Origin of the sequence: Azospirillum picis (genome assembly GCF_017876115.1) — a bacterium.
Classification (GTDB): domain Bacteria; phylum Pseudomonadota; class Alphaproteobacteria; order Azospirillales; family Azospirillaceae; genus Azospirillum; species Azospirillum picis.
Window position 1 is genome coordinate 1 of sequence record NZ_JAGINO010000005.1, and the last position, 57,671, is coordinate 57,671.

A 57,671-nucleotide genomic window follows, 5' to 3' on the forward strand; every position below is an offset into this window, starting at 1 on the left:
CTGCCGTCCGCGCATACCCGTGACCTCACCTGACCACCGCAGGGAAAGCGAATCACAACCATGCCGCGCCGGGAAGGGTGTTTTTCAGCAGCCTGCTAGGGGGCCATCGGGATTTCACCCCGTCCGGACCTTCCGCCCTCCCGGAGGGCAGAGGGTCCGGCGGCGTGCAGCGGCCGGCCGCCCTATGCCCTCAGCCGGCGAACCAGCGGGCGGGGACGGTCACCAGGGACGGGAACAGGACCAGCAGGGCCAGCATCAGAAGCTGCGCTAGCAGGAAAGGCCAGACGCCGCGCATGAGGCTTCCCATGTTGAGCCTGGCAACGCCTGCCACGACATTCAGGACGGTGCCGACCGGCGGGGTGATCAGGCCGATGGCGTTGTTGATGATGAACAGCACGCCGAAGTAAACGGGATCGATGCCGGCCTGCTTGATCACCGGCATCAGCACCGGCGTCAGGATCAGGATCGTCGGAGTCATGTCCATCGCCGTTCCGACGATCACCACCAGCACCATGATGGCCGCCATCAGCAGCACGGGACTGCCCATGAACGGTTCAAGCAGGTCGGCGACCTGGTCCGGCAGGTTGGCGATGGTGATCATCCAGGCCGACACCATGGCGGCGGCGACCAGGAACATCACGACGGCCGTGGTGGTGGCCGCCGACGCAAACAGGTCGAAAAGCTGCGACAGCTTCAGTTCGCGATAGATCACGACGGCGACGAACAGGGCGTAGACCGCGGCGACGACCGCCGCTTCCGTCGGGGTGAAGATGCCGAACTTCAGGCCGAAGATGATGATGGCCGGCAGCAGCAGCGCCCAGAACCCATCCTTCACCGCGCCCAGCACCTCCGCCCTCGACGCGCGCGGCGGCGGGGCCAGATCCTCGTTGCGGACCACGATCCACCAGGCGACAACCAGCGCCAGTCCAAGCATCAGGCCCGGCACGATGCCGGCCAGGAACAGCTTGGTGATAGACACGTTGGCCGCGACGCCGAAGATGATGAAGCCGACGCTGGGCGGGATGATCGGCGCGATGATGCCGCCGGCGGCAATCAGACCGCAGGACCGTGCCTTGTCATGGCCGGCCCGCACCATCATCGGCACCAGCAGCGCCGACAGGGCGGCGGCATCGGCCACCGCCGAGCCGGACAGGCTGGCCAGGATGCAGGAGGCGAGGATGGCGACATAGCCGAGCCCGCCGCGCACGTGGCCGACCAGCGTCATCGCCACGGCAACGATGCGGCGGGACAGGCCGCCGGCGTTCATCACCTCGCCCGCCAGCATGAAGAAGGGCACTGCGACCAGCGGGAAGCTGTCGGCGCCGTTGATGACGTTCTGCGCCACGATCTGGGCGTCGAACAGGTCGAGGTGGACCATCAGCGCGACGCCGCACAGCAGCAGGGCGAACGCGATCGGCGTGCCGATGGCCATGGCGCCGAGCAGCGAGCCGAGGAAGACGGTTACGGTCATGGCAAGCTCCTTCGCTCGGCGGTCAGGCGTGACGGCCGGTTGGGGCGGCGTCGTTTTCCACCGTTTCCTCCGACTCCGTCACCATGATCAGTTCGTTGTCGGTGAGGCGGCCGGCCACGGCGCGGACGAGGTTGGTGACGAGGATCACCAGCGCCAGGACGCCGAACATCACGCCGGATCCGTAGAAGAAGCCCATCGAGATCCCGGTGGCGGGCGCCGTGACGTCCAGGTTGATGAGGGTCTGGTCCCAGCTTCCGCTGAGCAGCAGCCACGTCGCGTAGACCATCAGCAGATGGCTGGCGACGAAGCAGACGAGCCGCCCCATCCTGGGCAGGACGGCCACCAGGCTGTCCATGCCGAGGTGCCCCTGCCTGTGCAAGGCGACGACCGCGCCCATGAAGGTCATCCAGACGAAGAGGAGGCGCGACACCTCTTCCGACACCGTGATGCCGCTGTTGAAGCCGTAGCGCAGCACCACGTTGCCGAAAACCAGCACCAGCATGCCGGCCAGGCAGGCCACCATCGCGACCTTCAGAACGAAGACATACCCGTCGATCACCCGCCCGATTACCCGGCCCATGCGCTCCTCCTCATGGTCTTGCTTACCGTCCCCCGGCCGTGGCCGGCCGGCCCTGGATCATTCGCCGGGCAGGGCCGCGATCTTCGCGCGGAAGCGGTCGGTTCCCTCGATCACCTTGTCGAGCACGGCGTCGACCGCCCAGAAGCGCTCGCGCACGTCGTACTGGATCACCCGGCAGCGGATCGACCCGAAGGTCCCGATGCGCTGATGATACATCTTGGCGAAGGCCGGATAGCCAAGCGCTTCCGATACGGCGGCCACCACCAGGAACGTGGCCAGCTCGTCCGCAAGTTCGGGATGACGGTCGCCCGACAGCCGCATCCAGCGATAGAGATCGGGATGGATGTTGGTGAAGACACCGGTGAAGCCCGGCGATCCGGCCCGCATGGCGTCACGCGCGATCGCGGCGTTGGCGTTGACGATCGCCAGCCCGGAGCCTTCGGCGATCCGCAGCCGGCGCTTGACCGTGTCCAGGTCGCAGCTCACGTCCTTCAGCAGGACGAAGCGGCCGGTGTCGATGCACAGCCGCAGTTCCTCGTCGCTCAGCAGGCGACGGTAGGGCGCCGGGCATTCATAGAGGCCCAGCGGGACATCGCGCGGCAGGCGGTCCAGCAGATGCGCCAAGTGGCGGCGGAACGCCTCGGTTCCCTCGTTCTTCGGATCGAGGTGGTTGGTGACCAGCACCAGCGCATCGCCGCCGGTGGCCGCCATCGCCGTCAACTCCTCCACCTGGGCGTCGAGGTCGTCGCTGATATGGCCCGACACCACCACCGGCACCCGGCCCGCGACGGTGGCGACGACGAATTCCGCGAGCTTCACCCGCTCGTCCAGCGACAGGAACTGCATCTCGCTGGACTGGCAGACGGCGAACAGGGCGTCGACGCCGTTGGCCAGGTACCATTCGGTCAGCCGGACCAGTCCGGGATAATCGATCTCGCCGGCATCGGTGAAGGGGGTCAGCATCACAGGGATGATGCCGTCAATGCGCTGCGCCATGGGTGGCTCTTCCAATCGGGAGGGAGTGCAAAATCAGGTGAGTCGAACGGCGGCGTCCGGGATGCCGGCGAGTGCCGCATCGGTCTCCGCAGCGGTCGGCAGGCTCGCCTGCCCGCCGGCCCGCGTGCAGGACAGCGAGGCGGCACAGGAGGCGCGGTGGATCGCATCGGCAAGCGGCCGGCCACGATCCAGCTCTGCGGCAAGGACGCCGACGAAGCAGTCGCCGGCGCCGGTGGTGTCGCGCGCGACCACCCGGGGGGCGGGGCGGCGCCCTCCGCCCTCGGTCCCGGCCCATTCCACTCCGTCGCCGCCAAGCGTGCGGATCACGGTACCGCCCAACCGGGCGGACAATGCCTCCGCATCGCCGGCGCAGCCCAGATGGGTACCCAGCCATGCAGCCTCATCCTCGTTCACCACCAGGATGTCGACGGCGTCCAGCACCGGCGGCGGCAGCGGGGCAGCGGGCGCGAGATTGAGGATGATCCGGGCGCCGAGCCGTTTGGCGCGCAGGATCAGCGCCGCGCATTCGCCCGGATCCGTCTCCATCTGCACCAGCAGGACGGTGCCGGGGGCGAGCAGCGCGTCCTCGACCTGATCGGCGCGCGCCTGCAGGTTAGCCCCGCCGGCGACGACGATCTGGTTGCGCCCGGCGGCGTCGGTGCAGATGGCCGCGGTGCCGGTCGCCCGGTCGGCGACCGCCACACGGGACAGGTCGGCCCCGGCGCGGCGAAGGCCGGACAGGGCGGTTTCCCTCAGGCCGTCGCTGCCGACCGCGCCGGCCATCGTGACGGCGGCGCCGTCGCGGGCGGCGGCGACCGCCTGGTTCGCGCCCTTACCGCCGGGATGCAGGTCGAGCGAGCGCGCCAGCAGGGTCTGCCCCGCCGACGGCAGGCCATCCATCGCGAAGATGAGGTCGAGGTTGATCGATCCGAAGACGACGATCATGGCTGTGTTCCGCCGGTGAAGGCGCCGGACCGCGCCGGCCGGGGCCGCGCGGTCGCGAGACGCAGGATCTATGTTCGCAGGATCAAGGTCGCGGGATCACTGTTCGCAGGATCACTGTTCGCAGGATCACTGGGCGGCGCGCGCCTTGGCGATCTCCGCACGTGCCTGCGCCAGCAGGGCCGGGTCGACCTTCTGCGAGAACTTCTCCACCACCGGCTGGATCTTCGCGCGGAACTTCTCGATCTCGGCCGGCGCCAGTTCGTTCACGACCATGCCGCGGGACTGCAGTTCCTCGACCGCCTTGCCGGCCTGCTCGCGGGAGACGTTGCGCTCATAGTCGCGGGCCTCGAGCGCCGCGTCCTGGATAAGCTTGCGCTCGTCCTCGTTCAGCCGGTTCCAGAACTTGGCGCCGATCAGCACGGCCTGCGGGTTGTACATGTGGTTGCTGAGCGTCAGGTACTTCTGCACCTCGTTCAGCTTGGCGGTCAGGATGCTGGGGGCGGGGTTCTCCTGCCCGTCGACCGTCCTGCTCTCCAGGGCGGTGTAGACCTCGGGGAAGGGCAGGGGCACGGCGTTGGCGCCCAGCGTGTTGAACAGGTCGATGTAGATCGGCGACTGGACCACGCGGATCTTCAGGCCGGCGATGTCCTCGACGGACGCCACCGGATGCCGGCTGTTGGTCAACTGGCGGAAGCCCAGCTCCCAGTAGCCGAGGCCGACCAGCCCCTTGGGCGACAGCTTGTCCAGCAGGGCCTTGCCCACCGGGCCGTCCATGACCGCATCGGCTTCCCGCGGCGTGTCGAACTGGAACGGCAGGTCGACCAGCACGAAGCTGTCGTCGAGGCTGGCGAGCAGGCCGGCGTTCAGCACGGTCATCTCGACGATCCCGCCCTGGAGCGCCGAGATCATCTGCACGTCGCCGCCCAGCACGCCGTTGGTGAAGAGCTGCACCTTGATCTTGCCGCCGCTCTTCGCCTTCACGATCTCGGCGAACTTGGCCATGCCCATCGCCAGCGGCGACCCGTCGGCTCCGGCACTCGCCAACTTCATCGTATGCGCGCCGATCTCGGCCGCGGCAGCAGCGCCGCCGAACAGGAGAACGCCCGCCGTCAGGGCACCCGCCAGAAATCCAGACAGACCGTTACGCATCGCATTCCTCCTGTTGCGGCCCGTTCACGGGCGGGCCTTTGCACGTTGCCGGGTGCCGGGAGCTGGGGATGCCGGCTCTCCGTCATCGATGTAAGCGCTTACATAGCTGGGGGCTCAAACTGATGCAACAGCAAACTTGACGCAGTGTCGGGGGATATGTAACCGCTTTCAGATAGGCGCCCTTCAACCGGCAGGCGCACCCGCACGCCGGCTCGTTCCATGGAGAAGTCACCGATGTCAGAGCGTGAGCCGAAGCCCAAGCGCCCGCCTCGCGCGGTGGATGTGGCGGCGGCGGCGGAGGTGTCCATCGCCACCGTATCGCGCGTCTTCAACAGCCCAGAGAAGGTGGCCCCGCCGATCCGCGAGCGGGTGCTGGCCGCCGCCAAGGCGATGGGCTGGATGCCGCATGCCGCCGGAAGCGCGCTGGCCAGGCGCCGCAGCTCGATCGTCGGGGCGGTGATCCCGACGCTCGACAACGAGGTCTTCGCCGCCCAGGTCGGGGCGATGCAGACCGCCTTCGCCGAGCGCGGGATCACGCTGCTGCTGAGCTGCTTCAACTACAACCAGGACCAGGCCCGCAGCGACGTCCAGGCCATGCTGGCGCGCGGGGTCGAGGCGCTGGCCATCGTTGGCGAATCCCACAAGCCGGACCTGTTCGCCGACATCCAGGCGCGGCACATCCCCTATGTCGTCACCTACAGCCATCGCCCCGGCAGCCCGCATCCCTGCATCGGCTTCGACAACCGGCAGGCCTTCCGCAAGATCGCGCGGCACCTGCTCGACGATGGGCATGAGGTGATCGGCGTCATCATCCAGCCCACCACCGGCAACGATCGCGTCGCCGACCGCCTCGACGGGATACGCGACGCGCTGGCCGAGCGGGGCCTCGGCATCCGCCCGCAGCATCTGTACGAAGGGGAGTGGAGCATCGACTTCGGCCGGCAGAGCGTCCGCGCCATGCTGGAAACGGCGCCGCGGCCGACGGCACTGATCTGCGGCAACGACTATCTGGCGATCGGCGCGCTGCTGGAAGCACGGGCGATGGGGCTGGCCGTACCGCGGGACCTGGCGATCACCGGCTTCGACGACATCGCCATCAGCCGCCAGATGGATCCGCCGCTGACCACGATGCACATCGACAACCATGAGATCGGCCGGCGCGCCGCCGCCTACCTGCTCTCCTGCCTGCAGGGGGAGAGCCCGACACCGGCGCCGCCGCTGGTCCCGACGCTCGTGCTCCGTGGAACCACGGGCGCGCTGGCCCCTGCCCGCGGGGCCTGAACGGAGGCCCCGGCAACCGGCCGAGGGCCATTGCCGGCGGAGGCGGCACGGTGCGCGGCATCCTAGAGCCTGCGTGATGCATATTGGAGCACCAGACAGGCTCTAAGCTTTTGGTTTTCCCTGTGAGTCACGCTTCAAGCGGTTCCGCTTGAAGCGAACGCACTCTGGCCGATCATGGCCATCACCGGGCCCGGGCAGGTGGAGCCTTCCGGACCCGGCAGCGGCCGCCGGTCATTCCGCCAGGACGCGCAGGCGGGAAACCGCCGTGCGGGCCGACAGGTGCGGGCGCTGGAGGTCCTCCACCTGGGCACCCGGAACCGCGAAGTCGCCGGGGGTCACGGCACGGACCAGATAGACCAGGCGGAAGCGCGGCGACGCCTTGGCAAGATCGACCGCGGCGACGAAACGGTCGTCGCGGAACTCGACGTTGCGGACGGTCGACAGCTCGCCGAGCCAGGACAGCCTGCCGAGCTGGCCGCTGTTGGCGAGCCGGACATTCTCGATCTCGAAGCCGGCAGGGAGCGGATCGCTGACCAGGACCGAGTGGTCGAGCGGGTCGTTGACCTCGCCTTCGAGGATCACCACCAGCAGGTCGTTGTGCCGCACGCCGGCCGGGTCCGCCGGGCGCCCGGCCATGTCGAACAGGCGGCGGCGGATGGTCATGCCCTGTTCCTCGGCGGCAGCCGGCTGGTCGGGAACGCCGGCGACCGAGACGACCTGCCTGACCTCGCCGCCGAGGTTGCGGATCGCCGGCGGGTTCGCCGGGTCGATGCGCTGGATCTGCGGCTTGGCATTCTCAACGGTCTGGTCGTCGATCGCCAGCTTCATCGGAGCGGCGCGCTCGATCAGCGCCCGCGCCGCCAGCAGCAGCCACGCCCGCTCCTGCGGGTTGGTGGTGCGGACGGCGGCGAAGGTCTTCGCCACGCGGTCGGCCGCCTGGAAGATGCGGTCGCGGTCCACCACCCCGCTCTCGGCCATCAGCGCCACCACGCCGGCCTCGTCGCGCAGGGACGAGCCATGGTCGCGCAGGCTGGCGGTCACCATGCGGGCGCCGGTCAGCCTGGAGAAGGCGTCGGCCGCACCGCCCTGGTCGCCGAGCGATGCCGCCGCGGCCGCGATCTGCGCCCGGCCGAAGTCGGTCTGGAGCTGGTCCCAGTACACCTCGCGGAAATAGCGCACCGCCCCGGCATCGATCATCTTCGCCCGGGCGAGGACATAGAGCGCATAGGCGCGGCCCGGCAGGTCCGCGGTCTCCACCCAGGCGTTGTCGATCGCCTGCTTCAGCCAGTCCAGGCCCTTGCGGTAGGGCTGGTCGGGGACGCGGTATCCCGCCGCCCGGGCACGACCGAGCACGTCCACGACGTAGGCGGTGAGCCAGGGATCGAGATCCCCCTTCGGCGACCAGCCGGCAAAGGCACCGTCCAGCCGCTGGAAGCCGAGCAGCCGGTCGATGCCGCGTTGGACCCGCGCCTTGACCTGATCCTCCGGCGCGATGCCGAGTGCTGCGGCCTCGCCGCTCATCGACAGCAGCGGCAGTATGCGGCTGGCCGTCGGCTCGGCCCCGCCGGGGGCCGCACGGTCGAGGGCGAAGAGCAGGCCGGGGACGTCCAGATCCGGAAGCGGCGCAATCATGGCGCCGGCCGCGACCGTCTCCGGCCGCAGGCCGGCGGCGATGTCGGCCGGCACGGTCAGGGCCTTGTCGGTCGGCAGCGCCGCCGCGGCGCGGCGGGACTGCATCGGCGAGGCGGGCCGAACGGTCACGTCCCAGCGCCGGGTGACGCGGACGCCATTCGGACCGGTGACGTCCAGCGTCACGTGCCCGGCGCCGGCCGCGGTGGCGGTCAGCACGCGGCCGGCCGTCGCGCGCTTGCCACGCACGAGCTTCGGCACCGACAGCGCGGTGCCGGCGCCGTCTCCATCGGCAATGCCGGCGGCATCACCGTTGCCGGCAGCGCCGGTACCGGCATCCCGGCCCGGGACGATGGCCACGGCACCGCCGGCGCTCAGGGTCATGCGGTAGTCGCCGTCCGGGCCATTGAGGTTGTCGAGCGACAGCAGCACCTGTGCCGAATCGCCGGGGGCGAGGAAGCGCGGCAGCACCGCGTCGGCGACAACCGGATCACGCACGAGAACCTGGCTTTCGGCATGGCCGATGCGGCCATCGCTCCATGCCACCGCCATAAGCCGCAGGCGGCCCTGGAAGTCCGGCAGGTCGAAGGGAACGGAAACCTTGCCCTCGGCGCCGACGGTCACGATGCCGGAAAAGAGTGAAACCACCCGCTCCGACTTCGGCGGCACCAGCCCGGCGATCTGGCGCAGGCGCGGTGCCGGCAGCGCCGGCGGCCGCGTGCTGTCCAGCCCGGCCGGATCGATCAGGCGCCCGAAGGAATCGCGGAGCTCGACGTTCAGCGGCCGCTTGCCGAGGTAATGGCGGGCCGGATCCGGCGACGGCTGGTCGGTCAACTGCATCACCGACTCGTCGACGACGGCCAGCGTGAGGTAGGCCTGACCGCCTTCCGCCACCCCGTCCACCGCCACCTCGGCGGTCATCGCCCGGCGCGGCTCCGCCTCCGCCGGTGCCGACAGGCGGACGTCCAGCGTGCGCGGCGCCTTGTCCATCGCCAGCCAGGACAGCCCGACCGCGCGGCGCGGCGGCTTGCGGGACCCCGGATCGGTGGTGGCGAAGGCGGTCGCGAGCACGTAGGCGCCGCTGGTCCAGCCCTGCCCCACCGGGATCTCCAGGAAGGCGCCGTCCGGACCGATGGCGCGGGTGACGGCATAGGTGACGCCACGGTCGGCGACCGCCACCAGGACCTGGCTGTCATAGGGCGGCTTGACGAAGACCCAGGCGCTGTCGCCGGCGCGGTAGGAGGGCATCATCACCGAAAGCTCGACGGCGTCCGGCCGTTCGCCGGCGGTCGGGGTCATCCACCAGCCGGCGGCGAACCGCAGGCTGCTGGCGACTCCGGTCTTGGGGTCGAAGACCTCCAGCCGGTAGCGGCCCGCGGCGACCGGCGTCTCGACGGCGACCGGCCCGTCGGCCTTGGCCGACAGGGTGCCGCCGGTGACGCGCTGGTCCTTCACCGTGACCTTGTAGTCCCAGCGGCCGTTCGCCTCGTACCAGGCATAGTCGTACTCCTCCTCGAACAGCTCGTAGGAGAGGTCGGGACGGTCGGCGGGCTTGCCGTCGGGGCCAAGTGCGATCACGTCGAAACCGGCGGTGGCGCCTTCCGGCACGCCGTCGCCCTCGAAGCGCGGCTTGATGCCGACAGCGAAAGGCTGATGGCGCACCGGCAGGACGAAGTCGCGGCCGACCGGACGGCCACCGATGTCGAACAGGGTGGCACGCACCACCGCCTCGAGCGGGCGGGTGCTGTCCGGCGGGCGCGGCAGCTTCACCTTCAGCCGGGCCGAACCGGCGGCATCGGTGACGAATCCCGGAAGATCGGCGCGCGCCGCCCTCACATCCTCCTGCGCCAGGCCGAAATGATAGCCGGGAAACTGCGGATAGGGATTGGCGGCGGCGCGCAGGGTCACCGTCAGCTCGCCGGGCAGCCCGGCCGCCGGGGCGCCGTAGAGGTAATGGCCGTCGAGCGCGATGTCGGCCTCGCCGTCGGCGGCGAGCTCGGCGGTCGGCGACGCGAGGCGGACGTCGAGCCGGGGTGGGACGAAATCCTCCAGCAGGAACTCGGCCTTGCCGACCGCCGGGCCATCGGGCTCGGCGTGGGCGGTGACGCTCCAGGTGCCGGGATAGGCGTTCATCCCCAGGTCGATGCGGGTGGCGTAGCCGCCGGCGCCCGAATCGGCCAGGGTCCGCCGCTCCACCTCGAAGCCGTCGGGCCGGAGGACGCGGATGGTCAGCGGCTTGCCGCCCGGCGGCGGATTCAGGTCGGCATCTCGCAGCAGGGCCGTCAACTGGACCGTCTCGCCCGGCCGGTAGATGCCGCGTTCGGTATAGAGCCAGGCATCCAGCCCGCCGGTCGCCGGCCGGACCGGCGGCGCCTTCTCCGGCGTGTCGGCCGGCGGCACCCCGCCGGCGGTGAGGTCGAGCACGGCGAAGTCGCCGTCGCCGCGGGCGGCGAACAGCGCCTGGACCGGCTCGGTCCCGGCGGCGCGCAGCGCGGCGAGGTCGAATCGGCCGAGCCCGTCCTCACCGGTCTGGACGCGTGCCAGCTCGGCGCCGTTGCGGGCGACCAGCCGGAGCTCGACACCGGCGGCCGGGGCGGCGCTGCCGGCGGAGCGGGCGAAGACGACCAGCGACTCCTCGCCCATGATCGTGTTCAGGCCGAGGTCGGAGACGACGAACCACTGGGTCGCCTTGCGGTCCCAGCCGCCGGGCTTGATCTCGTCGGCACCGGCGACGGCGACATAGACCCCCGGCTCCAGCTTGCCCAGCACGGCATCGATGGGAAAGGCGGTGGTGACCGTGCGGTTCGGCTGGTTGCCGATCCCGATCTCGCCCCGCCACACCTCCTGGCCCGATTTGTCCAGGATCTCGCCGATGTCGTAATCGGTCATCTGCTGGGTGATGCGGCCGAAATAGATCTTCTCCACCAGCGCCCGGTCGGCGATGCGCAGGACCTGCAGCTTCGCGCGGTCCAGGTTGATGGAGCGCAGCGGCAGGCCTTCCGACCCGACCCGCGGCAGGATGTAGCCGGCACCGCGGAAGGCCAGCGACGGCTTGCGGTTGGGCACCTGGACGTCACGGCTGTCGGCGGCCGGCAGCCGCTTGCCGTCGGCGCCGGGCAACCCGTCCTTCAGCGTGATGCGATAGCTCTCGCCATGGCGCAGGCCTTCCACGCACAGCGTGCGGTCGCGGGCGATGGCGGCGCCGTCGACGTCGGGCTGCACCTCGACATAGTCGCGGTAGTTCACCGCGCGCGAGCGCTCCAGCCGATCGGTGAAGGTGAAGCAGGCCTGGGGCGTGTCGCGTTCCGCCACCACCTCGACGCCGGAGACGCCGAAGGGGACCGGTTCGGCCGGCAGGTCGGCGGCCAGCACGGGGGCGGCAACGCCCCCGGTGACCATCACCCCTCCGGCCGCGACAGTGCCGGAGCACGCGATGAAAACGGCACAGACACGCGCGAGCGCACGCAACATTCTGGACAGGCCCCAATTCCCCGGGTGGGTCCGGTACCGCGCGAACCGGAACGTTCCCCTATGGGAACGGTCCTGGCGGCGGCTCGGACCTGGACGAAACCGGCGCGGAGTATGCCGAAGCGCCTGGGGTTTCGCCATGGCTTTGCGACGGCGGCCCGCAGATTGGCCGGCCAGGCCAAGCCGCCGTCGGAAAAAGGAAATTCGCACCGGCGCCGTCAGCGGCGACCGGTGCCGCCGTCAGGCGGCGAAGCGCCGGCGCAGCCTGGCGATCGCCTCGTCGATCACCTCGTCCTTCTTCGAGAAGCAGAAGCGGACGACGTTGGTCGGCGCATTCTCCACGAAGAAGGCGCTAACAGGGATGGCCGCGACCTTCGCTTCCGCCACCAGCCAGCGGCAGAACTCCTGGTCGTCGCCGTCGAAGCCGAAACGGGAGATGTCGGTGACGACGAAGTAGGTGCCGGAGCCGGGCAAAACCTCGAACCCGGCGGATCGCAGCCCGGCCGACAGCCGGTCGCGCTTGGCCTGCAGCCCCTCGGCGAGGCCGGTGAAATACCCCTCCTCCTTGCCGAGGCCGTAGGCGACCGCCGCCTGCAGGTTCGGCGGGGTGGTGAAGGTCAGGAACTGGTGGGCCTTCGCCACCGGCTGCAGCAGGTGGGGGGCGGCGGTGACGTAGCCGACCTTCCAGCCCGTCAGCGAGAAGGTCTTGCCGGCCGAGCCGATCTTCAGGCAGCGGTCGCGCATTCCCGGCAGCGTCATCAGCGGGATGTGGCGGCGCCCGTCGAAGATGATGTGCTCGTAGACCTCGTCACAGACCGCCAGCGCATCGTGCCGCTGCACGAACTCGGCGATCAGCTCCAGCTCGGCACGGTCGAAGACCTTGGCGGCCGGGTTGAGCGGGTCGTTGATCAGCACCAGCTTGGTGCGCGGCGAGAAGGCGGCCTCCAGGTCGGCGCGCGTGAAGCTCCAGTCCGGCGCCTTGAGCGAGACGAAGCGCGGCACGCCGCCGGCCAGACGGATGATCGGCAGGTAGCTGTCGTACATCGGCTGGAACAGCACCACCTCGTCGCCCGGGTTGATCAGGCCGAGCAGGCAGGCGGTCAGCGCCTCGGTGGCGCCCGAGGTGACCATCGTCTCCGTCTTCCAGTCGACGTCCAGCCCGTAGAAGCGCTGGGCATGGCCGGCGAGGGCTTGGCGCAGGTCGGGCGTGCCCATCATCGACGGGTACTGGTTCCAGCCGTCGAGCAGGGCGTCGGACGCCTTCTGCAGCACGTCGGCCGGCCCGCGGTCGTCGGGGAAACCCTGGCCGAGGTTGATGGCGCCATGCTCCTCCGACAGGCGGGACATGACCTCGAAGATGGTGGTGCCATAACTGGACAGCAGCGCGTTGCCCGACTTCACCGCAAGAACCTCCTGATGCGAGACGGCGGTCAGGATGGCGGCAGCGGGGCGGCACTGTCCAGAGGCACCCGCGCGGGGCTGGGCTGTCCGGCCCGTCACCGCCGGCACTCAGCCGGACGGGTCAGGGCGCGGCGTCGCGCTCCATCTTCCGCTTGCGACGGGCGCGCAATTTCTGGCGGATATGCTCGACCGGCGCGAACAGCCGCGGATAGCGGCGCTTGCTGCGGACGAACAGGCGGCGCGCGTCGGCGGAATTGCGCAGGACCAGCACGCCACCCAACAGGATCACCGGCAGCCCGCCGGGTCCCGGCAGGGGGGCGATGGCGACGCCCAGCAGGATGATCACGCAGCCGGCACCGATCAGCGCGAGCTGGCGGATGCGGGCAAGCGAAAGCGTGGATGCGGTCTCCGGTTCACTCATCAGCGGTTCGAAAGGCTCCTGGATGCCGGGACCTTTCATATGGCCCCGGCCTGCCCACTTGGAAGCCCCCTCCCCTTCCGGGGAGGATTCAGTGCAGGGCCGCCGGAACGGCGGGTGCGCTACGGGTCAGGCGCGCCGGATCGAGCCGCCAGAGTGCCGCATCGCGCTCCGCCGGGGCCGGCTTCCAACGGAACTCGCGCGACAACTGGGCGCGCGCAGCACCGGCCCGGCGCGCCAGCCCGGCGCACTCGGCCCGAGCGCCCCCGGCTTCCGAGCCTGCTTCCACGCCCGCATCGCCGCCGCAGTCCCGCTCCCCACCCCGATCCTGCGGGCCGCAACGGCGGTCGGCGCAGCTCTCCAGCATCAGGCGGATCATCCGCTCGCGCTTGTCGGCATCGACGAAGCCGGACCGGTCGAAATAGAGCTTGGTGAAGGCCAGTTCGGTCACCCGCGCGTGCGACCGCCGGTCGCCGACGATCACCGCGGCCACCATTTCCACGCAGCGCCCGGCAAAATGCGGCAGCGGGGCCGTGCCGTCGTCGGCACAGTCGAGCAGATGGCTCGGCAGGTCGACGAGACGTCCCGACCCGTCCTTCACCAGATAGCGGCGCCACACCGACATATCCGCCTCCCGTCAAGCCTTTGCGCGGCCAGGGACCAAGCCGCCCAGCGCAGCAACGGCCCATGCCCGGCAAAGCCTACACCAGTCCGCAGAAAGACGGAACGGGGCGCCGGCCCCGGCATCGGTACCCGGGCCGGATGGCCATCCCGGCATGCGAAACGCGGCATGGCACCGCAAGACGCCGATGCCGTCAGTGTTGCGTCAGCGGCCAGAACAGCGAGATCGCCGCCGTTCCCAGCACCACCACCAGGATCGACAGCGGCAATCCCAGCCGCCAGTAGTCGCCGAACCGGTAGCCGCCCGGTCCCATCACCAGCGTGTTGCACTGGTGGCCGATCGGCGTGAGGAAGTCGCAGCCGGCTCCCACCGCCACCGCCATCAGGAAGGCATCCGGCCGCAGGCCGAGATGGGTGGCGAGGCTGGCGCCGATCGGGGCCATCACCAGGACGGTGGCGGCATTGTTCAGGAAGGGCGTCACCGCCATCGCCGCCACCAGGATGAGGGCGAGCGCCCCCACCGGCGGCAGGTTTTGCGCCGCCTGCGACAGGAACCCCGCGATCAGTTCGGTCCCGCCGGTGGTGCGCAGGGTTTCACTGACCGGGATCAGGGAGCCGAGCAGAACCAGGATCGGCCACTCCACGGCGTCATACGCTTCGCGCAGGCTGACGACCTTCAGGACGGTCATGGCTACCGCCGCCCCGAAGAAGGCGATGGTGACCGGCACCATGCCGGTGGCCACCAGCGTCACCGTGAGGGCGAGCACCGCCACCGCGGCCGCCCGCTTGGGCACGCGGCCGATCGCCAGGTCGCGCTCGGCCAGCGGCAGGCAGCCGAGCGCCGCCAGAATCTCCGCCATGCCGGACTGGCGGCACTGGATCACCACGAGGTCGCCGGCCTGCAGGCGCACCCGCCGCAACCGCTGGCGGATCGGCCGCCCACGGCGGCTGAGCGCCAGCAGGTTGGCCCCGTAGCGCTCGCGCAACTGCACCTCCTCGATCGACTGGCCGATCAGGCGGGAGCGCTGCTCCACCACCGCCTCCACCACGGCGATGTCGTCGCGGCTCTCGCCCCCCTCCAGCTCCTTCTCGTGCACCATGCGCAGGCCGGCGCGCTTGACGACGGCGGCGAGCGCCTGGGTGTCTGCCTCCAGCACCAGAATGTCGCCGGCGAACAGCACCCAGTGGGCGGAGGGGACATAGCGCCGGTAGTTCTCGCGCACGATGGCGGCGATGGTCACCTCGCCGTCGGCGAAGGCCTCCAGTTCGGCCACCGTTCGGCCCACGAAGGGAGACCCCTGGGGCAGCAGCGCCTCCGCCGTATAGTCGTCGATGGAAAAGGCGGGGCCGCTCGCCGCCGCCCGCCCCTTGGGCAGCAACCGGTAGCCGACCGTCAGGAAGGCCACGCCGGCAAGCGCGATCACCAGCCCCACCGGCGTGAAATCGAACATGTGGAAGGGCTCGCCCGTCATCTCGACGCGCAGGCGCGAGACGATGATGTTGGGCGAGGTGCCGACCAGGGTCATCAACCCGCCGAGCAACGAGCCGAAGGCCATCGGCATGAGCAGCATCGACACCGGGGTGCCGGTCCGGCGGGCGATCTGCAGGGCGATCGGCATGAAGATGGCCAGCGCCCCGATGTTCTTGACGATCGCCGACAGCAGGGTCACCGCACCGGCCAGCACGAACACCTGGGCCCACAGCGTGGTCATGCGCGCGGCCAGCGGGCGCATCGCCGCCTCGACCACGCCGGATCGGCCGACCGCGGCGCTGACCACCAGGGCCGAACCCACGATGATGACGATGTCGTCGGAAAAGCCCTGAAAAGCCTCCTTGGCCGGGACGATACCCAACGCCACCGATCCGAGCAGCGCCAGCATGCCGACCAGATCGTAACGCAGCCGGTCCCAGATCAGCAGCGCGATCACCGCGCCGATGATTCCGAACGAGAACACCTGATCAAGCGTCATGGAGCGGTGCGGAGTCCTTCCTGGCCATCCTGCGGGCGAAACGGCCTGGCGCCTGCGTCCGCGGGAGGTCAGCGGCCCGAACCGGACGTCTTCCCCCCACGGCCGCTGCCCGATCCGCCGGAGGCGGTTCCATCCTGCTCCGGCTTGCGGGCATCATGCACCAGCCGGCCACACTGTGGCTGTTCCTCACTGCCCGGGTCAAGGAAGGGCAGCACGCTGGCAAGCGGGGTCAGCAGCACGCCCAGTGCAACCGCCGCGGCACCGCGGGCCGCCGACTCGGCGGGGTCGATCCCGATGTCCGGGCTTCCCAGCGTCCCGCCGACCAGCACCGGCAGGTGGGTTGCGAAGACCTGCGGCTCCTTGGAATCGCCCACGACGCGCAGGTTCAGCGCCTCGTTGCGCAGGCTGACCGTGCCCTTCCCGGTAACCACCGTCTCCGGCGTGTCGAGCACCAGTGCCTCGACGGCGGCGACGCCGTTGCTCACCGACAGGTTGCCGACCAGGCAGTTGAAGGGCATCGGCTTGGAACCGGACAGCACCACGCCCAGCGTCTCCAGGATGTTGGTCTTCAGCCCCTTGACGGCGAGACTCGTGACCTTGCCGCCATCCACCGCGACGCCGATCTTGCCGTCCGACGAGGCCAGCAGGTCGGCCACCGTGTTGCCGGAGCCGGCAAGCTGGATGCGCCCGGCCACCGTGCCGGCGACCTGCCCGGCCAGAGAGGTGTCCTTGAAGAAGGTGGCCAGCTTCATGTTGCGCACGTCCAGGTTGGTGCGCATCGCCGGAAGCTTGCGGCTGCCGTCGACCTCCACCATCCCGGCGATCCGCCCGCCGCCGATCCCCAGCGACAGCGGGTCGAACCGCAGGTCGCCGTTCTTCAGCAGCACGCGCAGGTCGAGGTCGTCGAGCGGCGCGAAGGGCGCCTCCACCCGCTTGCCGCGCAGCCGCACGTCCATGTCGGCGTTGCGCAGCATCTCGACATTCACCGGCGTGGCGGGAATGACGCGGTCACGGGCACGGGTCGGATAATCGTCCTTTCCGCGGGGAGAGGCGCCGATCAGGCCGGCCAGATCCTGTGCCGCCAGGCGGTTGGAGACGAGGTCCGCCTTCACCAGCGGACGGTCCCCGCCGGTCTCGACGGCAAGATCGCCGGACAGGTCGCTCTCGCCGACCTTGCCGTGCATCTTCTGGAACGCCCAGCGCCCGCCGTCGCGCGACAGGTGGCCGGAGATCGCATAGGGCCGCGTCTTCGGCGTCGGGATGCCGAGGATGGGGAAGATTTCCGCCAGGTCGTTGCCGCGCAGGTCGATGGAGAGATCCAACCCCTCCATCTTCACCGGCTCGGCGACCGACCCTTCGATCTTGCCCTTGGTGTCGCCGATGACCGCATCGATCCTGATCGGATAGGGCTTCGAGTCGTCGCGCAGGTACAGCAGCGACGCGCCCCGCGCGGCCAGGGTGAAGGGCTTGCCCGCGAAGTTGCCCTTGCCGTCCAGCTCCACCGTGTCGCTGTCGTTGCCGCCGGTCGCGGTGTTGATGGTGTTGTCGATGTCGATGTCGCTCGTGGGGTCGCGGTAGCGGATGGCGCCGTCGGCGATCAGAAGGCGTTCGATCACCGGGATGTCGCCGCGCTTGTCGGGGGTCGCCGCCTCCTTCGCAACCTCCTTCTCGACATTGGGCGGACCGAAGGTCCAGTTGGCCTCCCCCTTCTCGTTCTTCTCCAGGATCACCTTGGGACCCTCGAACTTCAGCTCCGGCAGTTCCCAGTTGCCGCGCAGGATCGGCCAGGGCCGCAGCGTGGCGTCCAGCACCCTGATCGCCACCATGTCCTTGTCCTTTGCCCAGTCGGCGTTGGCGACGCGCAGCCCCTCGATATGGATGCGGATCGGGTTGCCGAGATGGACCCGCAGATCGCCGTCGATCGCCACTTGGCGGTTCAGCGCCGACGAGGCATGGCGCGCGACGAAGCCACGGGCATCATTCCAGTCGAACAGGAGCAGGACCGCCGCCGCCGTGACCACGACGAGCCCAACCAGCCCCAGCAGGCCGTACCCGATCCACTTGAACACCGCTCCCATCCCGCCGGCCCTCCCTGCACCCTTCACACCGATGACAACGGCCGGCGAGGCTGAACGGCGAAGGTCCGGGGTGGGGAGTACCGCAAGAGTTCCGGAAGGCGCCATCCGAAAGCGGTATGCGCTCATCCTGCCTATATCGGATTTAACTTAAAATTCAGCTTCATCGCCTCTAATCGGCCGACGCCCCGGCGTTGACATTCCCCGGCAGCCGCGACCGCTAAGACCATGCGCTCCCTTACGAACTTCGCCCCGTCCACCTTCGAGGAGCGTGGCGCCGCAGTGGCCTTCACCACGCCGGTTCTCGCCCAGACCAGGGTACGCAAGGACAGCCGAGACCAGCTCGAAGTGCTGGTGCCCAACCTTTCGGAGGGGCGGGGCGTCTATGTGGTGCCGTGGAAATCCCTGCCGCTGGCCTTCCCGATGACCGTGCACGACCGGATGCTGCACGACCTGATCGCCAGGGCCGACGGCTGCTCGCCCGACAACATCCGCAAGGCGGTGCTGGAAGCGGCACGCTGCGGGCTCGCCGGCGCCGACGCGGTGACCGCCGCGGAGGCGGCGTTGCGCGATGACGACGAGCAGCGGCTGCTGATCAACTACCAGTTGATCGTCGAGGCGCTGAAGGCGGTGGGGCTGGAGTCGACCGACATCCTGCGGGCCGGGCTGGGATCGGACGAGGGGCAACGGCTGACCCGCGACCTGATGACGAGGGCGGCCCAGCGGCTGTCGCTCGAACCGACGGAGCTCTACGGCCGGATCGCGGAACTGGCCGTGCTGATGGAGCCGATCGGCCTCGCCAGCTCTCCCCGGCCGGCGCGGCTGCGGCGGCTGATGCGCGACCTGCTGGGCTTCCGCGACAGCATGACCGACTGGGCAACGGACAACGTTTCGGAAGCGGCCCCCATCGGGGTCTTCTGCGCCGAGGTGGCGGAGCATACCGTCAACCACGCCCGCAACGTGATGGGCCAGCTCGACCAGGCGATGGCCGCCTTCGAAATGCTGCTGCGGCAGTGGGAAACCAAGCGTCCCCAGATCCGCAAGGCGGCCAGCCGGCTGTCCTGGCTGCTCGACGGCTGGGAATACCTGATCCTGCTATGGGGCGACGCGGTGGCCCAGGACCGCCACACCCAGGACATGGCGGTCCACGACATCTTCCGCGTGATCCCGCTGCTGCCGAAGGACGAGGGGCGCAACGACCAGGCCATGCTGGCCGACAAGCTGACCACCAGCCAGCGGCGGTCGGTGCGCGCCTATGTCGACTGGCGCAGCGGCCAGTTGGACGTCGACCTCGTCATGCGGATCGAGACGATCAAGGGGAAGGCGGCCTGACCATGAACATGAAGGATCTGGTCGCGCTTGGCGACAGGCTGCTCGACATCGACGAGGCCAAGTTCCGCCAAGTGGTGGGACTGCTGGAGCAGATGGGCGACCACCCCGACATCCGCCAGACCATTTCCGCCATCCGCCCGCGCCTGGTGGAGTTGCGGCCGAACCGGCAGCCGACGCTGAAGCGCCTGTTCTGCAACCCGTTCGAGGACCTGTTCGAGGCGCTCGGCCGTGCCGACCCGATGCCGTTGAACGTGATCGAGCGATCGCTGATGAACGGCCTGTGGCCGCTGGTGGAGGCGCAGATCGGCAACGAGCGGCTGGGCAGGTACCGTGCGGCCCTCCAGGACGGGCCGGAGCGCTGGGCGCTCACCCATGCCTTCTGGGCCGACTGCGCCACGGCGGTGTCGGCGATCGCCGACGGCGAGGTGCCCGGCCTGCGGATGACTCCGGCCCGGATGCGCGCGCTGGCCGACATCGCCATCATCCTGTCGATCGCCCCCGAGGTCGCCGAGCTGAAGGCCGCGCTGGCGCCGCGGCCGGTGCCGAAACTGCACGCCGACCATATCGAGGCGATCGAGGCCATCGGCCGCCGGGTCTCCCGCAACCGGCCCGCGGCGCTTAAAAACTTCATCATCCTGGCCGCTTCGCGGCTGACCGACCCGTCGGTGCTGCTCGGCGGCCTGTGGGACATGGATCTGGGGCAGAAGTCGACGGATCGCGCCGCCCTGTTCATGGCGCTGAGCGGAACCGTCGTCGCGCAGATCGAGGACCGCTCCCGTGCCTTCCAGAGCGCGTCGGGCGCCGGGACCGACCGGATGGCGGTGGCCGACCTGGCGCTCCACCTCGTCGCCAGCCTGGACGCGACGCGGGCGGCGATGGAGCACAGCCGCAACAAGGAGTTCGACCAGCGCCTGAAGGAGGTGCGCAACTCCGTCCACGGCATGGTGAGGACCCAGGTGCTGCAGGACGCCGACAGCGGCATCATCGCGGCACTCGGCGCGCTGGAGGGCGGCGCGGAGGAACGGGCGCACCTGAGGCGGGCGGAGAACCAGGCCAGGGCCCTGCGCAAGTGCGCCACCTTCGCCGACTCTCTGGGCCTGCGCGGCGAGCTGCGGGCGATGACCCAGAAGGCGACCGCCTCGCTGACCGAGAAGGCCCAGCAGGCGCTGTCCGGCCCTGCCGGCAACGCCCGCACCGGCTATACCGCCATCCGCATGATCGAACTGATTGCCGGCCCGGCCGAGGCGAACAAGATCATGGACGAGATCATGGGCGGTTCCCGGCGTTGAGCACGCCGGGACCGGGCGGCTGGGAGGCAGGAGCGATGTCGGGATACACCGGATGGGAACTGCCCGCGGAGGAGCGCGGCCGCCTGCTGCCGCTGTTCCCGCCCCGCTATGAGCGGCTGGTGGCCGACCATGTCACACAGACCTTCGGCGCCGGCCCGAGGGAGCCGCTGCCGACCGCGACGCGGGCCGAGGTGATCGGCATGGCCGACGACGGCGAGGGCGTCCAGGCGCTCGTCGTCGCCATCGACGGCACCAGCGACCGCCCGGACGGTTCCACCTACCACATCACCTGGTCGCTGGCACGCGACCGCCGGCCCGCGGAGTCCAACGACGTCATCCGCGACTATGGCTGGCGCCCGTTGGAGCCGGTGGTGATCCGCCTGCTGCCCCGCCATTTCGGGCGGTGAGGACGACGGCAGGCACGCCCCGCTCCGGTCACGGCACCTCGGGCACCCCTTCGCCGGCGACCCCACGCTTCAGGCGCTGCTCGCGGTAGACGATGAACAGGCCGCTGCCGATGATGAGCAGCGCGCCCAGCCCCATGCGCGCGGTCGGAGCGGTGCCCCAGACGACGAGATCGAGCGCGACCGCCCACAGGATCGAGACATACTGGAAAGGCACGACGACGGCGGCCGGGCTGAGTTGCAGCGACCGGTTCATCATCGCGTGGCCGGCCAGGGCCGAGACGCCGAGCAGCCCGAGCAGGAGGAAGTCGGCCCAGCCGGGCAACGACCACGAGAAGGGCAGCGCGACGCCGCCGATCAGGATTCCACCGACCATCTGGTTGCCGACCAGCGTCAGGCTGGAGGCCGACCGCAGCATGCGCGTGGAGATCACGCCGCAGGAGAAGATGAAGGCGCCGGCCAGCGCCACCAGCGACGGCCAGAGGTCGAAGCGGCCGGTCGGGTTCAGCACGATCACGACACCGACGAAACCGACCAGCACCGCCACCCAGCGGCGCCAGCCGACGGCCTCGCGCAGGACCAGGACCGACAGCGCGGTGACGATCAGCGGCGCCGACATGTAGATGGTCATCACGTCGGCCAGCGGCAGATAACCGACCGCCCAGTAGAAGCAGGCGACGTCAACTGTCATCACCACCACCCGCAGGACGTGCAGCGGCAAACGACGCACGGCGAAGACGTTGGCGACGCCCTCGCGCAGGATCAGCGGCATCAGCACCGCCAGCCCGAACAGGCTGCGCACCGCGATCAGCATGGCGACCGGATGGTCGGCGACCAGCCATTTGCCGAGCGCATCGTTCCAGGTGAACAGCGTCATGCCGCTCAGCATGAACAGGATGCCGAGGCGACTGTCGGTGACGGGGGCGGCGGTCATGGAGGGAGGCCGGAGTCCTGGAGATCCGAGGGGAAATCCGCCGGGCAGGCCGCGGCGGGCAAGGGGCGGCACCCTAGCAGATGCTTTGCCCCCGCATCACACCCTCAGATCACACCCCTGTCCCGCAGCGCCGCGATGTCGGCCTCACCCAAGCCCAGCGCCTCGGCCAGGACCGCATCGGTGTGCTGGCCCAGCGTCGGCGGGGCGGTATCGTGGACCAGCGGCGTGGCGCTGTAGCGGATCGGGCTCGCGACCGTCGGCACGCTGCCCTGCGTCGGGTGCGGCAGATCCTGGCGGATGTTGCGGGCCTGGACCTGGGGGTCGTCGAAGACCGCGGTCAGGTCGTTGATTGGGCCGCAGGGCACGCCCACCGCCTCCAGCGCCGCCAGCCAGTCCTGGCTGTCGCGGGTGCGGATCAGCTCCTCCAGCAGCGGCACCAGCTCCTTGCGGTTGGCGACGCGGGCCGGGTTGGTGGCGTAGCGTTCGTCCTTCGCCAGGTCGGGGTGGTTCGCGACCGCGCAGAACTTGGCGAACTGGCCGTCGTTGCCGACCGCCAGGATGATGTGGCCGTCGCGGGTGGCGAAGGCCTGGTAAGGCACGATGTTGGGATGGGCGTTGCCGAGGCGCTGCGGCGCCTTGCCGCCGACCAGGCAGTTCATCGCCTGGTTCGCCAGCACCGCCACCTGGACGTCGAGCAGGGCAAGGTCGACCTGCTGCCCCTCGCCGGTGCGGTCGCGGTGGGCGAGCGCGCCCATGATGCCGATGGTGGCGTAGAGGCCGGTGAAGATGTCGGTCACCGCGACGCCGACCTTGACCGGGCCGCCGCCCGGCTCGCCGTCGGGCTGGCCGGTGATGCTCATCAACCCGCCCATGCCCTGGATCATGAAATCGTAGCCGGCACGGTTGCGGTACGGCCCGGTCTGGCCGAAGCCGGTGATCGAGCAGTAGACCAGCCGCGGGTTGACCGCCTTCAGGCTGTCATAGTCGAGGCCGTACTTGACCAGGCCGCCGACCTTGAAGTTCTCGATGACGACATCGGCCTGGGCGGCCAGCTTGCGCACCAGCTCCTGCCCTTCCGGCCGCTCGAAGTCGATGGTGATGGAGCGCTTGCCGCGGTTGGTCGACAGGAAGTAGGCCGACTGGTCCCCGGCCCAGGGAGGTCCCCAGGCGCGGGTATCGTCGCCAGCGCCCGGCCGCTCCACCTTGATCACGTCGGCGCCGAGATCGGCCAGCGTCTGCGCCGACCACGGTCCGGCCAGCACGCGCGACAGCTCCAGCACCCGGATGTGCGACAAGGGTCCGGCCAAGGTCTCTTCCTCCTGTCTTATTCTTTTCCCTCCCCCGCTCTCGCGGGGGAGGGACGATCATCACGCCGAGACCAGTTCTTCCAGGGAACGCTCGATGATGTCCAGACCTTCGTCGATCAGGGCGTCCGAGGCGGTCAGCGGAACCAGCACGCGGATCACGTTGGCATAGGTGCCGCAGGACAGCAGGATCAGCCCCTTCTCCGCCGCCTTGGCGACCAGCGCCTTGGTGAGGTCGGCCGCCGGCTCCTTGGTCTCGCGGTCAGTCACCAGTTCCATCGCGACCATGGCGCCGAGGTTGCGGACGTCGCCGACCACCGACAGGCTGTTGCGCTGGCCCATGGCCCGGAAGCGGCCGGCGATGCGCTCGCCGATCACCTCGGCGCGCTCGCAGAGCTTCTCCTCCTCGATGGCCTCGATCACCGCCAGCGCGGCGCTGGTGGCCAGCGGGTTGCCGCCGTAGGTGCCGCCGAGGCCGCCCGGAACCGGGGCGTCCATCAGGTGCGCCTTGCCGGTGACCGCCGACAGCGGGAAGCCGCCGGCCAGGCTCTTGGCCATGGTGACGAGGTCGGGCTCGATCCCGGCATGCTCGACCGCGAACAGCTTGCCGGTGCGGGCGAAGCCGGTCTGGATCTCGTCGACGATCATCACGATGCCGTGCTTGTCGCAGACGGCGCGCAGCGACTGGAGGAAAGCCGGGGAGGCGATGTTGAAGCCGCCCTCGCCCTGCACCGGCTCGATGATGATCGCGGCGACGCGGGCCGGATCGACGTCGGACTTGAAGAGGTTGTCGAGCGCCTTCAGGCTCTCGGCCTCGCTGATGCCGCGGTAGGGATTGGGGAAGGGAACGTGGAAGATCTCGGCCGGGAAGGGGCCGAAGCCGACCTTGTAGGGCACGACCTTGCCGGTCAGCCCCATGGTCAGCAGGGTGCGGCCGTGGAAGCCGCCGGAGAAGGCGACGACGCCGGGGCGGCCGGTGGAGGCGCGGGCGATCTTCACCGCATTCTCGACGGCTTCGGCGCCGCTGGTGAAGAAGGCGGTCTTCTTCGGCGTCGGGCCGGGGACCAGCGTGTTCAGCTTCTCCGCCAGCTCGACGTAGCTGTCGTAGGGCGTGACCATCGCGCAGGTGTGGGTGAAGCGGTCGAGCTGGGCCTTGACGGCCTCCATCACCTTCGGATGGCGGTGGCCGGTGTTCAGCACGGCGATGCCGCCGGCGAAGTCGATGAAGCGCTTGCCCTCGATGTCCCACAGCTCCGAATTCTCGGCGCGCTCGACATAGACCGGCAGGCCGGCGGACACGCCGCGGGAAACGGCGGCTTCGCGCCGCGCGACGTAGGACTGGTTGGTGGTCATGATCGTTTCAATCCTTGGAGCAAATCGGGCCTTGGAGCAAATCGGGCAAGCGTCAGGCGCCGAGGCCGACGCAGAGGTATTTGACTTCCATGAAATCATCGAGGCCGTACTTGGAGCCTTCGCGGCCGATGCCGGACTCCTTGACCCCACCGAACGGGGCCACCTCGGTCGAGATGATGCCCTCGTTGATGCCGACGATGCCGTATTCGAGCTTCTCGGCCACCCGCCAGACGCGGCCGATGTCGCGGCTGTAGAAATAGGCGGCGAGGCCGAATTCGGTGTCGTTGGCCATGCGGATGGCCTCTTCTTCCGTCTCGAACTTGAACAGCGGGGCGACCGGCCCGAAGATCTCCTCGCGGGCGACGCGCATCTCGGTGGTGATGCCGGTGAGGATGGTCGGTTCGAAGAAGGTGCCGCCCAGCGCGTGGCGCTTGCCGCCGAGCGCGACCTTGGCGCCCTTCTCCAGCGCATCGCCCATCAGCTCCTCGACCTTGGCGACGGCGTCGGCGTTGATCAGCGGCCCCTGGGTCACGCCGGCCTCGACGCCGTTGCCGACCTTCAGCGCCTTGACGGCCTCGGCCAGCTTGGCGGTGAAGGCGTCGTAGACGCCGGCCTGCACCAGCAGGCGGTTGGCGCAGACGCAGGTCTGGCCGGCATTGCGGTACTTCGACGCCATGGCGCCCTTGACCGCCTCGTCGAGGTCGGCGTCGTCGAAGACGATGAAGGGGGCGTTGCCGCCCAGTTCCAGAGACACCTTCTTGACCGTGCTGGCGGCCTGCCGCATCAGCAGCTTGCCGACCTCGGTCGAGCCGGTGAAGCTGACCTTGCGGACGATCGGGCTGTGGGTCAGCTCATGGCCGATGGCGACCGGATCGCGCCCCATGACGATGTTGAAGACGCCGGCCGGCATGCCGGCACGCTCGGCCAGTTCGGCCAGCGCCAGGGCAGACAGCGGCGTGTCCTCGGCCGGCTTGACCACGACGGTGCAGCCGGCGGCGAGCGCCGGGGCGCACTTGCGGGTGATCATGGCGTTCGGGAAGTTCCACGGCGTGATCGCCGCGACGACGCCGATCGCCTCCTTCAGCACGACGATGCGCTTGTTGGCCGCGAAGGACGGGATCACGTCGCCATAGGCGCGCTTGCCCTCCTCCGCGAACCACTCGATGAAGGAGGCGCCATAGACGACCTCGCCGCGCGATTCCGCCAGGGGCTTGCCCTGCTCGGCGGTCATCAACTGCGCCAGATCCTCCTGGGCGGCCAGGATCAGCTCGTACCAGCGGCGCAGGATAGCCGCGCGCTCCTTGGCGGTCTTGGCCTTCCAGGCCGGCAGCGCGGCGTCGGCGGCGTCGATCGCCTCGCGGGTTTCGGCCGCCCCCATGTCGGCGACCTCGGCAATGACGGCGCCGGTGGCCGGGTTGGTGACCGGGAAGCTCTTCCCGGAATCGCCCGCGCGCCACGCGCCGTTCACGTAGCCCTTGGTACGGAGAAGGCCCTGGTCGTTCAACGACAGCATGTTCGATCGCCCTGGATGAGAGTGTGTGGACCTGCGGTCCGCATACGTCAGAATTCCTTTTATTTTCAAGGGATTCTGCTATGGGTCCTGGATCATGGAAAGAAGCGTACCATGTTTAATAAATTAAACAACCCCTGTTTAACTGTTCATATTCTGATGACGGGGTTGCGCGAATGGGCTATTGCGTTGACGGCAGTGGAGCAGGAGTCCGGAGATGGAATTCGACGTCGGCGCAAGGTTGAAGCAGATCCGCGAGCAGCATGGGCTGTCGCAGCGGGCGCTCGCCCAGCGGGCCGGGGTGACCAACGGCACCATCTCGCTGATCGAGCAGAACCGCAGCAGCCCGTCGGTGTCGTCGCTGCGCAAGGTGCTGCAGGGAATCCCGATGACCCTGGCCGAATTCTTCTCCTCCGACGACCTGCCGCCTCCCGAGCAGATCTTCTTCAAGGGCACCGAGCTGATCGAACTGGCCGGCGAGTTGAAGGGCACCGTCGGCCAGGTTTCCTTCCGTCAGGTGGGCGACCTGCGCAGCCGCAACCTGCAGATCCTCCACGAACGCTACGCTCCCGGCGCCGACACCGGCCGCACCATGCTGCAGCATGAATCGGAAGAGGGCGGCATCGTCATCAAGGGGCAGATAGAACTGACGGTCGGTGACCGCAAGGAACTGCTCGGGCCCGGCGACGCCTATTTCTTCGACAGCCGCATTCCCCACCGGTTCCGCAACATCGGCGAGATCGAGTGCGAGCTGATCAGCGCCTGTACCCCTCCCTATCTGTAAGCGTCCGCACCTGTAAGCGTCCGCTGGCCCCCTCCCTCCCGCTCTTGCGAGCGGGTACCTCCCTCCCCCGCTTTGCGGGAGAGGGGGAAATTTGCGATGCGGCGGAGTTCCCTCTCCCGCGAAGCGGGGGAGGGTCAGGGAGGGGGCACCCCCCCCCTTACCCCGCGTTCCCCTTCAGCCGCTCGTTGCGCCGGCGCAGCAGTTCGATCACCGACAGCAGGCAGACCGAGACCACCGTCAGCACCACCGCGACCGCGGTGATGGTGGGGCTGATGTTCTCGCGGATGCCGGCGAACATCTCGCGCGGCAGGGTGCGCTGCTCCGGTCCGGCGAGGAAGAGGACGGTCACAACCTCGTCGAAGCTGGTGGCGAAGGCGAACAGCGCCCCCGATGCCAGGCCGGGCAGGATCAGCGGCAGCACCACCTTGCGGAAGGTCAGCAGCGGCGGTGCCCCCAGCGAGGCGGCGGCCCGCATCAGCGTCATGTCGAACCCCTGCAAGGTCGCCGACACCGTGATGACGACGAACGGCGTGGCCAGCGCGGTGTGCACCAGGATCAGGCCGAGGTAGTTGCCGGTGAGGCCGAGCGGCGCGAAGAAGAAGTAGACGCCGACCGCGGTGATGACGACCGGCACCACCATCGGCGACAGCACCACCGCCAGCACCACCGGCTTCCATCTGCTCTTCCACTGCGCCAGCCCCAGCGAGGCCAGCGTGCCGAGCGCCATCGACAGGACGGCCGAGGCGACGCCAATGATGACGCTGTTCTTCAGCGAGTTCATCCACCGCGCCGAGTGGAGGAAATCCTCGTACCAGCGCAGCGACAGCCCCGGCAACGGGTAGGTCAGGTAGGTGCTCGAACTGAAGGACAGCGGCACGATCGCCAGGATCGGCGCCATCAGGAAGAAGAAGACCAGCGTGGAGGCGACGATCGTCGTGATCCAGGCGATGCGCTGGCTGGCGGTCTGGGGCGAGTGGTTCGCGCTCAATTCTTCAGCCCTCCCGTCGTCTGGCGACCGAGCGCCAGCTTGCCGTAGACCACCGCCAGCACCAGGGTGGACAGCAGCAGCACCGCCCCCAGCGCCGAGGCGAGGCCCCAGTTGACCGTTTCCGTGGTGTAGAAGGCGATGAAGGAGGAGATCATCTGGTCCGCCGCACCGCCGACCAACGCCGGCGTGATGTAGTAGCCGATGGCCAGGATGAAGACGAGCAGGCAGCCGGCACCGATGCCCGGAATGGTCTGGGGCAGGTAGATGCGCAGGAAGGCCGTGGCGGGCGGGGCGCCCAGCGAGGCGGCGGCGCGCATGTAGGCCGGCGAGATCGACCGCATGACGCTGTAGAGGGGCAGGATCATGAAGGGCAGCAGCACATGGGTCATCGCCATGTAGACGCCGAACCGGTTGTAGATCAGCCGCAGCGGCTCGTCGATGATCCCCAGCCATTGCAGGGAGCCGTTGACGATGCCTTCGCTCTGCAGGATCACGATCCAGGCGCAGGTGCGCACCAGCAGCGAGGTCCAGAAGGGCAGCAGCACGAAGATCATCAGCAGGTTCGACCGGCCGGTCGGCAGGTTCGCCAGCAGATAGGCGACCGGGAAGCCGAGCAGCAGGCACAGCGCGGTGACGCCGAAACCGATGGTGAAGGTGCGGGCGAAGACCTCGCGGTAGATCGCCTGGTCGGCCGGAGCGGCGGCGATCGCGCCGTCGGCGTCGCGGGTCAGGTCCACCGCCGCCAGCAGGTAATAGCTGGTGACCGGACCGCTGGCGCTCCTGATCGCGGCCCAGCTCTCCCGCTCGCCCCAGGCCGGGTTGAGGCCGATGAGCGTCTCCCTGGCGGTGCCCGGGGCCGGCTGGTCCTTCAGCTTGCGTGCGGTCGACAGCAGCGTGGTGCGGTAGCCGTTGACGACATAGTTCAGCCGTTTGGCGGCGATCGCCAGCGTTCCGGCCTCGCGCGCCGTGCGGATGTCGGCGGCGAGCGCCGCGAAGGCGCCTTCTTCGGGCAGCCCCCTGCCGTTCCACTGCTCCAGCGCCGCGACCGTCTGCGGCAGCACCTGCGGCACTTCCCAATCGTCCACCGACTTCCAGATCATGCCGGCCAGCGGCACGACGAAGGTGAACAGCAGGAAGACCAGCAGCGGCAGCACGAGACCGAGGGCGCGGAACTGCCGGGTCCGCTCGGCCCGTTTCAATCGACGCTTCAACGGCACGTCGGCGCCGGCAACGAAGGCGGCTGTCATCGGCATTGTCCTGTCGGAAAGTCCCTTTCCCCTCCCGCGGCGGGAGGGGCGCTCAGCCGGCCGGCCCAAGGCCGGCCGGGCGCCCGGCACACCGGGCGAGCGGGTTCCGCCGCTTCGCGGCGGGACCCCTCCCCCTCGCCGGACCGGCAAAGGGGGAGGCACTCGTCAGGCGCTTACTTGGCCGCCCACTTGTTGAAGCGTTCGGTCAGGCGGTCGATGTTCTCCAGCCAGAAGTCGGTGTTGATCTCGATCGCGGTCTTCATGTTGTCGGGTGCCGTCGGCAGGTCGGCCAACTCGGCCTTCTGCAGCAGCGACGGCGCCTTCTTGTTGGAGGTGCCGTAGGCGATGCCCTGCGACAGCTTGGCCTGGTTCTCGGCCTTGCCGACGAAATCGAGGAACTTGTAGGCCGCATCGACGTTCGGGCTTCCCTTCAGGATGACCCAGCTATCGATGGTGTAGAGCGCGCCGTTCCACACCATGCCGAAGTTCTTCTTCTCGTTCTTGTTGGCGGCATCGATGCGGCCGTTGTAGACCGAGGTCATCACCACCTCGCCGGAAGCCAGGAGCTGCGGCGGCTGGGCGCCGGCCTTCCACCAGACGATGTCGTTCTTGATGGTGTCCAGCTTCTTGAAGGCCCGGTCGATGCCGGCTTCGGTCGACAGCGTCTTGTAGACGTCGGACGGGGCGACGCCGTCGGCCATCAGCGCGATTTCGAGCGTGGTCTTGGCACCCTGGCGCAGGCCGCGCTTGCCCGGATACTTCTTGGTGTCGAAGAAGTCGGCCCAGCTCTTCGGCGCGTCCTTCAGCTTGTCCTTGTCGTAGCCGAGCACGAAGTCATAGACGATGGCGCCGACGCCGCAGGGGTTGACGGTGGCCGGCAGGTAGCTGTCCTCGCCGCCGATCCGCGAGAAGTTCATCTTCTCGTAGAGCCCCTCGTCGCATCCCAGCGCCAGCTCCTCGCTCTCGACCTGCACGACGTCCCAGGTGGAGGCGCCGCCCTGGACCTTGGCGCGCAGGACGCCGACGCCGCCGTCCCAGGACTCGTCGTTCATCGGCGTGCCGGTGGCCTTGAACGGCTCGAAATAGACCTTCTTCTGGACGTCCTGGTAGGCGCCGCCCCACGAAACGACGGTCAGGTCGCGGGCGCTGGCGACCGACGCCAGTGCCGAAACGGCAGTGAAGGTTGCGACGAAACCAAGAGCGACCTTGAACTTCGACATGATCCCCGTCCTTTTAATCGTGGTTGTTGTTGGCGGAAGGCATCCCGGCGCCCGAGGAACCACGTCCTCAGACCGGATCGAGCGCCCGGCAGTCCTCCGGGCGGAAGGCGATGTAGACGTCCTGGCCGGGCGCCAGCCCGGCATAGGTGCCGGCCGGCAGCTTGACCATGAATTCCGGATTGGCGGGCGACCGCAGAACCGCCAGCGTGTGGTCGCCGAGATAGATCAGGTCGGTCAGCGTCGCCGGCAGCCGGTTCAATCCCGCATCCCCGGAATCGCCGGTTTCGATCGCCACCCGCTCCGGCCGCACCGACAGGGAGGTGCGGTTGCCGGGGCCGCCGACATTCACCGCCTGCGCCATCACGGTGCCGCCGGCGTCGAGCGCGACGCGCGCCCAGGCCTGTTCGATATTTTCAACAACCCCGCCCAGAACGTTGTTCTCGCCGATGAAGTTCGCGACGAAGCTGTTCACCGGACGCTCATAGAGGGCATCGGGCCGGTCGATCTGCTGGACGATGCCGTCGTTGAAGACCGCGATCCGGTCGGACATCGTCAGCGCCTCCCCCTGGTCGTGGGTGACGTAGACGACGGTCAGGCCCATCGTCTCGTGCAGGCGCTTGATCTCCAACTGCATGTGCTCGCGCAGCCGCTTGTCGAGCGCGCCGAGCGGTTCGTCCATCAGCACCAGGGCGGGATTGAACACCAGGGCGCGGGCCAACGCCACGCGCTGCTGCTGGCCGCCGGAGAGCTGGCCCGGCCGGCGGCCAGCCAGGTTGCCCAGCTTGATCATGTCGAGCGCGTTGGCCACCCGCTCCTTCACCTGCGTCTTCGGCACGCCGCGCACCGTCAGCGGGAAGGCGACGTTCTCCTCGATCGTCAGATGCGGGAACAGCGCGTAGTTCTGGAAGACCATGCCGATGTCGCGCTTGTGCGGCGGCACGTTCTTGATCGGGCGGTCGCCGATGAAGATGTCGCCGTGGGTGGGCACCTCGAAGCCGGCGAGCATCATCAGCGTGGTGGTCTTCCCCGACCCCGACGGCCCGAGCAACGTCAGGAACTCCCCCTTGCGGATGTCGAGGTCGAGGCTTTTCACCACGAGATGCTCGCCATCGTAGGTCTTCTGCACCCCTGTGAAGCGCACCAGGGCTTCTGTCGTCGCGATCATCCCGCCGTCCATCCGTCCGCTCCCGTCCGAGTGACCCCGGCCATCGGGATGCCACCCCTGGCCAGGTTCGTCCTGTTGCCCAGACGGTACCATGCGTTTAAGAAAATAGACAAGAGGAATGGCTATATCATAATCAATCGAACAGTCTGCCTATTTTTTGTGCAAATGCGAAGGCCATGCCCAAGCTTGAAGCGGCAGTGTGCTCCAACGGCGTGCGATTGAGAAGACCGATGATCGCACGGCTCGACTGACCGTGCCGCGAACAGCGGCGCCCCGCAAGCGGAAACGAGGCGAATCGCGGCCTCCGCGACCCGCCCCGCCTCCGGCGCCCTGTCGGTGGCGGGGCCGCCGCCGAGGTCAGCGGTTGTGGGCGGCCTGGCTGTAGACGAAGCTGTCGAAGCCGTTTTCAGCCACGCGGAACCACAGCCGCTCCTCTTCCAGGAAGGGCTTCCAGGCGTCGTAGACCTTCTTGAAGCGCGGATTGCTGGCCGCCAGCTTGTCGTAGAAGTCGAAGGACGCCTTCTCGCAGGCCTGCATCATGTCGCGCGGGAAGGCGCGCAGCACCGCCCCGCCGGCCACCAGCCGCTTCAGCGCCGAGGCATTCACGGTGTCATATTTGGCGATCATCCAGGTGTTGGCCTCCCAGCAGGCCTGCTCCATGATCGTCTGGTAGGATTTCGGCAGCGACTGCCAGGCCTGCATGTTGAACATCAGCGGAATCTGCGCCGAGCCCTCCCACCAGCCGGGGTAGTAGTAGTATTTGGCGACCTTGTGGAAGCCCAGCTTCTCGTCGTCGTAGGGTCCGACGAACTCCGCCGCGTCGATGGTGCCGCGCTCCAGCGCTGGATAGATGTCGCCGCCGCCGATCTGCTGCGGCACCAGCCCGAACGGGGTCAGGATCTGGCCAACCAGGCCGCCGATCCGCATCTTGAGGCCCTTCAGGTCATCCAGGCTCTTGAGCTCCTTGCGGAACCAGCCGCCCATCTGGGCGCTGGTGTTGCCCGCCGGGATGTGATGGATGTTGTAGTCCTTGAACACCTCGCGCATCAGCTCCAGCCCGCCGCCATGCATCATCCAGGCGATGTGCTGGCGCGTGTTGAGGCCGAACGGCATGGCGGTATCGAAGCAGAAGGTCGGATCCTTGCCGACGTAGAAATAGGCCGCCGACTGCCCGCACTCGACGGTGCCGTTCTGAACGGCGTCCAGCACCTGCAATGCCGGCACGATCTCGCCCGCCGCGAAGGTGCGGATCTGGAACTTGCCGTCGGTGGCGTCCGATACGCGCTTGGCGATGTATTCCGCGGCGCCGTAGATGGTGTCGAGGCTCTTGGGATAGCTGGACGCCATGCGCCACTTGATCTCGGGCTGCGTCTGGGCGATGGCCGGAGCCGCAACGGTTCCGGCGGCGAGACCGACCCCGGCACTCGTAAGGAACGCACGCCTTTTCATGATGGAGCTTCTTCCCGCTTGGTTGCTTCGTTGGGCGGCCATGATAGCGCAGCCTGCCGTCGGAGCTATCCCCTTTGCGGCCCTCCGGACTGTACGGAAGTGGATGATTTAGGGTCAGAACGAAAAATCCAGCCGCTGGGGCTGGATTTTCGGCGACGCAGCATTATTGTTTGTTTCGATCGCCTTTCAGGCGTTTCCTCCCTAAACTCGGGCCGCGGCTCTATAGCTAGCGGCCTTTTCCTTTTTACGCAATATGCTGAAAGTCAGCCCGCCGAACTTTTCCGGCGGGATTTGCGGCTGCCTGCTTTCGCTCCCCCGGTACCCGGAGCGGCGGGAGCAAAAAGTGTCCGCGCATAGGCCGTCCGGCGGTTTCCCTTGACGTTGTCGGCGCGTGTCGCGAAGAGTGGCGCCCGACTCAACCGAACCGCCGCCGTGAGGTCTCGCGATGACGCCCCTTGGACGGCCAAGCGGCAACAGGCACCGCCGGAGCAGCCCGCTGGGCCTGCGCGCCACGGTGGCGATCACCCTTGCCCTCCTGGTGCTCGGCACCACGCTTGCCAAGGGGCTGGTCATCGGCAACGGCGCCGCCGACGCGCTGGCGCGCGAGATCGGCGCGTCGATGACCGGGTTGGCGCAATCGCTCGCACGGCAGCTCGATTCGACCATGTGGGCACGCGCGAACCAGTTCGCCGCACTGGCCCGGATCGAGGCGCTGCAGGACCCCGCCGTCGCCCAATCGACCATCGACGAGTTGAAGCGCCGTGATTCGACCATCGCCTGGATCGGCATGACCGATGCGACGGGGCGGGTCGTCGCCGCGTCCGACGGGCTGCTGCTGCATGCCGACATCGCCAGCCGCCCCGTCCATCAGGAAGGCATGAAGGGCCTGTTCGTCGGCGACGTGCACGAAGCGGTGGCGCTGAAGGGAAAGGTGAAGTACCTGAGGGACGAGACGCCGAAGTTCGTCGATGTCTCGGCACCACTGCGCAAGGCCGACGGCACGGTCGCCGGCGTGCTGGCCGCGCATTACAGTTGGGCCTGGGCCCATGCCTCGATCCGCGAACTGACCGAGCCGCTGGGCGACCACAAGAGCCTGACGCTTTACATCCTGTCCGCCGACGGCACCGTGCTGATCGGCCCCGACAGCGCGGTCGGAAAGCCGCTGCCGGTGCCCTCGCTGCTCGAAAAGCCGCAGGACGGCTGGCGCACCGACGTCTGGCCGGATGGCGTGGCCTATGTGACGGGCGTCGCCCACGGCAAGGGGCTGCATGATTATGCCGGCCTCGGATGGACCGTGGTCGCCCGCCAGCCGGCCGACGTCGTCTATGCCGAAACCCACCGGCTCCAGTTGATGATCATCGTGTCGGGACTCGTGCTGGCCGTGCTGTTCAGTGTCATCGGCTGGTTCGCCGCCGGCCGCATCGCCCGGCCGCTCAGCGCCATCGCCGACGCGGCCGAGCGCATCCGCCAGGGCGAACACGGTGTCGTCATCCCCGAGGCCGGCGGGGCGGCGGAGATCCGCCGGCTGTCCGTCTCTCTGCGCGACCTGATCGACAGCCTGACCAACAAGGATGCCGCGCTGATGCGGCTGGAGGACATCGCCTACGAGGACCGGCTGACGGCACTGCCCAACCGCCGCTACTTCGAGCAATATGTCGAGGCGTCCACCGGCGGCGACGGGTCGGCGACCGTGATGTACATCGACCTCGACGGCTTCAAGCCGATCAACGACCGGCTTGGCCATGATGCCGGAGACACCGTGCTGCGGCAGGTCGGCGGCCGCCTGGCCACCATTTTCCGGGACGACGACGTCGTCGCCCGGCTTGGTGGCGACGAGTTCGCGGCCGTTCTGCCGCGCCGTGCCGGCCGGCCGGCTCCCGACCTTTCGGGACTTGCCGACCGCGTCATCGCCGTCGTCAACGAGGCGGTGTCGGTCAACGGCGAAAAGGTCCGCGTCGGCTGCTCGATCGGCATATCGGCTTGGCCGGAGGACGCCGCCGACATGCACACCGTGATGCGCTACGCCGACGCGGCGCTCTACAAGGCGAAGCGCGACGGACGCAACCGCGCGGTGCGGTGGAGCCGCGAGGTTGCCGACGCGGCGTCGCACTGATGGCCGGCGGCCGGACGCCGCCGCCTCGCCTCCCGCTACAGGCTGCGGACCAGCCGGTTCATGAAGCCGAGCTTCTCGATCACCGCCGGCGACAGGATGAAGGGATAGAGGTCGGGCTGCCCCATGCTGCGGTTCAGGCTGTTCACGGCATAGGTCAGCGGCAGCCACGGCTCGATCAGGTCGTCGATGTCCTTCGCCTTGTGCGGATTGAAATCCACCTCGGCCTGCAATTCCGCTCCCTCGGTGATGCGCGGGCGTACCTTCAGGCCAAAGGCACGCGCGGTTTCCAGCGTGTCGACGATGTGAAGGTAATGGGCCCAGGTTTCGGCGAAGTCCTCCCAAGGGTGTGCGGTGGCGTAGGAGCTGACGTAGTTGGCCTGCCAGTCCGCCGGCGCACCGTCGGCGTAATGGCGCTTCAGCGCCTCGCCGTAATCCTCGCGCTCGTCGCCGAACAGCGCCCGGAAGCGCTCCAGCACCGCCGGATCGTCGCGCACCAGGCGATCCCAGACATAGTGGCCGATCTCGTGGCGGAAATGCCCCAGCAGCGTGCGGTAGGGCTCGCCCATCGCCGTGCGCCGCTTCTCGCGCTCGGCGTCGTCGGCCTCGGCGACATTGATGGTGATCAGGCCATTGGCGTGGCCGGTCAGCACCGGTGTCACGGTGCCGTCAGGCGCCACCGTATCGGCGAGGAAATCGAAGGCCAGCCCCTCCTCCGGATTCTCGATCCGGGTCTGGAGCGGGAGCTTCAGGTTGGTGAGCGTGTAGAAGAGATGGTGCTTCGCCAACTCCAGCTTGCGCCACAGCGTCAGATTGGCGGTGTCCGACAAGTCGGGGATCGTGCGGTTGTGGCGGCAGGCGGCACAATGGGTATCCGCCGAATCCGCCGGAAGCATCCAGTTGCACGCATTCAACTCGGCATTCGCGCAGAATTTATAGAGCGGCTCGGTGGTGGCAAGCGCGCTCCACACGCCGTCATGGTCGGTCGGATCGATCGCCGACAGCGTGGCGGCGTCCGGCAGGTAGCCCAGCCGGTATCCGCAGCGTTCGCACAAGGTATTCTCGAAATAGAGCGGCTGGTGGCAGTTCTGGCATTCGAAGAGTTTCATGGCCGTGCTTTCGTCTGCCTTCCCCGCTGCGGGGAAAGAAAGGTCCAGTCTTTCCTTCGGTTCCGCACCTTGGACACCGCGCCGCGCGGGGTGCCCGATCCGGGAACCGGCCGGACCGGCTTCGGCCCTCGTCCCCGCTTCGACGGGGACGAGGGCCGGGAGCGCGCGAGGCGGGTCGCAGCAGTGCGGTCACCGGCTCGGACATCCCGCTCCGGGGGTGACGGCTTCCGCCACCGCCCGGCGGGCGACGGCTACCGGTCGGCCGAGGGCTTGGTGTCCCCCTTGCCAGCTCCTGTGACCGTCCCCCGGTCCGAGGACGAGAGGGCTTCCTCCGCCTTTGCCGGCTCCTCCTTCCCGGTGGGGTCCTCGGGCTTTTCCGGCTCGCTGTCCTCGCCGAAGGACACCGCCGCCGGACTTTCGGCAACGCTGCGCAGCGCACGGGCGGCCCGGCGGAGCGCGAAGGAGGTCTTGCCTTCCGGTTCCAGCGCCAGCAGCAGCAGCGAGCGGCCGGTCACCATATAGCCCTCGCCGGTGTTGACGCGCGGCACCTCGTCCGGATCGGGCAGGTTGGTGTCGACCAGACAGCGCCAGACGCTGCCGCCGGTCACCTCCGGCAGGGTGAACTCCACGACGTCATGGTGCGAATTGATGACCAGCAGCAGGGTCGCATCCATCGCCGGGCGCTTTATCCCGCTGGCCTGCGCACGGCCGTCCAGCAGCATGCCCAGGCAGCGGGCGTTGCCGTCGTGCCAGTTGCCCTCCGCCATCTCGTCGCCCGCGGGGGTCAGCCAGGTGACGTCCTTGACATCGAACTCCGCGTTGTATTCACCCGACAGGAAACGACCCCGGCGCAGCATCGGGAAGGACTGGCGCACCGCGATGACGCGGCGGACGAACTCGATCAGCGACTGGCCGTCCTCGTCGATGTCGTCCCAGTTCAGCCAAGCGGTCTCGTTGTCCTGGCAATAGGCGTTGTTGTTGCCGTGCTGGGTGTTGCCGAACTCGTCGCCGGCCAGCAGCATCGGCGAGCCCTGGGAGAGCAGAAGCGTCGCCAGCAGGTTGCGCTTCTGGCGCTCGCGAAGCGCCTTGATCTCCGGATCGTCGGTCGGCCCTTCCGCCCCATGGTTCCAGGACAGGTTATGGGAATGGCCGTCGTTGTTGCCCTCGCCGTTCGCCTCGTTGTGCTTGTCGTTGTAGGAAACGAGGTCGTTCAGCGTGTAGCCGTCATGGGCGGTGATGAAGTTCACGCTGGCCCAGGGCTTGCGCCCACGCTTGTTGAAGACGTCGGCCGAGCCGCAGAGACGCGGCGCCACCTCCGGCAGCTTGCCCTCGTCACCCTTCCAGAAGGCCCGGACGGTGTCGCGGAACTTGTCGTTCCATTCCGCCCAGCCTGGCGGGAAGTTGCCGACCTGATAGCCGCCGGGGCCACAGTCCCACGGCTCGGCGATCAGCTTGACGCTGTTCAGGATCGGGTCCTGCAGGCAGCTATCGAGGAAGCCGCCGCCCTCGTCAAACCCGTAGGGCTCGCGGCCGAGAATGGTGGCGAGGTCGAAGCGGAAACCGTCGACATGCATCTCCGTCGCCCAGTAGCGGAGACTGTCGGTGACCATCTGCAAGACGCGCGGGTGGCTGAGGTTGACGGTGTTCCCGGTTCCCGTCTCGTTGATGTAGTAGCGCTTCTGGTCCGGGATCAGGCGGTAGTAGGAGGCGTTGTCGATGCCCTTGAAGGACAGGGTCGGGCCGCGCTCGTTGCCTTCGGCGGTGTGGTTGTAGACGACGTCGAGGATCACCTCCAGCCCGGCATTGTGGAGATGGGCAACCATCTCCTTGAATTCCTTGATCGCGTTGCCGGACGCGGCGTAGCGCGGCTCCGGCGCGAAGAAGCCGATGGAGTTGTAGCCCCAGTAGTTGGCCAGTCCCTTGTCGACCAGATGCTGGTCCTGGACGAAGGCGTGGACCGGCAGCAGCTCGACCGAGGTGATGCCGAGCGACTTGATGTAGTCGACCACCTCCTTCACCGCCATGCCGCCATAGGTGCCGCGCAGGCTGTCGGGAACCGCCGGGTGCAGCTTGGTGAAGCCCTTCACATGGGTTTCATAGAAGATCGTGCGATCCCAGGCGGTGCCCGGCTTGTGGTCGCGGCCCCAGGTGAAGGCGGGGTCGATCACCTTGCATTTCGGCATGAAGGGCGCGCTGTCGCGCTCGTCGAAGGTCAGGTCGTCGCCCGATTCCATCACATAGCCGAAATGGGCGGGGTTCCAGCGGATCTCGCCGACCAGTTCCTTGGCGTAAGGGTCGAGCAGCAGCTTGTTCGCGTTGAAGCGATGGCCGTTCTCAGGCTCGTACGGCCCATGGACCCGGTAGCCGTAGAGCAGCCCGGGGCGGGCGTCGGGCAGGTAGCCGTGCCAGATCTCGTTGGTGAATTCGGGAAGCTCGATGCGCTCGAGTTCCTCTTCGCCGCTTTCATCGAACAGACAGAGCTCGACCTTGGTCGCATTGGCCGAGAACAGGGCGAAGTTGACGCCCAGCCCGTCCCATGTCGCACCCAAAGGAAAGGGCAATCCTTCACCCAGCCGCGTCGCTTGCCTCAGGATATTTGCCATGATTGCCCGCTTCTCCGCCTCGTCCACGTGTCGCCCGCCCAGACAGTGAGATGGGCGGTGCGAGCCTTCAACCCGGCCGATGGGCGCTTGTTCCTTCCTGCCGACCCCCCATCCTTTGGGATGAGGGCGGCCAGGGTCAGGCCGCCGCCGTCCCCGCCGGAAGCCGGCCGCGCAGCAGCCCCGCCAGATCGGCGAGGCCGCGGGCGCGCGGGTCGCTGGCGCGCCACGCCAACCCGATGGTACGGCCAGGCGGATCACCGTCAAACCCGCGATACGCGACCAGCCCACCGACGTCGGCCGCGCCGCCGCCGGCGGTGCGCGTCGCCAGCAGCGGCATCAGCGTGCAGCCCGCACCGGCGGCCACCATGTGCCGCAGGGTCTCCAGCCCGGTGGCATGCACGCCGCCGCCGCGGGCAGTCAGGCCGCAGGCGGCCAGCGCCTGGTCACGCAGGCAATGCCCCTCCTCCAGCAGCAACAGTTCGCTGGGATCGAGGTCGTTCAGGTTCAGTCCCGGAGCGCCGCACAGCCGGTGCCCGGCAGAGTGGGCGAGCAGGAAGGGCTCGAAGAACAGCGCCTCGGCCGTCAGCCCCTCGCCCTCGACCGGCAGGGCCAGCAGCACGGCGTCCAGCCGGCCGTCGCGCAGTTCCTCCAGCAGCCCGTCGGTCCGGCCCTCCGACAGGATCAGCGTCAGATCGGGCCAGCGGGCGCGCAGCGGCGGCAGCACATGCGGGAACAGGTAGGGGCCGAGCGTGTGGATCGCCGCCAGCCGCAGCCGGCCGACGAGGCCGCCGTCGGACCCGTCGGCCAGCGCCAGCAGCCGCCGCGCCTCGTCGAGCACGACGCGTGCCTGGCTGACGATCGCTTCGCCGCACGGCGTCAGCAGGACCTTCCGGCTGGTCCGCTCGAACAGGGCGACGCCGAGTTGCTCCTCGAGCTTGCGGACCTGGGCGCTCAGTGACGGCTGGCTGACGGCACAGCGCTCCGCCGCCCGGCCGAAGTGGCGCAGCTCGGCGACGGCGACGACATATTCGAGGTCACGCAGCGACAGCCCTGCGAGAATCATAGGTGATGCCTATTGGAACGTTTCCTTCAATGTCTTGGATATATCGTTCAAGACGCGGGATATCCATTGGCGAAGAATGACGCAAGCCAGAGCGCAACCGCCAAAGCGAGGATGATCCCGATGAGCACCCTGACCACCAGCTTCGGCCAGCCCGTTCCCGACAACCAGAATTCGCTGAGCGCCGGACCGCGCGGACCGCTGCTGCTGCAGGATTTCCACCTGATCGAGAAGCTGGCCCACTTCAACCGCGAGCGCATTCCCGAACGCGTCGTCCACGCCAAGGGCGCCGGCGCCTACGGCAGCTTCCGGGTCACCCGCGACGTGACGGCCTGGACCAAAGCCGCCTTCCTGTCGGGCGTGGGCAAGGAGACGCCTGTCTTCCTGCGCTTTTCCACCGTCGGCGGCGAGAAGGGGTCCGCCGACGCCGACCGCGACCCGCGCGGCTTCGCCGTGAAGTTCTACACGGAGGAGGGCAACTACGACCTGGTCGGCAACAACACGCCGGTCTTCTTCCTGCGCGACCCGCTGAAGTTCCCCGACTTCATCCATACCCAGAAACGCAACCCGGCGACCAACCTGAAGGATCCGGTCGCCATGTGGGACTTCTTCTCGCTGTCGCCGGAGACGATGCACCAGGTGACCATCCTGTTCAGCGACCGCGGCACCCCGCGCGGCTACCGCCACATGGACGGCTTTTCCAGCCACACCTTCTCGTGGATCAACGCCGCCGACGAGCGCTTCTGGGTCAAGTACCACTTTAAGACCCGCCAGGGGATCCAGAACCTCACCGCCGAGCAGGCGGTCGCCATGGCCGGCATCGACCCCGACCATGCGACCCGCGACCTCCATGCCGCGATCGAGGACGGCGATTTCCCGGCTTGGACCGTCTCGGTGCAGATCATGCCGGAAGCCGACGCCGAGACCTACCACCTGAACCCCTTCGACCTGACGAAGGTGTGGCCGCACGGCGACTATCCGCTGGTCGAGATCGGCGAACTGGTGCTGAACCGCAACCCGGAGAACTTCTTCGCGGAGACCGAGCAGGCCGCCTTCAGCCCGGCCAGCGTGGTGCCCGGCATCTCCTTCAGCCCGGACAAGATGCTGCAGGGCCGGCTGTTCGCCTATGCCGACGCCCACCGCTACCGCCTTGGCGGCAATTACGCGCAGATCCCGGTCAACACGCCTCAGGGCTGTCCGGTTCACAACTACCAGCGCGACGGCGCGATGCGGGTGGACGGCAACGGCGGCGGACGGCCGAACTACGAGCCCAACAGCTTCGGCGGTCCGGCCCAGACCGGCATTCCGAGCGAGCCGCCCCTGCGCATCACCGGTGACGCCGCCCACTACGACCACCGAGCCGGCAACGACGACTACGCCCAGGCCGGCGCCCTGTTCCGCCTGATCGGGGCGGAGGCGCAGGACCGCCTGATGGACAACATCGCCGGCTCGCTGATCAAGACGCCGCTGTTCATCCAGGAGCGGCAGGTCAGGCACTTCATGGCCGCCGATCCCGCCTATGGCGCCGGCGTCGCCAAGCGCCTGGGCCTGACCGTCGCGCAGGCGGCGGAATGAGGCGTCGCGCCGGCCCTCCGCGGAAGGGGCGCCGGCGCCATCCACCGGACCACCCGCCCCATCCAAACGGCATGGGGTCCGCATCGGTGAAGACAAAGCCGCATCGCCCGTCCTAAAGTCCGGCTTCAGCGCGACGGCGACACGGAAGGCATGGCACGCGACCGGAAAAGCGACGGGGGGACCGGGAACCTGACCGGGAAGGGACTCGACACCCTTCTGGCGGCGGCGGAGACGTTGCCCCATGCGGCAGAGGACGGCTGGCGGCTCGACCTGTTCAAGGTGGCGCTCCGCATCGCCCGCTCGACCGAATCGACCGTCGACCTCGACCGCGCCAACCTCGCCTTCCGGACGTTGCCGCCGCGGCTGCGCAATCCGCTGATCGACCGGGCGGCGGCACTCGCCCGGCGTGAGGCGGAGCGCGCCGCCAGCGCCGCCGACCAGGAGCAGGAGGCGCCGCGCGGTCCCGGCCTGCTCGGCGGGCTGTTCCGCCGCTCCGCCGGCCCGGCAAGCCGCCGCACCGCGCGGGAGCGCCTGCTGCGCGAGCTGACCACCCGCCGCGACCCCGATGACGACCGCGAAACGTGACGGCGGACAGGCTGCGACGGTCCCCTGCCGGCCCCTTACCGGCGGCGTGCTGACGGCATACGCCCATCCGGCCGCTTGCCCTCCTTCTGCGCTCTCCTGCCGCGTCGAAGGTCACAGCCGGGACGGTTTACGGCCGATCCGGAATGTGCAAAGGTCGCTACCTCCTAATCGGGCTTACCCAAACGATAGAACTGAACGATGACCGGGGGTTCCGTGCGTCGCCTGAAGCCGTTGCTGACCTGCGCCGCCTTGACCGCCCTGCTGAGCGCCTGCGCCAGCGGCGGCGATTCGCATCGCGTTGCCTCTCCGGCGGAAATCGACGCCCATGTCGCGGAGGCATCCAAGCGGTTCGACATGCCGGAGCTGTGGATCCGCGAGGTCATCCGCCAGGAGAGCGGCGGGCGCACCACCGCCAACGGCCAGCCCATCGTCAGCAAGGCCGGGGCCATGGGCCTGATGCAGGTGATGCCCGCCACCTACGACGAGATGCGGCGCAAGCACAATCTCGGCTCCGACCCGTTCGATCCGCATGACAACATCATCGCCGGCACTGCCTACCTGCGGGAGATGTACAACCTGTTCGGCGCACCGGGCTTCCTGGGCGCCTACAACTGCGGCCCCGGCTGCTACGGCGATTATCTCGCCGGCAAGCGCAGCCTGCCCGGCGAAACCAAGCGCTACATCGCCTCGGTCGGGCCGAGGCTGAACCGCGTGCCCGCGCCCAACGGCGCCGACATCGTGCTGGTCAGCGCGCCCTCCACCGATTCGCCACCGGATTACGGCTCCGCCTACGCGGCGCCGCGGCCGGCACCCGCCTACACCCCTCACCCGGCGGCGGCGGTGCGCAGCCGGCCACCGGTCAGCGTCGCCGCGCTGCCGCCGCCGGCCCCCACGCTGGTGTCGGCCCCGGCGGCGGTGCGGGTGGTCGCGCCCGACACCTCGACGTCCGGCAGCCCGGCGCCGCGCCCGGCGCTGGTTTCGGGCGCCTCCTCGGGGGCGAAGCTCGGCGGCGGCGTATGGACGGTCCAGCTCGGCGCCTTCCGGTCGCCCGACGACAGCCAGCGCGTGATCGACCGCGCCCGCAACTCCATGCCGACGCTGGCGCGCAGCCAGCGCCTGGTCCAGGCGGTAGACACCCAGACCGGCCCGCTCTACCGCGCTCGCCTGTCCGGCCTTTCGCAGCAGGAGGCCGCGACGGCCTGCAACGGCCTCGTCGCCGCCGGCATGGCCTGCTTCGTGGTGGCGCCGGGCGCCTGACCCGCGTTCCCGGCCCGCTCAACCCACAGGGAGCTGGCCGGGTGACGCGACGGTCCCGTCCGCCCCGGCCTGCAGATACTCCAGGAACGCCCGCTCGGCCCGGTTCAGCTTCGCCTGTTCGTTCCAGATCAGGTGGACGTTGACCGGGGCGACACCCTCGTAGGGCGGCAGTTCCCACAGCAGGCCGTCGTCGACGTCGCGGCTGGCGATGTGCTCCGGCAGCGGGCCGATGCCGAGGCCGCAGACGATCATCCGCCTCACCTCCTCCAGGTTGGCCGAGGACGCCACCACCCGGCCGGCGAAGCCCTCGCGCGCGCGGAACAGGGTCAGCGGCGACAGGGCGCCGTCGATCTGGTCGGACGTGAAGGATACGAAGTTCTCGTGCCGCAGTTCCGCGATGTCGATGTCGCGCTTGCCGAACAGGCGGAAGTCCGGCCCGCAATAGAGCCGATAGGTCTGGCGCAGGAAGATGCGGCTCGACAGGCCGGGAATGGGCTCGCGCAGCAGGCAGATCGCCATCGCTCCCACCCGCTGCTGCAAGGCGATGTGGGCATCGGCCGAAGCCATCACGTCGATGCGAAAGGTGACGTTCGGGTACATCCGGTGGAAGTCCCGCAGCGAGCCATCGAGCAGCGGGGTCTGGATGCGGCTGGTCATCAGGATGTGGACATGGCCGCTGACCTCGTCCTTGGCGTCGCGGACCAGCGCGCCGAGCCGGGAGACCGTAGCGTGGATCGACACCGCCTCGTCATAGACCTGCTCGCCGGCGGCGGTCACGGCGAATCGCCCGTGACCGCGGTCGATCAGCGTGCGGCCGAGCTGTTCCTCCAGCCGCTTCAGCGCCAGGCTGACGGCCGGCTGCGTCAAAAACAGGCGAACCGCCGCCTTGGTTATGCTTCCTTCCTGCACGATCACCATGAAGGTGCGCAGCAGGTTCCAGTCCATCTGCTGGCCCAGACGGGCCAATGCCTGCCGTTCCGCCTCGGTTTCGCGCACCGTGCCACCCCTTCCCCTTCCATCCGTCAGCGGGGCACCTGCCCGGCCGCTCAAATTCTACACCCGCCTAAATTCTACGCATGTGAATGCGCAGTGAGCAACTGCGGCATAAATCAAACTCATGCGCGAAATGAAAAATGCTTATTTGCCTCATCGCCTGCCGCCCCGCCTAATCGCTGCATGGCAGCTCCCAAACAACGCCGCCCCAGGACGAATATAGCACCGATGACGGTCGCCCTATCCACTTCGGACGGGTCGCGCGACCACGGTTTGGACTTCTCCCGTCCGGTGCGGCGATATCCAGAGGCACCGTGCCGGCTACCGACCGAAGAGGATTCGGAATGACACGAGACAGCGCCGACAACCTCGACAGGGCATTGCCGGACTGCGGCCTGCGCAGCGCCATCCTGGACGCCGCCGACTCCGTTCAGGCGGACTGCGTTGGCCTGCTGTCGGACCTGGTGCGCCAGCCCTCCACCCTCGGCAACGAGGCGGGTGCCCAGGCGGTGATGGCCGACCGCTTCGCCGCACTCGGCCTGGAGGTCGACCGCTTCGAGGTGGACGAGGCGGCGATCTCCCGCTTGCCCGGCTTCTCGCCGCCGGTGCTGCCCGGTGCCTATGCCGGCCGCGAGAATGTCGTCGGGATCCACCGCCCACGCGAGGCCAGGGGGCGGTCGCTGATCCTGAACGGCCACATCGACGTGGTCCCCGCCGGCCCGGCGGAGCTGTGGACCACCCCGCCCTTCGAGCCGCGGATCGCCGACGGCCGGCTGTACGGCCGCGGGGCCGGCGACATGAAGGCGGGAATCGCCGCCTACACCGCCGCCTTCGACGCCCTCGCCCGCCTCGGCTTCCGCCCGGCCGCGCCGGTCTACCTGCAGTCGGTGATCGAGGAGGAGTGCACCGGCAACGGCGCGCTCGCCTGCCTCCACCGCGGCTACCGTGCCGAGGCGGCGGTGATCCCGGAGCCCTTCAACCACTCGATCTCCATCGCCCAGGTCGGCGTGATGTGGCTGCGGCTGGTGCTGACCGGCACCCCGGCCCATGTGCTCGACACCTCTGCCGGCACCAACGCCATCGAAGCGGCCTATGCGCTCGCCGCCCGGCTGAAGGCGCTGGAGGTCCGCTGGAACGAGCCGGACTGCCGCCATTCCGCCTTCTGCGGCCACCGGCATCCGCTCAACATCAACCTCGGCCGGATCGAGGGCGGCGAATGGCCGTCGTCAGTCCCGACGCGCTGCACGCTCGACCTCCGGCTCGGCTTCTTCCCCGGGCAGGAGCCGGAGGCGGTCCGCGCCGAGGTTGCCCAGGCCGTCGCCGAGGCGTGCGACGGCGACCCGCTGCTGGCCGGCGTGCAGGTGGAGCTGCAGTGGAACGGCTTCCAGGCCGCCGGCTGCGACATCGACCCGGCTCACCCGCTGGTGACCCTGCTGGCCGACAGCCATCGCGCCGTACGCGGCGGCGAGCCGGAGCGGGTGGCGCTGACCTGCACCACCGACGCCCGCTTCTTCGCGCTCTACGGCGACACGCCGGCGACCTGCTACGGGCCGGAGGCGACGCGCATCCACGGCATCGACGAATCGGTGTCGCTGGACAGCCTGCGCGACGTCACCCGCGTGCTGGCGCTGTTCATCGCCGGCTGGTGCGGCCTGGAACGGATCTGACCCTCCCCTTCGCGAGACCCCGCCCGATGATCGCCGAGACGCTGACCGCAAAGACCCACGCCCCCCGCGCCACCCGCAACTGCTCCGACGTCGAGTGGAAGGCACGCACCGACCTCGCCGCCGCCTACAAGCTGTTCGACCGACTCGGCATGACCGACCTGATCTACACCCACATGTCGGCGCGCATCCCCCACACCCCCGACCATTTCCTGATCAATCCCTACGGCCTGATGTTCCACGAGGTGACGCCCGACAACCTCGTGACGGTCGACATCGACGGCAACCTGGTGGAGGAGCGCGAGGGCGACGCCATCAACCCGGCCGGTTTCACCATCCACAGCGCGGTGCACCATGCCCGCCCGGACGTCGGCGCGGTCATCCACCTGCACACCGACGCCGGGATGGCGGTGAGCGCCCAGGCCGACGGGCTGCTGCCGATCACCCAGCATTCGCTGCGCTGGTACAACCGCATCGCCTACCACACCTACGAGGGCATCGCGCTCGATCTGGCCGAGCGCGAGCGGCTGGTCGCCGATCTCGGCGGCCACCACAGCATGATCCTGCGCAACCACGGCCTGCTGACCGTCGGCCAGGACGTCGCCGAGGCGGCCGTGCTGATGTACTACCTGGAAATGGCCTGCCGCCAGCAGGTCATGGCGCTGTCCGGCGGCCGTCCGCTGGTCACCCCGTCGCCGGAGGTGTGCGAGCACACCGCCCAGCAATACGAACGCGCCTATCCGCGCGCCGGCGTCCTGGAATGGGACGCGCTGCTGCGCTGGCTCGACGGCAGCAGTGGCCCGACCGGGCCGCGGTGAATGGCTGGGTGAGCCCCCACCCTAACCCTCCGCCGCCCGGCTCTCGCACAAAGCTCCGCTTTGTGCTGACGCGGCAGGCGGACCGTAGGTCCGCTGAGAGCGCGGGAGGTTAGGTGGGGGCACTCGCAAGCCGACACCTTCCCAACCAACAACAACCAGTACGACAGGGTCGCAAACCGCACCGACACCTTCTGGAGACGAGGACACACGCCATGACACGACGTCTTTCCGGCATCCCCGCCAGCGTCCAGCGCGGCTTCCGCCGCGGGGTGCACCGCGCCGCCGCCGCCGGCCTGCTGGCAGCATCACTCGCCATCCCCGGCACGGCCGCGCTGGTCGCCGCTCCCGCCATGGCCCAGGAAACCCCCGTGCGCGGCGGCGTCCTCAACTCCATCGTCCAGCCCGAGCCGCCGACCCTGATGCTGGGCCTCAACCAGCAGGGGCCGACCCAGACGGTCGCCGGCAAGATCTACCAGGGCCTGCTGACCTACGACCGCAAGCTGAACCCGCTGCCGTCGTTGGCAGAGAGCTGGACGGTGTCGCCGGACGGCCTGACCTACACCTTCAAGCTCTACCAGAACGTCAAGTGGCATGACGGCCAGCCCTTCACCGCCAAGGACGTCGTCTTCTCCACCTCCAAGTTCCTGATGGAGGTGCACCCGCGCGCCCGCGCCGTGTTCAGCCGCTGCGAGTCGATCACCGCGCTGGACGACCACACCGTCGAGTTCAAGCTGAAGGAACCGTTCCCGGCCTTCATCCAGGCCTTCGAGGTGTCCTCCGCCCCGATCGTCCCCGCGCATCTCTACGAAGGCACCGACTACCGCGCAAACCCGGCCAACAACACGCCGATCGGCACCGGTCCCTTCAAGCTGAAGGAATGGGTCAAGGGCAGCTACATCCAGCTCGTCCGCAACGAGGACTATTACAAGAAGGACCTGCCCTATCTCGACGGCATCACCTTCCGCGTGATCCCCGACGCCGCCAGCCGCTCGCTGGCGCTGGAGAGCGGGCAGGTTCAGCAGACCCAGTACAGCGACCTGGAGCCCTTCGAGGTTCCGCGCATGAAGACGCTGCCGAACGTGACGATGACCACCGACGGCTACGAGTTCGTGGCGCCGCTGTCGTGGCTGGAGATCAACCACCGCGTCAAGCCGCTGGACGACAAGCGCTTCCGCAAGGCCATCGCCTACGCCATCGACCGCAAGTTCATCCGCGACAAGATCTGGTTCGGGCTGGGCCGCGTCCCGACCGGCCCGATCAATTCGGTGGTCAAGTTCTACGACCCCAAGGTCACGACCTACGAGCCGAACATCGACAAGGCCAAGGCGCTGCTCGACGAGATGGGGCTGAAGCCCGACGGCAAGGGCGTGCGCGCCACCGTCAAGCTGATGCCGATGCCCTACGGCGAGACCTGGACCCGGCTCGGCGAGTACCTGAAGCAGGCGCTCGGCAAGGTCGGCATCAGCGTGGTGCTGGAGAGCACCGACGCCGCCGGCTGGGCACAGCGCGTCGCCAACTGGGACTACGAGATCACCACCAACTTCCTCTACCAGTACGGCGACCCGGCGCTCGGCGTCGCGCGCACCTACATCTCGTCGAACATCCGCAAGGGCGTGCTGTTCACCAACACCATGGGCTATTCCAACCCCAAGGTGGACGAGCTGTTCGCCCAGGCCTCGCAGGAGAACGACCCGGCCAAGCGCCAGGAGGAGTACAGCGAGGTCCAGCGCATCCTGTCCGACGACCTGCCGGTGGTCTGGCTGCTGGAGATGGAATTCCCGACCTTCCTCGACAAGCGCGTGAAGAACGCCAACAAGACGGCGATCGGCGTGAACGACACCTACGAGGACGTCTGGCTGTCGAAGTGATGAGTTGACGACGCGGCCCCCTCCCTAACCCTCCCCCTCTTCGAGGGAGAGGGGACTGCCGCTGCCTCGCAAATCACCCCCTCTCCCGCCAAAGGCGGGGGAGGGAGGGACCCGCGAAGCGGGAGGGGGGGCACCGTCCGCAAGTAGGAATCTGCCCATGCTGGGATTCGCCCAACTCTTCGCGAGCCGCCTGGTCAAGGCCGCCGCGATCCTGATCGCCATCGTGGTGATGAACTTCTTCCTCGTCCATGCCGCCCCCGGCGACCCGGCCATGGTGATGGCCGGCGAGGCCGGGGCCGCCGACGAGAAGTTCGTGGCCCAGCTCCGCCAGCAGTTCGGCCTCGACCGGCCGATCTACGAGCAGCTCGGCACCTATGTCGGCAAGGTCGTGCAGGGCGATCTCGGCTACTCCTACCGCCAGCAGCGGCCGGTCTGGGACATCCTGGCCGAACGGCTGCCGGCGACCCTGGTGCTGACGCTGACCGCCTTCGTGCTGGCGCTGGCGGCCGGGGTGGCACTCGGCACGCTGGCGGCGGTCGCGGTCGGCACTTGGGCCGACAGCGCCATCACGGTCATCGCCCTGCTCGCCTACGCCACGCCGATCTACTGGATCGGGCTGATGCTGAGCCTGCTGTTCTCCATCCAGCTCGGCTGGCTGCCGGCCTTCGGCTACGAGACCGTCGGCGCCGGCTACACCGGGCTGGCGCACGCCGCCGACGTCGCCGCCCACCTCGTCCTGCCCGTCATCACGCTGGCGCTGTTCTACATGGCGGGCTATGCGCGCCTGACCCGCGCCTCGATGCTGGAGGTGCGCAGCCTCGATTTCGTCAAGACCGCCAAGGCCAAGGGCCTGCCGCAGCGCCGCATCGTCACCCGCCACGTCCTGCGCAACGCCATCCTGCCGGTCATCACAGTTGCCGGCATCCAGGCCGGGCAGCTTGTCGGCGGCTCCATCCTGATCGAGACGGTGTTCGCCTGGCCCGGCATCGGCCGCCTCGCCTTCGAAGCCGTCCTGCAGCGCGACTACCAGGTGCTGCTGGGCATCTTCCTGGTCACGTCGGTGATGGTGATCCTCTTCAACATCCTGACCGACATCCTCTACGGCCTCGTCGATCCCCGGATCCAGGTGTCCCAATGATGAAGTCCGATTTCTGGCGGGCCTTCGCCCGCAACAAGGGGGCCGTCCTGGGGCTGGTCATCCTGATCGCCATCGTGGCGCTGGCCGCCTTCGCCTCGTTCCTCTTCCCCGGCGACCCGTGGGAGATGGCGACCGCCCCCTTCCAGCCGCCGCTGTCCGAGGACGCGCTGCTCGGCTCCGACATGCTCGGCCGCGACATCGCCTCTGGCATCGCCCACGGCGCCCGCGTGTCGCTGCTGATCGGCCTGACCTCCACCGCCGCGGCGCTGGCCATCGGCGTCACGCTGGGGGCGCTGGCCGGCTTCCACGGCGGCCGGATCGACGACGCCATCATGCGCTTCACCGAACTGTTCCAGACCATTCCCAACTTCGTGCTGGCGGTGGTACTGGTCGCCATCTTCACCCCCAGCCTGACCACCATCGTGGCCGCCATCGCCATCGTCAGTTGGCCGCCGCTGGCGCGCCTCGCCCGCGCCGAGTTCCTCAGCCTGCGCACCCGCGAATTCGTGCAAGCGGCGATCACCACCGGCCAGAGCAACACCACCATCATCCTGCGCCAGATCCTGCCCAACAGCCTGTCGCCGATCATCGTCTCCGCGTCGCTGATGGTGGCGACCGCCATCCTGCTGGAAAGCTCGCTCAGCTTCCTCGGCCTCGGCGATCCCAACGCGATGAGCTGGGGCTACATGATCGGCGCCGCCCGCACGGTGATCCGCCAGGCCTGGTGGATGAGCGTCTTCCCCGGCCTGGCCATCGTGCTGACGGTGCTGGCGCTGAACCTCGTCGGCGAAGGGCTGAACGACGCCCTCAACCCGAAGCTCGCCCGGTCGCGGGGGTGATCCGATGAACCGGACCGACCCGCTCCGCACCCCGATGGAGGCCGCCGCCATGACCACCCCCCTGCCGGATGTGCCCCTCCTGGATGTCCGCGGCCTCAGCATCGCGCTGCCGCCCGGCGCCGACCGCCCGCTGGCGGTGGACAACCTGTCCTTCACCCTGAACCCGGACGAGATCCTCTGCGTCGTCGGCGAGTCCGGATCCGGCAAGTCGATGACCGCCCACGCGATGATGGGCCTGCTGCCGGCCCCGCACGTCCGCGTCGCCGGCGGCAGCCTGCGCTTCAAGGGCAAGGACGTGCTGACCATGCCGGAGGCGGAACAGCGCAGCCTGCGCGGCGGCCGCATCGCCATGGTGTTCCAGGAGCCGATGACGGCGCTGAACCCGCTGATGCGGGTCGGCCGCCAGATCGCCGAATCCCTGCGCGAGCACACCGACCTGCCCGCCCCGGCGCGGCGCGCCCGCGTGGTCGAGCTGCTGGGCCAGGTCGGCCTGCCCAACCCGGCGGAGCTGGCCGACGCCTATCCCTTCCGCCTGTCGGGCGGCCAGCGCCAGCGCGTGATGATCGCCATGGCGCTGGCCTGTCAGCCCGACATCCTGATCGCCGACGAGCCGACCACCGCGCTGGACGTCACCACCCAGAAGCAGATCCTCGACCTGATCCGCTCGATCCAAGCCGAGCGCCACATGGGCATGATGTTCATCACCCACGACTTCGGCGTGGTGGCGGAGATCGCCCACCGGGTGGCGGTGATGCGCCACGGCAAGCTGGTGGAGTACGGGCCGGCGGCCGAGGTGCTGAACCGGCCGCAGCATCCCTACACCCGCCAGTTGATCGCTTCCGTCCCGCACTACATCGAGCACCGCGACGACCACGCCAAGCAGGGCGCCCCGCTGCTGGTCGCCGACAAGGTGCGCAAGGTCTTCCATGTCGGCGGCGGCCTGTTCAGGAAGTCCAAGCAGGTGGTGGCCGGCGACGACCTGACGCTGACCATCCATCCCGGCGAGACGGTCGGGCTGGTCGGCGAATCCGGCTCCGGCAAATCGACGCTCGGCCGTTCGATCGTCGGGTTGATCAAGCCGGATTCGGGCCGCATCCTGTTCGAGGGCACCGACCTGCTGGCGCTCGACCGCCAAGGCTTCCGGCCCTACCGGCGCGCGGTGCAGATGGTGTTCCAGGACCCCTACGCCTCGCTGAACCCGCGCCACCGGGTCGGCGACATCGTGGCGCAGGGACCGGTCGCTTTCGGCGAGGACCGGACGAAGGCGCTGGCGCGCGCGCGCGAGCTGCTGGCGATGGTGGGCCTCGACGGCTCGGCCGCCGACCGCTTCCCGCACGAATTCTCCGGCGGCCAGCGCCAGCGCATCGGCATCGCCCGGGCGCTCGCCATGGAACCGAAGCTGCTGGTGGCGGACGAGCCGGTGTCGGCGCTCGACGTCTCGGTGCAGGGCCAGGTGCTGGAACTGCTGGACGACATCCGCAGGCGCCTGAACCTCGCCATGCTGTTCATCACCCACGACCTGCGCGTCGCCGCCCAGGTCTGCGACACCATCGCGGTGATGCGCCGCGGCCGGATCGTCGAGATGGGCACGGCGCGTGAGGTCTTCACCCATCCCAGGGACGACTACACCCGCAGCCTGCTCGACGCCATTCCCGGCAAGGGCTGGCGGATCCCGGACGACCTGCAGCCCGTCCGGGCGGGAGCGCACTGAATGAAGGTCGCCATCATCGGCGCTGGCGCCGTCGGCGGGCTGCTGGCCGCCCGGCTCGGCGCCACCGGGGCGGAGGTCACGCTGGTCGCCCGTCCCAACGCGGCCGCAGCCATCCGCCGCAACGGGATGACCATGGTGACGCCGCTGAACCGTGTCGCCCGGCTCAACCCGCGCGTCACCGACGACAGCCTTTCGCTGGGTCCGCAGGACCTGGTGTTCCTGTGCGTCAAGTCGCACGCCCTGCGCGGCACCATCGACACGCTGGCGCCGCTGCTGGGACGGGAAACCACCATCGTGCCGATGGTGAACGGCATTCCCTGGTGGTACCCGCACCGCCAGCCGGAACCGCTGGCCGACCGGCCGCTCGCCAGCGTCGACCCCGACGGGCTGCTCTGGCGGTCCATCGATCCCGACCGGGTGGTCGGAGCGACGACCTTCGTCGCGGTGGAGGGCGACGGGCCCTGCCGCATCCGTCATGTCAGCGACCAGCGCTTCGTCTTCGGCGCTGCCGGGGGGGATGCCGGGGGTGGCGGCAACCCGGCGGTGGACCGCATCGTCACCCTGTTCGGGCAGGCCGGGTTCCAGCCGGCGAAGACGGGGGACATCCGCCAGGCGATCTGGGTGAAGCTGTGGGGCAACCTCGCCTTCAACCCGTTGAGCGTGCTGACCGGATCGACGCTCGGGCGCCTGTGCAACGACCCCGGCACCCGCGATGTCGGCCGCGCCATGATGCTGGAGGCCAAGCAGGTCGCCGAACGTCTGGGCATCGTCTTCACCACCAGCGTCGACGAGCGCATCGCCATGTCAGCCGGGGTCGGCGACTTCAGGACCTCGATGCTGCAGGACTATGAGGGCGGCCGTCGGCTGGAGCTGGAGGCCATCCTCGGATCGGTCATCGAACTGGCGGAGCGCACCGGCGTCGAGGTGCCGATGCTGCGCGCGGTACTGGCGATGGTCGACCTGAAGGCGCGGGAGCGCCGGATGGCCGCGGCCTAGCGCGGGCGGCGTACGAGTGCCGCTGCCCCCTCCCTAACCCTCCCCCGCTCTCGCGGGAGAGGGAACTGCCGCCGCTTCGATACTGACTCCCTCTCCCGCGATCGGACGGACCTTCGGTCCGCCGAGAGCGCGGGAGGGTTGCGGAGGGGGCAAAAGCACCTCCCCAACAAATCAACAAAGCCTCCGGAGCCCCACCATGCCCCTTCCCTCCAACCTGCCGATCAATGCCGACCGCCTGTGGGACAGCCTCGCCGCGATGGCAAAGGTCGGCGCGACGCCGAAGGGCGGGAACTGCCGCCTCGCCCTCACGGACGAGGACAAGGCCGGCCGCGACCTGTTCGTCTCCTGGTGCCGCGAGGCCGGCTGCACCGTGACGGTCGACAAGGTCGGCAACATCTTTGCCCGCCGCGCCGGCCGCGATCCGGACCTGCCGCCCGTTGTGATGGGCAGCCACCTCGACACCCAGCCGACCGGCGGTCGCTTCGACGGCGTGTTCGGCGTGCTGGCGGCGCTGGAGGTGGTGCGGTCGCTGAACGACCGTGGCGTGGAGACGCTGCACCCGGTCGAGGTCGCGGTGTGGACCAACGAGGAGGGCTCGCGCTTCTCGCCGCCGATGATGGGCTCCGGCGTCGCCACCGGCGTCTTCACGCTGGAGGAGATCCTCGACAAGGTGGCGCAGGACGGCGCCCGGCTGGGCGACGAGCTGGTCCGCACCGGCTATGCCGGCGACGCGCCGGTCGAGCACCCGATGCACGCCTACCTGGAGGCCCACATCGAGCAGGGCCCGGTGCTGGAGGTCGAGGGCAAGGAGATCGGCGTCGTCACCGGCGCGCAGGGTCAGCGCTGGTACGAGGTGACCGTGACGGGCGTCGAGGCCCATGCCGGCCCGACGCCGATGCGCCTGCGCCGCGACGCGCTGGTCGCCGCGTCGGCGATGGTCCAGGCGGTGCAGCGGGTCGGGCTGGAGACGCCGGGCGACGCCTGCGCCACCGTCGGCATCCTCGACGTCCACCCGCACTCCCGCAATGTCATCCCCGGCCGGGTGTTCTTCACCGTCGACCTGCGCCACCCCGACGCCGGCACGCTGGCCGAGATGGACCGCCGCTTCCGCGACGCGGTCGCGGCGATCGCCGAACAGGCCGGCGTGACGGCGGAGGTCGCCGATTTCTGGCACTTCCCGCCCACCCCCTTCGCGGCGGAGCTGGTCGGCCGCGTGCGCGACGCCGCCGAAGGCTACGGCTTCAGCCACCGCGACATCGTCTCGGGGGCCGGCCATGACGCGGTCTATGTCGCCGGCAAGGTGCCCACCGCGATGATCTTCATCCCCTGCGAGAACGGCATCAGCCACAACGAGGTGGAGAACATCGCCCCCGCCGACGGCGCCCGTGGCGCCGCCGTGCTGTTCGACGCCCTGGTCGCCACCGCCGGCCGTCCGTAAGGCGCCGGCCGCAATTGCCCCCCTCCCTAACCCTCCCCCGCTTCGCGGGAGAGGGAACCGGCCCCTCTCCCGCGAAGCGGGGGAGGGAGGGGGCACCACCCTCACAGGCTCCCGGAGTCCGCCATGAAGTTCGTCCACCACCCCGACGCCGCCCTGCACCGCCCCGCCACCTACTTCAACAAGGGCCTGCTGCGCGCCCTGCCGGAGAAGCCGGAGCGCGTCGGGGCGCTCGCCTCGCTGATCGAGAGCCGCGGCGAGACGCTGATCCGTCCCGACGATTACGGCCCCGCCCCGCGCGCCGCGGTGCACACGCCGGCCTACCTCGCCTTCCTGGAGACCGCGCACGCCCGCTGGGTCGCCGCCGGCGACATGGGCGACGTGGTGCTGCCCAACGTCCACCGCATGCAGGCCGCCCCCAACTATCCGACCGGCATCGTCGGGCAGGCGGGCTGGCATATGTTCGACACCGCCTGCCCGATCGGCGCCGAGACCTGGACCGCCACCTGTGCGGCCACCAACGCCGCGATCCATGCCGCCAAACTGGTCGCCACCGGGGCCGACCGCTCGGCCTACGCGCTGTGCCGGCCGCCGGGGCACCATGCCACCCGCGACATGGCCGGCGGCTTCTGCTACCTCAACCATGTCGCCGTCGCCGCGGAATCGGTGCTGCCGATCCTGCGCGCCCAGGGCAAGCCGGCCCGCGCCGCCATCATCGACGTCGACGTCCACCACGGCAACGGCACCCAGGACATCTTCTACGACCGCGACGACGTCTTCTTCGTCTCGGTCCACGCCGATCCCGCGCAGTTCTACCCGCACATGGCCGGCTTCGCCCAGGAGCGCGGCACCGGCCGCGGCGAGGGCTACACCCTGAACCTGCCGCTGCCGATCGGCAGCGACGAGGAGACGGTGCTGGCGGCCATCGGCAGGGGACTGGCGGAGGTCCAACGCTTCGCGCCGGAAATGCTGTTCGTCTCGCTCGGCTTCGACACCTTCATCGACGACCCGCTGGCCGCCTTCGGCGTCACCACGCCGGGCTTCGCCCACATGGGTGCCCTGATCGCCGCCACCGGCCTGCCGACGGTGCTGGTTCAGGAGGGCGGCTACGCCATCGACGCGCTGTCGGCCAACCTGTCGAGCTTCCTGGACGGGTTCGAGGGCAAGGCCGCGGCATGACCGCCGTCACCGCCGCCGGCGCGGGCCGCGATCCGGTCAAGTACCTGCTGATCGCCGGCATCAGCCTGTTCTGGGGCCTGAACTGGCCGGCGGTGAAGACGATCCTGACGCAGGTGCCGATCTTCAGCCTGCGCGCCATCGGCTTCACCGCCGGTGCCGTGCTGCTGCTGGGTGCCGCGCGGCTGGCCGGGCACCGGCTGCGGGTGGAACGGGCGGAGTGGCCGGCGCTGGCCGCCGGCGGCCTGTGCAACGTGCTGGTCTTCAACCTGTGCACGGCGCTGGGGCAGAGCCTGATGGCGACCTCGCAGGCCGCGATCATCGCCTTCACCATGCCGGTGTGGGCGACCCTGCTGGCGATCCCGCTTCTGGGAGAACGGCCGGCGCTGCGCCAGATCCTGGGGCTGGCCTGCGGGCTGGGCGGGTTGCTGGTCCTGCTGGGGCCGGAGGCACTGACCGCCCCGCCCTCGGCGCTGGCCGGTCCGGCGATCATGCTGGTCGCCGCGGTCGCCTGGGCGCTCGGCACCATCGTCATGAAGCGGCGGGTCTGGCGCAGCCACCCGATGGTCATCACCGGCTGGCAGTACGTCATCTGCGCCCTGCCGATGATCGTGCTGGCAACCGCCGAGGCGCGGCCTGCGGTCGCCGATATCCATGCCGCCGTGTGGGTGGGATTCGCCTGGCACATCCTCTGCTCGATCTGCGCGGCGCAGGCGTTGTGGTACGTCACCGTCCGCCGCCTGACCGTGGGCGAGGCGGCGGTCAGCACCCTGCTGATCCCGGTGGTCGGCGTCGGCGGCGCCGTGCTGCTGCTGGGCGACCCGGTGACCCCGCGGCTGGCGGCTGCCCTGCTGCTGGTCCTGGCCGCCGTCGCCTGCGCGCTGGGACCCAAGCCGGCGGGGCGCTGATTCCCTCACGTCCGCCGCCCCCGCAGGTCACAGCAGGCCGCCCTCGCGCAGCCGTCCGTCCAGTTCCTCGTTGTAGCGCCTCAGCGCGTGCTGTTCGGTGAGCAGGCCGATCACCCGCATCCGCTCGGCGCCGTCGACCACCGCCAGCACGTCGCTTTCCGCCGCGGCGAAGGTCCCCATCGCTTCGCGGATGTTCACGTTGGGCAGGAGGACCTCGGCCCTCAGGCGGATGAGATCGGCGAGTTCGGCGCTCTCGTCCGTGTCGCGGTAAGCGTCGGACACGAAGACGATTCCTGCATAGCGGTCGGCATGGTCGACCACCACCACCCGCTGGGTCGCCCCCAACGGGAAGCTGCGGCGGAACTGGGCAAGCGTCTGGTCGGCGCGCACGGTCCGGACGTCCTTGCGCATCATGCGCCCCACCGTCAGCTCGCGGATCCAGCCAATGTCGGCGGCGCTGCGGATGGACTCGCCACGCAGATGGAAGCGCCAGGTGGCGAAGGAGTAGCCGAAGACCCGCCGGACGGTGATCGACGACACCACCGCGGCCGCCAGCACCGCGATGGTCAGCGGCAGGCTGCCGGTGACCTCAAGGGCAAGGAAGGCCATGGTCAGCGGCGCGCCGAGCACGGCGGTGGCCATGGCGCACATGCCGACGATGCCGATCACCACCGCCGGGATCGCCAGCCCCACCGCCAGCATCCAGCCGATCGCGACCAGCTTGCCGAGCATCGCGCCCAGGAACAGCGAGGCGAAGAACAGCCCGCCGCGGAAGCCGGAACCGATCGAGATCGCCGAGGCCAGCGCCTTCAACCCGATCAGCGCCAGCAGGACCGGCGCGGT

At 69.1% G+C, this 57,671-nt stretch carries 44 protein-coding genes (1 of these 44 running past the window's edge); 19 read left to right on the plus strand and 25 right to left on the minus strand.

Annotation, left to right across the window (positions count from 1 at the left end):
- Positions 1-190: 190 nt before the first annotated feature.
- The 5 genes from J2850_RS08950 to J2850_RS08970 form a co-directional block, all read right to left on the minus strand.
- Entirely contained in the window at positions 191-1,471 is a 1,281-nt protein-coding gene (locus tag J2850_RS08950) for a TRAP transporter large permease subunit (protein WP_209980774.1), read from the minus strand.
- 22 nt (positions 1,472-1,493) lie between these two features.
- Entirely contained in the window at positions 1,494-2,051 is a 558-nt protein-coding gene (locus J2850_RS08955) for a TRAP transporter small permease (protein WP_211113846.1), read from the minus strand.
- Between the two features lie 57 nt (positions 2,052-2,108).
- Entirely contained in the window at positions 2,109-3,047 is a 939-nt protein-coding gene (locus J2850_RS08960) for a dihydrodipicolinate synthase family protein (protein WP_209980776.1), read from the minus strand.
- Positions 3,048-3,080: 33 nt separating this feature from the next.
- Positions 3,081-3,992 (minus strand): ribokinase, encoded by a 912-nt coding sequence (locus J2850_RS08965; protein ID WP_209980779.1) that lies wholly within the window; start codon positions 3,990-3,992, stop codon positions 3,081-3,083.
- A gap of 126 nt (positions 3,993-4,118) precedes the next feature.
- Positions 4,119-5,141: a TRAP transporter substrate-binding protein gene (locus J2850_RS08970; protein ID WP_209980781.1), complete on the minus strand. Its 1,023-nt coding sequence runs from the start codon at positions 5,139-5,141 to the stop codon at positions 4,119-4,121.
- Positions 5,142-5,375: 234 nt separating this feature from the next.
- Here J2850_RS08970 and J2850_RS08975 point away from each other — a divergent pair, with 234 nt between their 5' ends.
- Positions 5,376-6,422, plus strand: coding sequence for a LacI family DNA-binding transcriptional regulator (locus tag J2850_RS08975; protein WP_209980782.1), 1,047 nt, complete (start codon positions 5,376-5,378; stop codon positions 6,420-6,422).
- Between the two features lie 231 nt (positions 6,423-6,653).
- On the opposite strand, the gene J2850_RS08980 is transcribed toward J2850_RS08975, so the two are convergent.
- The 6 genes from J2850_RS08980 to J2850_RS09005 all read right to left on the minus strand — a co-directional run bounded on the left by J2850_RS08980 (position 6,654) and on the right by J2850_RS09005 (position 18,007).
- A complete protein-coding gene (locus tag J2850_RS08980; protein ID WP_246512935.1) occupies positions 6,654-11,450 on the minus strand; it encodes an alpha-2-macroglobulin family protein in 4,797 nt (1,598 codons plus the stop codon).
- A gap of 309 nt (positions 11,451-11,759) precedes the next feature.
- Complete coding sequence (locus J2850_RS08985) at positions 11,760-12,920, minus strand: aminotransferase (protein WP_209980786.1); 1,161 nt, start codon at positions 12,918-12,920, stop codon at positions 11,760-11,762.
- Positions 12,921-13,041: 121 nt separating this feature from the next.
- Complete coding sequence (locus J2850_RS08990; RefSeq protein WP_209980788.1) at positions 13,042-13,341, minus strand: hypothetical protein; 300 nt, start codon at positions 13,339-13,341, stop codon at positions 13,042-13,044.
- An 88-nt stretch (positions 13,342-13,429) separates the two neighbouring features.
- A complete protein-coding gene (locus J2850_RS08995; RefSeq protein WP_209980790.1) occupies positions 13,430-13,963 on the minus strand; it encodes a hypothetical protein in 534 nt (177 codons plus the stop codon).
- 190 nt (positions 13,964-14,153) lie between these two features.
- Positions 14,154-15,929 carry an SLC13 family permease gene (locus tag J2850_RS09000; protein WP_209980793.1) on the minus strand — a complete coding sequence of 592 codons (1,776 nt, stop codon included), beginning with the start codon at positions 15,927-15,929 and terminating at the stop codon, positions 14,154-14,156.
- Between the two features lie 68 nt (positions 15,930-15,997).
- Positions 15,998-18,007 carry an AsmA family protein gene (locus tag J2850_RS09005; RefSeq protein WP_209980795.1) on the minus strand — a complete coding sequence of 670 codons (2,010 nt, stop codon included), beginning with the start codon at positions 18,005-18,007 and terminating at the stop codon, positions 15,998-16,000.
- A 225-nt stretch (positions 18,008-18,232) separates the two neighbouring features.
- On the opposite strand from J2850_RS09005, the gene J2850_RS09010 reads away from it, so the two are divergent.
- From J2850_RS09010 to J2850_RS09020, 3 genes are read left to right on the plus strand one after another with little or no spacing between them, the layout of a single operon-like run.
- Positions 18,233-19,336 carry a hypothetical protein gene (locus J2850_RS09010; protein WP_209980797.1) on the plus strand — a complete coding sequence of 368 codons (1,104 nt, stop codon included), beginning with the start codon at positions 18,233-18,235 and terminating at the stop codon, positions 19,334-19,336.
- 2 nt (positions 19,337-19,338) lie between these two features.
- Positions 19,339-20,625, plus strand: coding sequence for a hypothetical protein (locus tag J2850_RS09015; RefSeq protein WP_209980799.1), 1,287 nt, complete (start codon positions 19,339-19,341; stop codon positions 20,623-20,625).
- A 35-nt stretch (positions 20,626-20,660) separates the two neighbouring features.
- Entirely contained in the window at positions 20,661-21,032 is a 372-nt protein-coding gene (locus J2850_RS09020) for a hypothetical protein (protein ID WP_209980801.1), read from the plus strand.
- Positions 21,033-21,060: 28 nt separating this feature from the next.
- Here J2850_RS09020 and J2850_RS09025 read toward each other — a convergent pair whose 3' ends face one another.
- The 4 genes from J2850_RS09025 to J2850_RS09040 form a co-directional block, all read right to left on the minus strand.
- Complete coding sequence (locus tag J2850_RS09025) at positions 21,061-21,963, minus strand: DMT family transporter (protein ID WP_209980803.1); 903 nt, start codon at positions 21,961-21,963, stop codon at positions 21,061-21,063.
- Between the two features lie 104 nt (positions 21,964-22,067).
- Positions 22,068-23,270, minus strand: a complete 1,203-nt coding sequence (locus J2850_RS09030; protein WP_209980805.1) for a CaiB/BaiF CoA transferase family protein — start codon at positions 23,268-23,270, stop codon at positions 22,068-22,070.
- A 60-nt stretch (positions 23,271-23,330) separates the two neighbouring features.
- On the minus strand, positions 23,331-24,620 hold the full coding sequence (gene gabT, locus J2850_RS09035; RefSeq protein WP_209980808.1) for a 4-aminobutyrate--2-oxoglutarate transaminase: 1,290 nt from the start codon (positions 24,618-24,620) through the stop codon (positions 23,331-23,333).
- A gap of 52 nt (positions 24,621-24,672) precedes the next feature.
- Complete coding sequence (locus tag J2850_RS09040; protein WP_209980810.1) at positions 24,673-26,133, minus strand: NAD-dependent succinate-semialdehyde dehydrogenase; 1,461 nt, start codon at positions 26,131-26,133, stop codon at positions 24,673-24,675.
- Between the two features lie 214 nt (positions 26,134-26,347).
- Between J2850_RS09040 and J2850_RS09045 the strand changes: the two genes are divergently transcribed.
- Positions 26,348-26,914, plus strand: coding sequence for a cupin domain-containing protein (locus J2850_RS09045; protein WP_209980812.1), 567 nt, complete (start codon positions 26,348-26,350; stop codon positions 26,912-26,914).
- A gap of 157 nt (positions 26,915-27,071) precedes the next feature.
- On the opposite strand, the gene J2850_RS09050 is transcribed toward J2850_RS09045, so the two are convergent.
- The 5 genes from J2850_RS09050 to J2850_RS09070 all read right to left on the minus strand — a co-directional run bounded on the left by J2850_RS09050 (position 27,072) and on the right by J2850_RS09070 (position 32,983).
- Complete coding sequence (locus J2850_RS09050; RefSeq protein WP_209980814.1) at positions 27,072-27,902, minus strand: ABC transporter permease; 831 nt, start codon at positions 27,900-27,902, stop codon at positions 27,072-27,074.
- Positions 27,899-29,149: an ABC transporter permease gene (locus tag J2850_RS09055; protein WP_209980816.1), complete on the minus strand. Its 1,251-nt coding sequence runs from the start codon at positions 29,147-29,149 to the stop codon at positions 27,899-27,901. The genes J2850_RS09050 and J2850_RS09055 overlap by 4 nt, the downstream gene beginning before the upstream one ends.
- A 173-nt stretch (positions 29,150-29,322) precedes the next feature.
- The gene (locus tag J2850_RS09060; RefSeq protein WP_209980818.1) at positions 29,323-30,369 is read right to left on the minus strand and encodes an ABC transporter substrate-binding protein; all 1,047 of its coding nucleotides are present in this window, start codon (positions 30,367-30,369) and stop codon (positions 29,323-29,325) included.
- A 67-nt stretch (positions 30,370-30,436) separates the two neighbouring features.
- A complete protein-coding gene (locus J2850_RS09065; protein ID WP_209980820.1) occupies positions 30,437-31,546 on the minus strand; it encodes an ABC transporter ATP-binding protein in 1,110 nt (369 codons plus the stop codon).
- 345 nt (positions 31,547-31,891) lie between these two features.
- The gene (locus J2850_RS09070; RefSeq protein ID WP_209980822.1) at positions 31,892-32,983 is read right to left on the minus strand and encodes a TRAP transporter substrate-binding protein; all 1,092 of its coding nucleotides are present in this window, start codon (positions 32,981-32,983) and stop codon (positions 31,892-31,894) included.
- A gap of 445 nt (positions 32,984-33,428) precedes the next feature.
- On the opposite strand from J2850_RS09070, the gene J2850_RS09075 reads away from it, so the two are divergent.
- On the plus strand, positions 33,429-35,096 hold the full coding sequence (locus tag J2850_RS09075; protein ID WP_209980824.1) for a diguanylate cyclase domain-containing protein: 1,668 nt from the start codon (positions 33,429-33,431) through the stop codon (positions 35,094-35,096).
- Positions 35,097-35,131: 35 nt separating this feature from the next.
- Here J2850_RS09075 and J2850_RS09080 read toward each other — a convergent pair whose 3' ends face one another.
- The 3 genes from J2850_RS09080 to J2850_RS09090 form a co-directional block, all read right to left on the minus strand.
- Positions 35,132-36,202 (minus strand): zinc-binding metallopeptidase family protein, encoded by a 1,071-nt coding sequence (locus tag J2850_RS09080; RefSeq protein ID WP_209980825.1) that lies wholly within the window; start codon positions 36,200-36,202, stop codon positions 35,132-35,134.
- A gap of 251 nt (positions 36,203-36,453) precedes the next feature.
- Positions 36,454-38,805 carry a glycogen debranching protein GlgX gene (glgX, locus tag J2850_RS09085; RefSeq protein ID WP_209980827.1) on the minus strand — a complete coding sequence of 784 codons (2,352 nt, stop codon included), beginning with the start codon at positions 38,803-38,805 and terminating at the stop codon, positions 36,454-36,456.
- Between the two features lie 136 nt (positions 38,806-38,941).
- Complete coding sequence (locus tag J2850_RS09090) at positions 38,942-39,868, minus strand: LysR substrate-binding domain-containing protein (protein ID WP_209980829.1); 927 nt, start codon at positions 39,866-39,868, stop codon at positions 38,942-38,944.
- A gap of 120 nt (positions 39,869-39,988) precedes the next feature.
- Here J2850_RS09090 and J2850_RS09095 point away from each other — a divergent pair, with 120 nt between their 5' ends.
- The 3 genes from J2850_RS09095 (at position 39,989) to J2850_RS09105 (ending at position 43,282) form a co-directional block, all read left to right on the plus strand.
- Positions 39,989-41,440 (plus strand): catalase, encoded by a 1,452-nt coding sequence (locus J2850_RS09095; RefSeq protein ID WP_281414969.1) that lies wholly within the window; start codon positions 39,989-39,991, stop codon positions 41,438-41,440.
- Between the two features lie 150 nt (positions 41,441-41,590).
- Entirely contained in the window at positions 41,591-42,025 is a 435-nt protein-coding gene (locus tag J2850_RS09100) for a hypothetical protein (protein WP_209980834.1), read from the plus strand.
- A 198-nt stretch (positions 42,026-42,223) separates the two neighbouring features.
- On the plus strand, positions 42,224-43,282 hold the full coding sequence (locus J2850_RS09105; RefSeq protein WP_209980836.1) for a transglycosylase SLT domain-containing protein: 1,059 nt from the start codon (positions 42,224-42,226) through the stop codon (positions 43,280-43,282).
- 18 nt (positions 43,283-43,300) lie between these two features.
- On the opposite strand, the gene J2850_RS09110 is transcribed toward J2850_RS09105, so the two are convergent.
- Complete coding sequence (locus J2850_RS09110) at positions 43,301-44,278, minus strand: LysR family transcriptional regulator (protein WP_307354593.1); 978 nt, start codon at positions 44,276-44,278, stop codon at positions 43,301-43,303.
- A 341-nt stretch (positions 44,279-44,619) separates the two neighbouring features.
- Here J2850_RS09110 and J2850_RS09115 point away from each other — a divergent pair, with 341 nt between their 5' ends.
- The 10 genes from J2850_RS09115 (at position 44,620) to J2850_RS09160 (ending at position 56,828) form a co-directional block, all read left to right on the plus strand.
- On the plus strand, positions 44,620-45,942 hold the full coding sequence (locus tag J2850_RS09115; protein WP_209980838.1) for a M20 family metallopeptidase: 1,323 nt from the start codon (positions 44,620-44,622) through the stop codon (positions 45,940-45,942).
- A 26-nt stretch (positions 45,943-45,968) separates the two neighbouring features.
- Positions 45,969-46,757 carry a class II aldolase/adducin family protein gene (locus J2850_RS09120; RefSeq protein ID WP_209980840.1) on the plus strand — a complete coding sequence of 263 codons (789 nt, stop codon included), beginning with the start codon at positions 45,969-45,971 and terminating at the stop codon, positions 46,755-46,757.
- Positions 46,758-46,969: 212 nt separating this feature from the next.
- Positions 46,970-48,625 carry an ABC transporter substrate-binding protein gene (locus J2850_RS09125; protein WP_209980841.1) on the plus strand — a complete coding sequence of 552 codons (1,656 nt, stop codon included), beginning with the start codon at positions 46,970-46,972 and terminating at the stop codon, positions 48,623-48,625.
- Positions 48,626-48,782: 157 nt separating this feature from the next.
- Positions 48,783-49,763: an ABC transporter permease gene (locus J2850_RS09130; RefSeq protein WP_209980843.1), complete on the plus strand. Its 981-nt coding sequence runs from the start codon at positions 48,783-48,785 to the stop codon at positions 49,761-49,763.
- A complete protein-coding gene (locus tag J2850_RS09135) occupies positions 49,760-50,602 on the plus strand; it encodes an ABC transporter permease (RefSeq protein WP_209980845.1) in 843 nt (280 codons plus the stop codon). Before J2850_RS09130 ends, J2850_RS09135 begins: the two co-directional genes overlap by 4 nt.
- Positions 50,603-50,636: 34 nt before the next feature.
- On the plus strand, positions 50,637-52,313 hold the full coding sequence (locus J2850_RS09140) for an ABC transporter ATP-binding protein (RefSeq protein ID WP_209981279.1): 1,677 nt from the start codon (positions 50,637-50,639) through the stop codon (positions 52,311-52,313).
- The gene (locus tag J2850_RS09145) at positions 52,314-53,309 is read left to right on the plus strand and encodes a ketopantoate reductase family protein (protein ID WP_209980847.1); all 996 of its coding nucleotides are present in this window, start codon (positions 52,314-52,316) and stop codon (positions 53,307-53,309) included.
- A gap of 196 nt (positions 53,310-53,505) precedes the next feature.
- Positions 53,506-54,747 carry a Zn-dependent hydrolase gene (locus J2850_RS09150; protein WP_209980849.1) on the plus strand — a complete coding sequence of 414 codons (1,242 nt, stop codon included), beginning with the start codon at positions 53,506-53,508 and terminating at the stop codon, positions 54,745-54,747.
- Between the two features lie 123 nt (positions 54,748-54,870).
- Complete coding sequence (locus J2850_RS09155) at positions 54,871-55,923, plus strand: histone deacetylase family protein (RefSeq protein WP_209980851.1); 1,053 nt, start codon at positions 54,871-54,873, stop codon at positions 55,921-55,923.
- Positions 55,920-56,828, plus strand: coding sequence for a DMT family transporter (locus J2850_RS09160; protein WP_209980853.1), 909 nt, complete (start codon positions 55,920-55,922; stop codon positions 56,826-56,828). The genes J2850_RS09155 and J2850_RS09160 overlap by 4 nt, the downstream gene beginning before the upstream one ends.
- Positions 56,829-56,855: 27 nt before the next feature.
- Here the strand turns inward: J2850_RS09160 and J2850_RS09165 are convergent, their stop codons facing one another.
- Positions 56,856-57,671: the 3' portion of a chloride channel protein gene (locus J2850_RS09165; protein ID WP_209980854.1), read on the minus strand. The gene runs 960 nt beyond the window's last position; only the last 816 of its 1,776 coding nucleotides appear in the window; its start codon lies off the right edge, out of view; it ends in the stop codon at positions 56,856-56,858.

Coding starts and splice junctions, on each gene's coding strand:
- J2850_RS09020 (WP_209980801.1), top strand. CDS start 20,661: ATGTCGGGATACACCGGATGGGAACTGCCCGCGGAGGAGCGCGGCCGC.
- J2850_RS09000 (WP_209980793.1), bottom strand. CDS start 15,929: ATGACGCTTGATCAGGTGTTCTCGTTCGGAATCATCGGCGCGGTGATC.
- J2850_RS08995 (WP_209980790.1), bottom strand. CDS start 13,963: ATGTCGGTGTGGCGCCGCTATCTGGTGAAGGACGGGTCGGGACGTCTC.
- J2850_RS08970 (WP_209980781.1), bottom strand. CDS start 5,141: ATGCGTAACGGTCTGTCTGGATTTCTGGCGGGTGCCCTGACGGCGGGC.
- J2850_RS09130 (WP_209980843.1), top strand. CDS start 48,783: ATGCTGGGATTCGCCCAACTCTTCGCGAGCCGCCTGGTCAAGGCCGCC.
- J2850_RS09040 (WP_209980810.1), bottom strand. CDS start 26,133: ATGCTGTCGTTGAACGACCAGGGCCTTCTCCGTACCAAGGGCTACGTG.
- J2850_RS09080 (WP_209980825.1), bottom strand. CDS start 36,202: ATGAAACTCTTCGAATGCCAGAACTGCCACCAGCCGCTCTATTTCGAG.
- J2850_RS08960 (WP_209980776.1), bottom strand. CDS start 3,047: ATGGCGCAGCGCATTGACGGCATCATCCCTGTGATGCTGACCCCCTTC.
- J2850_RS08975 (WP_209980782.1), top strand. CDS start 5,376: ATGTCAGAGCGTGAGCCGAAGCCCAAGCGCCCGCCTCGCGCGGTGGAT.
- J2850_RS09015 (WP_209980799.1), top strand. CDS start 19,339: ATGAACATGAAGGATCTGGTCGCGCTTGGCGACAGGCTGCTCGACATC.
- J2850_RS09025 (WP_209980803.1), bottom strand. CDS start 21,963: ATGACCGCCGCCCCCGTCACCGACAGTCGCCTCGGCATCCTGTTCATG.
- J2850_RS09055 (WP_209980816.1), bottom strand. CDS start 29,149: ATGACAGCCGCCTTCGTTGCCGGCGCCGACGTGCCGTTGAAGCGTCGA.
- glgX (WP_209980827.1), bottom strand. CDS start 38,805: ATGGCAAATATCCTGAGGCAAGCGACGCGGCTGGGTGAAGGATTGCCC.
- J2850_RS09095 (WP_281414969.1), top strand. CDS start 39,989: ATGAGCACCCTGACCACCAGCTTCGGCCAGCCCGTTCCCGACAACCAG.
- J2850_RS09070 (WP_209980822.1), bottom strand. CDS start 32,983: ATGAAAAGGCGTGCGTTCCTTACGAGTGCCGGGGTCGGTCTCGCCGCC.
- J2850_RS08965 (WP_209980779.1), bottom strand. CDS start 3,992: ATGATCGTCGTCTTCGGATCGATCAACCTCGACCTCATCTTCGCGATG.
- J2850_RS08950 (WP_209980774.1), bottom strand. CDS start 1,471: ATGACCGTAACCGTCTTCCTCGGCTCGCTGCTCGGCGCCATGGCCATC.
- J2850_RS09125 (WP_209980841.1), top strand. CDS start 46,970: ATGACACGACGTCTTTCCGGCATCCCCGCCAGCGTCCAGCGCGGCTTC.
- J2850_RS09045 (WP_209980812.1), top strand. CDS start 26,348: ATGGAATTCGACGTCGGCGCAAGGTTGAAGCAGATCCGCGAGCAGCAT.
- J2850_RS09115 (WP_209980838.1), top strand. CDS start 44,620: ATGACACGAGACAGCGCCGACAACCTCGACAGGGCATTGCCGGACTGC.
- J2850_RS09100 (WP_209980834.1), top strand. CDS start 41,591: ATGGCACGCGACCGGAAAAGCGACGGGGGGACCGGGAACCTGACCGGG.
- J2850_RS09065 (WP_209980820.1), bottom strand. CDS start 31,546: ATGGACGGCGGGATGATCGCGACGACAGAAGCCCTGGTGCGCTTCACA.
- J2850_RS08980 (WP_246512935.1), bottom strand. CDS start 11,450: ATGGTCACCGGGGGCGTTGCCGCCCCCGTGCTGGCCGCCGACCTGCCG.
- J2850_RS09160 (WP_209980853.1), top strand. CDS start 55,920: ATGACCGCCGTCACCGCCGCCGGCGCGGGCCGCGATCCGGTCAAGTAC.
- J2850_RS09135 (WP_209980845.1), top strand. CDS start 49,760: ATGATGAAGTCCGATTTCTGGCGGGCCTTCGCCCGCAACAAGGGGGCC.
- J2850_RS09075 (WP_209980824.1), top strand. CDS start 33,429: ATGACGCCCCTTGGACGGCCAAGCGGCAACAGGCACCGCCGGAGCAGC.
- J2850_RS08955 (WP_211113846.1), bottom strand. CDS start 2,051: ATGGGCCGGGTAATCGGGCGGGTGATCGACGGGTATGTCTTCGTTCTG.
- J2850_RS09120 (WP_209980840.1), top strand. CDS start 45,969: ATGATCGCCGAGACGCTGACCGCAAAGACCCACGCCCCCCGCGCCACC.
- J2850_RS09145 (WP_209980847.1), top strand. CDS start 52,314: ATGAAGGTCGCCATCATCGGCGCTGGCGCCGTCGGCGGGCTGCTGGCC.
- J2850_RS09155 (WP_209980851.1), top strand. CDS start 54,871: ATGAAGTTCGTCCACCACCCCGACGCCGCCCTGCACCGCCCCGCCACC.
- J2850_RS09060 (WP_209980818.1), bottom strand. CDS start 30,369: ATGTCGAAGTTCAAGGTCGCTCTTGGTTTCGTCGCAACCTTCACTGCC.
- J2850_RS09010 (WP_209980797.1), top strand. CDS start 18,233: ATGCGCTCCCTTACGAACTTCGCCCCGTCCACCTTCGAGGAGCGTGGC.
- J2850_RS09140 (WP_209981279.1), top strand. CDS start 50,637: ATGGAGGCCGCCGCCATGACCACCCCCCTGCCGGATGTGCCCCTCCTG.
- J2850_RS08990 (WP_209980788.1), bottom strand. CDS start 13,341: ATGAGTGAACCGGAGACCGCATCCACGCTTTCGCTTGCCCGCATCCGC.
- gabT (WP_209980808.1), bottom strand. CDS start 24,620: ATGACCACCAACCAGTCCTACGTCGCGCGGCGCGAAGCCGCCGTTTCC.
- J2850_RS09150 (WP_209980849.1), top strand. CDS start 53,506: ATGCCCCTTCCCTCCAACCTGCCGATCAATGCCGACCGCCTGTGGGAC.
- J2850_RS09005 (WP_209980795.1), bottom strand. CDS start 18,007: ATGGGAGCGGTGTTCAAGTGGATCGGGTACGGCCTGCTGGGGCTGGTT.
- J2850_RS09090 (WP_209980829.1), bottom strand. CDS start 39,868: ATGATTCTCGCAGGGCTGTCGCTGCGTGACCTCGAATATGTCGTCGCC.
- J2850_RS09105 (WP_209980836.1), top strand. CDS start 42,224: ATGACCGGGGGTTCCGTGCGTCGCCTGAAGCCGTTGCTGACCTGCGCC.